The 57671-nt window shown below is 60.8% G+C and carries 54 protein-coding genes; 44 read left to right on the forward strand and 10 right to left on the reverse strand.

From position 1 onward, the window contains the following. Positions 1 to 308: hypothetical protein (locus tag HMPREF1985_RS11605; RefSeq protein WP_231385178.1), on the forward strand; the 308-nt coding region annotated here is incomplete at its 5' end. Between the two features lie 3 nt (positions 309 to 311). Here the strand turns inward: HMPREF1985_RS11605 and HMPREF1985_RS07510 are convergent. Beyond that, on the reverse strand, positions 312 to 1115 hold the full coding sequence (locus HMPREF1985_RS07510) for a class I SAM-dependent methyltransferase (protein ID WP_231385179.1): 804 nt from the start codon (positions 1113 to 1115) through the stop codon (positions 312 to 314). Between the two features lie 220 nt (positions 1116 to 1335). Next, positions 1336 to 2385 (reverse strand): oxidoreductase, encoded by a 1050-nt coding sequence (locus HMPREF1985_RS07515; RefSeq protein WP_021771974.1) that lies wholly within the window; start codon positions 2383 to 2385, stop codon positions 1336 to 1338. A gap of 278 nt (positions 2386 to 2663) precedes the next feature. On the opposite strand from HMPREF1985_RS07515, the gene HMPREF1985_RS07520 reads away from it, so the two are divergent. Both HMPREF1985_RS07520 and HMPREF1985_RS07525 read left to right on the forward strand, forming a co-directional pair. Continuing rightward, positions 2664 to 3008, forward strand: a complete 345-nt coding sequence (locus tag HMPREF1985_RS07520; RefSeq protein WP_021771975.1) for a winged helix-turn-helix transcriptional regulator — start codon at positions 2664 to 2666, stop codon at positions 3006 to 3008. Between the two features lie 84 nt (positions 3009 to 3092). Then, positions 3093 to 3662 (forward strand): RBBP9/YdeN family alpha/beta hydrolase, encoded by a 570-nt coding sequence (locus HMPREF1985_RS07525; RefSeq protein ID WP_021771976.1) that lies wholly within the window; start codon positions 3093 to 3095, stop codon positions 3660 to 3662. A gap of 85 nt (positions 3663 to 3747) precedes the next feature. On the opposite strand, the gene HMPREF1985_RS07530 is transcribed toward HMPREF1985_RS07525, so the two are convergent. The 3 genes from HMPREF1985_RS07530 to HMPREF1985_RS11330 form a co-directional block, all read right to left on the reverse strand. After that, positions 3748 to 4440 carry an aspartate/glutamate racemase family protein gene (locus HMPREF1985_RS07530; RefSeq protein ID WP_040637420.1) on the reverse strand — a complete coding sequence of 231 codons (693 nt, stop codon included), beginning with the start codon at positions 4438 to 4440 and terminating at the stop codon, positions 3748 to 3750. 98 nt (positions 4441 to 4538) lie between these two features. Further along, positions 4539 to 5945: an aminotransferase-like domain-containing protein gene (locus tag HMPREF1985_RS07535; RefSeq protein WP_021771978.1), complete on the reverse strand. Its 1407-nt coding sequence runs from the start codon at positions 5943 to 5945 to the stop codon at positions 4539 to 4541. 84 nt (positions 5946 to 6029) lie between these two features. After that, complete coding sequence (locus tag HMPREF1985_RS11330; protein WP_021771979.1) at positions 6030 to 6167, reverse strand: hypothetical protein; 138 nt, start codon at positions 6165 to 6167, stop codon at positions 6030 to 6032. Between the two features lie 118 nt (positions 6168 to 6285). Here HMPREF1985_RS11330 and HMPREF1985_RS07540 point away from each other — a divergent pair, with 118 nt between their 5' ends. From HMPREF1985_RS07540 to HMPREF1985_RS07555, 4 genes are all read left to right on the forward strand, one after another. Continuing rightward, positions 6286 to 8031, forward strand: coding sequence for an ABC transporter ATP-binding protein (locus HMPREF1985_RS07540; RefSeq protein WP_040637421.1), 1746 nt, complete (start codon positions 6286 to 6288; stop codon positions 8029 to 8031). Beyond that, positions 8024 to 9796 (forward strand): ABC transporter ATP-binding protein, encoded by a 1773-nt coding sequence (locus tag HMPREF1985_RS07545; RefSeq protein WP_021771981.1) that lies wholly within the window; start codon positions 8024 to 8026, stop codon positions 9794 to 9796. The genes HMPREF1985_RS07540 and HMPREF1985_RS07545 overlap by 8 nt, the downstream gene beginning before the upstream one ends. A gap of 317 nt (positions 9797 to 10113) precedes the next feature. Beyond that, complete coding sequence (locus HMPREF1985_RS07550; RefSeq protein ID WP_021771982.1) at positions 10114 to 10740, forward strand: flavodoxin; 627 nt, start codon at positions 10114 to 10116, stop codon at positions 10738 to 10740. Then, positions 10737 to 11387, forward strand: a complete 651-nt coding sequence (locus HMPREF1985_RS07555; RefSeq protein ID WP_021771983.1) for a hypothetical protein — start codon at positions 10737 to 10739, stop codon at positions 11385 to 11387. The genes HMPREF1985_RS07550 and HMPREF1985_RS07555 overlap by 4 nt, the downstream gene beginning before the upstream one ends. A 320-nt stretch (positions 11388 to 11707) precedes the next feature. Here the strand turns inward: HMPREF1985_RS07555 and HMPREF1985_RS07560 are convergent, their stop codons facing one another. Further along, positions 11708 to 12058 carry a hypothetical protein gene (locus HMPREF1985_RS07560; RefSeq protein ID WP_040637458.1) on the reverse strand — a complete coding sequence of 117 codons (351 nt, stop codon included), beginning with the start codon at positions 12056 to 12058 and terminating at the stop codon, positions 11708 to 11710. Positions 12059 to 12265: 207 nt separating this feature from the next. Between HMPREF1985_RS07560 and iorA the strand changes: the two genes are divergently transcribed. The 5 genes from iorA (at position 12266) to HMPREF1985_RS07585 (ending at position 17870) form a co-directional block, all read left to right on the forward strand. After that, on the forward strand, positions 12266 to 14122 hold the full coding sequence (gene iorA, locus HMPREF1985_RS07565) for an indolepyruvate ferredoxin oxidoreductase subunit alpha (RefSeq protein ID WP_021771986.1): 1857 nt from the start codon (positions 12266 to 12268) through the stop codon (positions 14120 to 14122). Next, positions 14122 to 14760 carry an indolepyruvate oxidoreductase subunit beta gene (locus tag HMPREF1985_RS07570; RefSeq protein WP_021771987.1) on the forward strand — a complete coding sequence of 213 codons (639 nt, stop codon included), beginning with the start codon at positions 14122 to 14124 and terminating at the stop codon, positions 14758 to 14760. Before iorA ends, HMPREF1985_RS07570 begins: the two co-directional genes overlap by 1 nt. A gap of 39 nt (positions 14761 to 14799) precedes the next feature. Continuing rightward, a complete protein-coding gene (locus HMPREF1985_RS07575) occupies positions 14800 to 16035 on the forward strand; it encodes a phenylacetate--CoA ligase family protein (RefSeq protein WP_021771988.1) in 1236 nt (411 codons plus the stop codon). Positions 16036 to 16130: 95 nt separating this feature from the next. Then, positions 16131 to 17255: a glycoside hydrolase family 3 N-terminal domain-containing protein gene (locus HMPREF1985_RS07580; protein WP_021771989.1), complete on the forward strand. Its 1125-nt coding sequence runs from the start codon at positions 16131 to 16133 to the stop codon at positions 17253 to 17255. A 93-nt stretch (positions 17256 to 17348) separates the two neighbouring features. Beyond that, positions 17349 to 17870, forward strand: coding sequence for a cysteine hydrolase family protein (locus HMPREF1985_RS07585; protein WP_021771990.1), 522 nt, complete (start codon positions 17349 to 17351; stop codon positions 17868 to 17870). A 102-nt stretch (positions 17871 to 17972) separates the two neighbouring features. On the opposite strand, the gene HMPREF1985_RS07590 is transcribed toward HMPREF1985_RS07585, so the two are convergent. Beyond that, positions 17973 to 18221: a hypothetical protein gene (locus tag HMPREF1985_RS07590; RefSeq protein ID WP_040637422.1), complete on the reverse strand. Its 249-nt coding sequence runs from the start codon at positions 18219 to 18221 to the stop codon at positions 17973 to 17975. A gap of 161 nt (positions 18222 to 18382) precedes the next feature. After that, positions 18383 to 19222: a menaquinone biosynthetic enzyme MqnA/MqnD family protein gene (locus tag HMPREF1985_RS07595; RefSeq protein ID WP_040637424.1), complete on the reverse strand. Its 840-nt coding sequence runs from the start codon at positions 19220 to 19222 to the stop codon at positions 18383 to 18385. 166 nt (positions 19223 to 19388) lie between these two features. On the opposite strand from HMPREF1985_RS07595, the gene HMPREF1985_RS07600 reads away from it, so the two are divergent. From HMPREF1985_RS07600 to HMPREF1985_RS07610, 3 genes are read left to right on the forward strand one after another with little or no spacing between them, the layout of a single operon-like run. After that, entirely contained in the window at positions 19389 to 19889 is a 501-nt protein-coding gene (locus tag HMPREF1985_RS07600) for a MarR family winged helix-turn-helix transcriptional regulator (RefSeq protein ID WP_040637425.1), read from the forward strand. Then, positions 19870 to 20967: an efflux RND transporter periplasmic adaptor subunit gene (locus HMPREF1985_RS07605; protein WP_021771994.1), complete on the forward strand. Its 1098-nt coding sequence runs from the start codon at positions 19870 to 19872 to the stop codon at positions 20965 to 20967. Before HMPREF1985_RS07600 ends, HMPREF1985_RS07605 begins: the two co-directional genes overlap by 20 nt. Continuing rightward, positions 20964 to 24008 (forward strand): efflux RND transporter permease subunit, encoded by a 3045-nt coding sequence (locus HMPREF1985_RS07610; RefSeq protein WP_021771995.1) that lies wholly within the window; start codon positions 20964 to 20966, stop codon positions 24006 to 24008. The genes HMPREF1985_RS07605 and HMPREF1985_RS07610 overlap by 4 nt, the downstream gene beginning before the upstream one ends. A 138-nt stretch (positions 24009 to 24146) precedes the next feature. Here the strand turns inward: HMPREF1985_RS07610 and HMPREF1985_RS07615 are convergent, their stop codons facing one another. Then, positions 24147 to 25244, reverse strand: coding sequence for a hypothetical protein (locus HMPREF1985_RS07615; RefSeq protein WP_021771996.1), 1098 nt, complete (start codon positions 25242 to 25244; stop codon positions 24147 to 24149). A 151-nt stretch (positions 25245 to 25395) separates the two neighbouring features. On the opposite strand from HMPREF1985_RS07615, the gene HMPREF1985_RS07620 reads away from it, so the two are divergent. The 18 genes from HMPREF1985_RS07620 to HMPREF1985_RS07705 all read left to right on the forward strand — a co-directional run bounded on the left by HMPREF1985_RS07620 (position 25396) and on the right by HMPREF1985_RS07705 (position 42379). Beyond that, on the forward strand, positions 25396 to 25857 hold the full coding sequence (locus tag HMPREF1985_RS07620; protein WP_021771997.1) for a metal-dependent hydrolase: 462 nt from the start codon (positions 25396 to 25398) through the stop codon (positions 25855 to 25857). Between the two features lie 138 nt (positions 25858 to 25995). Next, entirely contained in the window at positions 25996 to 27897 is a 1902-nt protein-coding gene (locus HMPREF1985_RS07625) for a fructose-bisphosphatase class III (protein ID WP_040637427.1), read from the forward strand. A 24-nt stretch (positions 27898 to 27921) separates the two neighbouring features. After that, positions 27922 to 28767 (forward strand): ATP-dependent sacrificial sulfur transferase LarE, encoded by an 846-nt coding sequence (larE, locus tag HMPREF1985_RS07630; protein WP_021771999.1) that lies wholly within the window; start codon positions 27922 to 27924, stop codon positions 28765 to 28767. A gap of 12 nt (positions 28768 to 28779) precedes the next feature. Beyond that, positions 28780 to 30303 (forward strand): hypothetical protein, encoded by a 1524-nt coding sequence (locus tag HMPREF1985_RS07635; protein ID WP_021772000.1) that lies wholly within the window; start codon positions 28780 to 28782, stop codon positions 30301 to 30303. Between the two features lie 32 nt (positions 30304 to 30335). Then, positions 30336 to 31346 (forward strand): bifunctional heptose 7-phosphate kinase/heptose 1-phosphate adenyltransferase, encoded by a 1011-nt coding sequence (locus HMPREF1985_RS07640; RefSeq protein WP_071782679.1) that lies wholly within the window; start codon positions 30336 to 30338, stop codon positions 31344 to 31346. Then, on the forward strand, positions 31340 to 31819 hold the full coding sequence (gene rfaE2 / locus HMPREF1985_RS07645; RefSeq protein WP_021772002.1) for a D-glycero-beta-D-manno-heptose 1-phosphate adenylyltransferase: 480 nt from the start codon (positions 31340 to 31342) through the stop codon (positions 31817 to 31819). The genes HMPREF1985_RS07640 and rfaE2 overlap by 7 nt, the downstream gene beginning before the upstream one ends. An 84-nt stretch (positions 31820 to 31903) precedes the next feature. Next, positions 31904 to 32911 carry a glycosyltransferase family 9 protein gene (locus tag HMPREF1985_RS07650; RefSeq protein ID WP_021772003.1) on the forward strand — a complete coding sequence of 336 codons (1008 nt, stop codon included), beginning with the start codon at positions 31904 to 31906 and terminating at the stop codon, positions 32909 to 32911. Between the two features lie 32 nt (positions 32912 to 32943). Further along, entirely contained in the window at positions 32944 to 34911 is a 1968-nt protein-coding gene (locus HMPREF1985_RS07655) for an LTA synthase family protein (RefSeq protein ID WP_021772004.1), read from the forward strand. A 1-nt stretch (position 34912) separates the two neighbouring features. Further along, complete coding sequence (locus HMPREF1985_RS07660; protein ID WP_021772005.1) at positions 34913 to 36025, forward strand: glycosyltransferase family 9 protein; 1113 nt, start codon at positions 34913 to 34915, stop codon at positions 36023 to 36025. Between the two features lie 8 nt (positions 36026 to 36033). Further along, on the forward strand, positions 36034 to 37044 hold the full coding sequence (gene rfaE1 / locus HMPREF1985_RS07665) for a D-glycero-beta-D-manno-heptose-7-phosphate kinase (RefSeq protein WP_040637429.1): 1011 nt from the start codon (positions 36034 to 36036) through the stop codon (positions 37042 to 37044). Next, positions 37041 to 38012 (forward strand): ADP-glyceromanno-heptose 6-epimerase, encoded by a 972-nt coding sequence (gene rfaD, locus HMPREF1985_RS07670; RefSeq protein ID WP_021772007.1) that lies wholly within the window; start codon positions 37041 to 37043, stop codon positions 38010 to 38012. Before rfaE1 ends, rfaD begins: the two co-directional genes overlap by 4 nt. Beyond that, a complete protein-coding gene (locus tag HMPREF1985_RS07675) occupies positions 38002 to 38502 on the forward strand; it encodes a D-glycero-alpha-D-manno-heptose-1,7-bisphosphate 7-phosphatase (RefSeq protein ID WP_021772008.1) in 501 nt (166 codons plus the stop codon). The genes rfaD and HMPREF1985_RS07675 overlap by 11 nt, the downstream gene beginning before the upstream one ends. Before the next feature lie 40 nt (positions 38503 to 38542). Then, positions 38543 to 38728, forward strand: a complete 186-nt coding sequence (locus tag HMPREF1985_RS07680) for a ferredoxin (RefSeq protein ID WP_021772009.1) — start codon at positions 38543 to 38545, stop codon at positions 38726 to 38728. Between the two features lie 121 nt (positions 38729 to 38849). Beyond that, positions 38850 to 39434: a GTP cyclohydrolase I gene (gene folE, locus HMPREF1985_RS07685; protein WP_021772010.1), complete on the forward strand. Its 585-nt coding sequence runs from the start codon at positions 38850 to 38852 to the stop codon at positions 39432 to 39434. After that, on the forward strand, positions 39431 to 40282 hold the full coding sequence (folP, locus tag HMPREF1985_RS07690) for a dihydropteroate synthase (protein WP_021772011.1): 852 nt from the start codon (positions 39431 to 39433) through the stop codon (positions 40280 to 40282). The genes folE and folP overlap by 4 nt, the downstream gene beginning before the upstream one ends. A gap of 45 nt (positions 40283 to 40327) precedes the next feature. Beyond that, positions 40328 to 40690 (forward strand): dihydroneopterin aldolase, encoded by a 363-nt coding sequence (gene folB / locus HMPREF1985_RS07695; protein WP_021772012.1) that lies wholly within the window; start codon positions 40328 to 40330, stop codon positions 40688 to 40690. Next, positions 40687 to 41721 (forward strand): 2-amino-4-hydroxy-6-hydroxymethyldihydropteridine diphosphokinase, encoded by a 1035-nt coding sequence (gene folK, locus HMPREF1985_RS07700; RefSeq protein ID WP_021772013.1) that lies wholly within the window; start codon positions 40687 to 40689, stop codon positions 41719 to 41721. Before folB ends, folK begins: the two co-directional genes overlap by 4 nt. Continuing rightward, positions 41705 to 42379: a uracil-DNA glycosylase gene (locus HMPREF1985_RS07705; protein ID WP_021772014.1), complete on the forward strand. Its 675-nt coding sequence runs from the start codon at positions 41705 to 41707 to the stop codon at positions 42377 to 42379. The genes folK and HMPREF1985_RS07705 overlap by 17 nt, the downstream gene beginning before the upstream one ends. 128 nt (positions 42380 to 42507) lie before the next feature. Here HMPREF1985_RS07705 and cooS read toward each other — a convergent pair whose 3' ends face one another. Further along, positions 42508 to 44523, reverse strand: coding sequence for an anaerobic carbon-monoxide dehydrogenase catalytic subunit (gene cooS / locus HMPREF1985_RS07710; RefSeq protein ID WP_021772015.1), 2016 nt, complete (start codon positions 44521 to 44523; stop codon positions 42508 to 42510). 296 nt (positions 44524 to 44819) lie between these two features. Here cooS and HMPREF1985_RS07715 point away from each other — a divergent pair, with 296 nt between their 5' ends. The 11 genes from HMPREF1985_RS07715 (at position 44820) to HMPREF1985_RS07765 (ending at position 57645) form a co-directional block, all read left to right on the forward strand. Beyond that, the gene (locus HMPREF1985_RS07715) at positions 44820 to 45842 is read left to right on the forward strand and encodes a rod shape-determining protein (RefSeq protein WP_021772016.1); all 1023 of its coding nucleotides are present in this window, start codon (positions 44820 to 44822) and stop codon (positions 45840 to 45842) included. 10 nt (positions 45843 to 45852) lie between these two features. Then, on the forward strand, positions 45853 to 46656 hold the full coding sequence (locus HMPREF1985_RS07720; RefSeq protein WP_021772017.1) for a flagellar hook-basal body protein: 804 nt from the start codon (positions 45853 to 45855) through the stop codon (positions 46654 to 46656). Positions 46657 to 46788: 132 nt separating this feature from the next. Continuing rightward, a complete protein-coding gene (gene flgG, locus HMPREF1985_RS07725) occupies positions 46789 to 47583 on the forward strand; it encodes a flagellar basal-body rod protein FlgG (protein ID WP_040637431.1) in 795 nt (264 codons plus the stop codon). Continuing rightward, the gene (gene flgA / locus HMPREF1985_RS07730; RefSeq protein ID WP_021772019.1) at positions 47584 to 48336 is read left to right on the forward strand and encodes a flagellar basal body P-ring formation chaperone FlgA; all 753 of its coding nucleotides are present in this window, start codon (positions 47584 to 47586) and stop codon (positions 48334 to 48336) included. 68 nt (positions 48337 to 48404) lie between these two features. Next, positions 48405 to 49010, forward strand: coding sequence for a flagellar basal body L-ring protein FlgH (locus HMPREF1985_RS07735; RefSeq protein ID WP_021772020.1), 606 nt, complete (start codon positions 48405 to 48407; stop codon positions 49008 to 49010). A gap of 12 nt (positions 49011 to 49022) precedes the next feature. After that, a complete protein-coding gene (locus tag HMPREF1985_RS07740; protein WP_021772021.1) occupies positions 49023 to 50135 on the forward strand; it encodes a flagellar basal body P-ring protein FlgI in 1113 nt (370 codons plus the stop codon). 15 nt (positions 50136 to 50150) lie between these two features. Next, on the forward strand, positions 50151 to 50630 hold the full coding sequence (locus HMPREF1985_RS07745) for a rod-binding protein (protein ID WP_021772022.1): 480 nt from the start codon (positions 50151 to 50153) through the stop codon (positions 50628 to 50630). Positions 50631 to 50710: 80 nt separating this feature from the next. Then, positions 50711 to 52162 carry a phosphodiester glycosidase family protein gene (locus HMPREF1985_RS07750; protein WP_021772023.1) on the forward strand — a complete coding sequence of 484 codons (1452 nt, stop codon included), beginning with the start codon at positions 50711 to 50713 and terminating at the stop codon, positions 52160 to 52162. 82 nt (positions 52163 to 52244) lie between these two features. Beyond that, positions 52245 to 54353 (forward strand): SpoIVB peptidase S55 domain-containing protein, encoded by a 2109-nt coding sequence (locus tag HMPREF1985_RS07755; RefSeq protein ID WP_040637434.1) that lies wholly within the window; start codon positions 52245 to 52247, stop codon positions 54351 to 54353. A 101-nt stretch (positions 54354 to 54454) separates the two neighbouring features. Then, entirely contained in the window at positions 54455 to 55720 is a 1266-nt protein-coding gene (murA, locus tag HMPREF1985_RS07760; RefSeq protein ID WP_021772025.1) for a UDP-N-acetylglucosamine 1-carboxyvinyltransferase, read from the forward strand. 248 nt (positions 55721 to 55968) lie between these two features. Further along, entirely contained in the window at positions 55969 to 57645 is a 1677-nt protein-coding gene (locus HMPREF1985_RS07765; protein WP_040637435.1) for a carbon starvation CstA family protein, read from the forward strand. Positions 57646 to 57671 lie beyond the last annotated feature (26 nt).

Below are 57671 nucleotides of genomic sequence, written 5' to 3' on the forward strand. Positions count from 1 at the left end.
CCACTGGGCTGGGATTCACCAAACGAATGTTTAGAAAAGCATTTGGCTCAGGGCAACATAGGATTGACAAACCTACAGACAAGGTATCGCGGACTCAGGAAGAACCTGCTCCAATTCCATTTGCTCGTTGCGTCGGCAAATCTCGTTATGTGTTTGAGGGCAGGAAGGCAGAGGGAGTTTTGCATGACGATGGGATAGGTGCGTCCCTTTCCCCGAATTTTCCGTTCAATCCGTTTCAATGGGGGATTTGGGAATGGAAAGAAAGAGATCGTGGCATGGTTGTCCGCTTTTTGCATGGAAAGCTGTAGATTTTATGCCTGCGGATCATGTGAACCTGATGATCCGTGGTTTTTCAGTGGCCCCTTGACCGATTTTGTTGCCATATAGGTTTTGATGTTCATGTCATGCAGCCTGCCAAAGCCATTGGTATCTTCATATAAATCAACCAACGTAAATCCTGCTTTCAGTTGTCCTCCGATCTGCTCGGTCATCGTATGAGAGAACTGCATCCCGGAGCGTTCCGCCAGCATATACTCCCTAGCTTTTTCATCTTTCAATGGATTGAACGGCATAGTCCAAACAATTTCTTTTTCTTCCTTGTCAACCATATAGTTGATTTCATTGTTCAATCCGGAAAGCAACATGCCGCCTTGTTTCAAAACGCGGTACGCTTCACGGAAGACAAACGCCACATCTTCCACATAGCAATTCGAAACAGGGTGGAATACAACATCAAAACGTTCCTCTGGAAAAGGGAATTTTTTCGTCATGTCCCCCTCGATCGCATCAATATGATAGCCCTCCCGCTCAGCTACCAACCATTCGGATTCGATCTGCTTCGAGGAGTAATCCAGCACGGTACACTCCGCGCCCAACGCATGAAAAATCGGCATTTGCTGACCGCCGCCCGATGCCAAGCCCAAGATCTTTTTTCCTTTCAGCGTCCCAAACCATTCATGCGGAACAAAAACCGTAGGGGTCAGCAAAACATTCCAATTTCCCTTCTTTGCTTCGAGATACTCCTCATGAGACGTAGGGTTTCCCCACATCCACCCTTCTTCAACCCACCGATCTATTGTTTCTTTATTGATATCTTGATAGGTCTTTGCAAGCAACGGCTTTCCCTCCCCTGTTTCAAATATAAAAATTATACCACAAGCGAGGAGAAGGTGCCGAATGATTCTTTGCAAAGGAAAAGAGAGTCCAAACGCTAGGCAGGGCGAATGGAAATCTCTTGTGCATGGGGGCAAGGGAGCTCCTTCAAGAAGCAGGCTCTCCCAGCCTCGAGAATGGAACGTACCATCGCACGCCCGCACGCCAACCGAGCCTTGAAGATCATCTTCGCGCAGGATTCTTTTTCCGCATCATGCGTGCGGGACATTTCCTGCCGTCGGTGAACCATCGACACGTTTTACAGCCAAAACAGGGGCGATAGTTCATATTCTCCATCGATCGCACGACAAATGATGGATCGGCGAGAAACGCCCTGCCATAGGCAACAAAATCACAGGAATGATGTTGCACGAGAACGTTGCCTCGTGCAAGCGTGTCAATCCCCCATACGGTGATGACGGGGATGCGTATGTGCGGCTTGATTGAAGAACCTGCGTATACAATGCTGCTATATCCATAATCGGCAGGCAGATGGAAGCTCCGTGCCTGCGGTATCCCGTGTGAGACGTGCAGCATTTCGATGCCGATAGCCTCAAGCGCCTGTGCTGCTGCAATATCCTCCTCCAGTGAATTTGTCCAGCCCATTCGATAGGACAGGATGAATCGGTCATCGGCGAATTTCTGAATGCCGCCCACGATCTCCCGGACAAGCGTCAGCCGCCCATACCGATCTCCTCCATATCGGTCGCTGCGTCGGTTCGCCTCGGCAGAGGCCATCATATTCAGGAAAAAACCATGTGCGCCGTGTAGTTCGACACCATCTGCTCCCGCACAGAAACAAATATATGCGGCATTTATAAAGTCCTCTCGTATGCGCTCCAAATCTGCTGTTGTCAGCGTGTTGACATCTTTGGAATCAAATGCCGAAACATCATATCCGCCTTTGCCCAGCTGTACAAAGAATCTGCTTCCGTACCTATGGCAACGATCTGCAAGCTGCTTCAGATAAGGAATATGTCGCTTGGAATACGCTCCTGCTCCACCGGATGTTCCGGCAGAACGCGCCATGGGATCGTCTGATGCGGATACGCTCAGAGACTGGCTGATGAGAAGCCCAATCCCTTGATCGCAATAGGCAAGGTATTCGCGGATAAGCATATCGCCCATAATCCCGTCATGGCAAGGAAACCCGAACCGTACCATCGGCGCCATAACGATTCTGTTTTTGAACCTCACCTTTTTGATCTGATCGGATGAAAAAATATGGCTCATATATGACTCCCTCCTAAGGAACCACGGATAAATTCAGCACCATCATCTTGGCGTATCTTTTTTGCCCGCTTTTCGTCGGCAAATCCTCCACAGAGCACCACTCTGCGTCCGGTTTGCCTCCTCAATCGGACGAAAAAATCTACGCCCATCTGACGGACTTCATTTTATCCGTGGTTCCCTAAATCTTGCTATTTTGGCCAATATCATTATAATCATGGTATACCATTCAATATAGTACGCACAAATTTGTAAGATACTATCCAAAAGGAGAGAATTACATGATTCAAATGATCTGCCGCAGCAAAAAGGCTCCGTTTTTATCCACCTTGGCCATCATCGGGGGCAAGTGGAAAATGCGCATTCTCTATGAGCTTTCCTGCGATTCCGTGTTACGATATGGCGCATTGAAACGAAATCTTTCTCCCATCACGCACAAAATGCTGAGCACGCAGCTGAAGGAGCTTGAAAAAGATGGCATGATTATACGCAAGGAATATCCACAGGTCCCCCCAAAGGTCGAATACTCCCTGTCCGATAAAGGAAAAACATTCATCCCCATCATCCATGCCATGTGCGATTGGGGAAAAGCGTATCCCATCAACAGCTCATTCGGCACTCACTAAAAAGTGCCTACTTGTGCCGGTCTCCGACACGCAGTAATATAAATCAAGCGTTTTACGACATATCATACGGCAAAGGAGAATGAAATGAACAAGCAGGCACAGGATAAGAACGGATATATCCTTCACGGGTTTGACGCATCATCCACGCGGCACTGGTTTCCCTGGCTGAACAAATTTCTGACAGACAAAGGCGCTATCACTGAATCCATCGATATGCCGACACCGGCACAGCCGGACTGCAGGACATGGCTGTCCTTTCTCTCCGAGCGTATCACGCGCATCTCATCAAACACCTATTTTGTTGCCCATAGTCTGGGATGCATTACAACGCTTCGATATTTGCAAACACTTGGTGCACCAATCGGCGGCGTTGTGCTCGTCTCCGGATTCGATCAGCCGATTCCAGGCTTTTCGTTCCTCGATGCATTCACCGCCACATCTCTAGACTATGACCTGCTTTCAAGAATCATTCCAAACAGAGCCGTTGTTTCCGCCATGGACGATCCGATCGTCCCTCATGAGTTCAGCCGCTCGTTTGCCGAACGATTCGACGCAGTCTTTTATGAGACCAAGACGGGCGGGCACTATCTGGACGCCGACGGCGTGACAACACTTCCCATAGTTGCCGATGTACTGTCTCGCATGATGAAATAATGGCAAATAGCATACCGTGCCCGATGAAGCAGAAAAGAGATTCCAAACGCTAGGCAGGGCGAATGGAATCTCTTTTTTCGCGTTTTTATTGTTCCAGTGATTTGAGTGCTGCTTGCTTCGCATGAATGCGTGTGGTATCAAAGAGTGGAATATCGGTATCGGATTGCTGGATAAGAAGTCCGATTTCCGTGCATCCCAGGATGATCCCCTGCGCCCCGTTTCGTGCGAGTTCATGCATAATGTCCAGATATGCGGCTTTGGACTTCTCAGAAATTTTTCCGAGACACAGTTCATCGTAGATAATGCGATTGACGATATCGACATCATCATCGTTCGGAATGATGACCTCAATCCCCTGTCTGATCAGAACGTTCTTATAGAAATCCTGCTGCATGGTGTATTTCGTGCCGAGCAGGCCGACTTTTCGGATGCCATGTTTCTTTAGCTGTACCGCGGTCATGTCCGCGATATGCAGGATGGGGATATGAATGTTCCTGCCGATTTCAGGCGCCACCTTGTGCATCGTATTGGTGCAGATTACGATATAATCCGCACCCGCCCGTTCCAGTGCTTGCGCGGCTTCAGACAAAACATCTGCGCTCTTGCCCCATTCCCCGCCCGCTTGATATTTCTCGATTTCATCAAAATCGACGCTGTATAGAATACATTTTGCAGAGTGCAGGCCACCCAACTGCTTTTTTATCGTTTCGTTGATGACCTGATAGTATGTCACGGTGCTTTCCCAGCTCATACCACCGATCAGTCCTATTGTTTTCATCCTAATCACCTCTGCCATTACGATAGCACCGCCCGTCCGTCATGACAAGGTAAAATATTGTAGGGAGAACAATTCACCCTGCTCTGCCTTTATTCTTCCTATAGGATCAATGTATCCGTCTGCGGCTGGCTCGTATTTTCCTCTATCAGATCATGGACGATCCGCAGTCCGCGCGCCAGCTCCTCATTCGTTGGCGGCGAGCAGAGGGCGAGGCGAATAAAGGAATGCTCCGCCTCGCTGCCGACGGCAAAGCGATCCGACGAGAGGACACGCACTCCGCGATGCTGCGCCTGTGCCTCGAAATTCGCTCCACCGCATCCCGCAGGCAGCGTCATCCATTGGAAGAAGCTGCGTGTATTCCCCGTATGTGCAGGGAAGATCCTTCGAAAGATGCGATTGCGCTCCTCGGTCAGCCGGCATTTCTCCTCGATGATGTGCTCTGCGGTTCCGCTCACAATCAGCTCCGATGCGATCTCCGCACTCAGCGGCGGGATTGCCATACTGAGGCTGCGTGCCGCTCTCCGAATGCGCTGCCGAAAATGCGCTGGGACAAGCATGTATGCGACACGCAGTCCAGGACAGGCAAGTTTTGACAGGCTGTGCAGATAAACGGACTGCCGCGGGAGGAGCACGGTCATGGGCGCAGCGTTCTCGCGTGCCGTAAAGCCGTAGGCATCGTCCTCAATCAAAAGCATATTGTGCTTGCGCAGCACCGCTGCAATCGCCCTGCGCCGCTCCTCGGATATGACGATGCCGGTCGGATTCGCGCAGGATGGCATAAGATAGATCCCCTTGATGTTTATCTGCTGCCGCTGCTGTGCGAGCGCATCCGGCAGCATCCCGTCCGCATCTCCCTCGATGGGGATGAGGCGGATGTTCAGCTGTTTTGCAAGGCTGATAAAATTCGCGTACGTATACCGGTCCACCGCAATTCGATCCCCTGCATCGAACAGCGCAGTGAGTGCGATTGCAAGTGCACTCTGCGTGCCGGCAGCAAGAAGGAGATTCGTCGGCTCTGCCGCAAGAGAAAAACGCGCGAGCCAGCGGCACGCAGTCCGTGCATGACGCTCCTCATCCTTTGCACCGAGAAGCGCAAAGAGGTGCGCCGTCTCCCTGCCGCGCAGAATCTCCCGCGCGGTATCTGCGAGAACCTCGCTAAGCGCATCGTAGGGATGTATGCTGCCAAGTTCGATAAGGGATTTTTTCGTATCTCCTGTTGTATTCGACAATGCTGCATTCGGCGAGACGAATGTCCCGCGCCCAATGACCGCATAGATCAGTCCCTTGTCCGTGCAAATACGAAAGGCACGCGTCACCGTGCTCAGGTTCAGATCGAGGAAGTCGGCAAGCTCCCGCTGCGGCGGTAGTTTTGCATGCGGCGGCAGCCGTCCGCTGAGGATGTCGCGCTCGAGCCAAGCGGCAAGTGCACGATAAAGCGGGGGATGGAGCCCCGCGCGTGCGGGACGCCACGTCATCGGATAATCGTCGAACGAATTGATGGGCATAGGACATCTCCTGCAACATTGTCATACATACAATTTTACGGTTGAAATCATACAATAGGCAGTCTAACATAATAATTGTACGTATTATATCATAGGAGAGATGACCGTGGATAGGAAAAACAGCGTTGCTTCAACGAGCACAACGGCATCGGTTCCCTTCATATCCTGCTCTTTATCCTCGTCGGTTCGTTTCTGTCCATCTTCGACCCGTTCGTTATCCATGTCGCCGCACCCGCCATCATTACCTCAGGAATTATCGAATTTTTCCGCTTGCCACAAATTTCATATCACCTTATAATTGATAACGAAATTCAATCGCGTTAATTATGGAGGATTTCCTATGAAAAACACAAGCCCTATGCGGCGACTTTGGCAGCTCGCCGCTGCGGAGCACGGGCGGCTGCGCACGGCGATTGCACTTGCGGCGCTCGGCGTACTTGCGGGGATTGTTCCCTACTGGGCGGCGGCAAAGATGATTACAGCGCTCCTCTCCGGTGCAGCGGAGCCACGCTTCTATCTCGTCCTATGCCTTACTGCCTTCGTCGGCTATGCCTTGCGCAGCATCCTGTATGCGCAGGCTCTTGCGCTGTCGCATCGTGCGGCATTTGCCGTCCTGCGCGGCATCCGCACGCGCGTCCTCGAGAAGCTGCCAAAGCTCCCGCTCGGTGTCGTGATCGATCATGCAAGCGGCGCGATGAAGCACACGATTGTCGATCAGGTCGAGAGCATGGAGCGCACGATTGCGCACCTGTGGCCGGAGATGACAGCGAATACGTTCGGTCCCCTATGCATCTTCGTCTATTTGCTCTTTCTCGACTGGCGCATGGCGCTGCTCTCGCTCGTCTCCATCCCCGTCGGCATGGTCTTTATGGCGATTGTCATGCGCGACTACGAGGAAAGATACGCGGGTGCCGTGCAGGCGACGGACGAGATGAACGCCGCCGTCGTCGAATACATCGGCGGCATCGAGGTCATCAAGGCATTCAACCAAGGCACGGCATCCTACGAAACGTTCTCGGAAAAGGTACGCGCAAACGCTTCGTACTACTACCACTGGATGCTGCACTGCCAGCTGCCGATGTCCGTCGGCAAGGTGGTATCCCCGACCACGCTCATCACAATCCTGCCTGTGGGCTGGCTTTGGTATCAAGACGGCACCCTTCCGATGGACGTGTTTATCCAGACGATCATCCTCTCCCTCGGGATCGCAGGGCCTCTGCTCGCGTCCATGAGCTTCATCGACGCACTGGCAAAGGTCGGTACGACCGTCGATGCCGTCGATGCCTTTCTATCGGCTGAGGAGCAGCACCATGCAACGGAACCGATCCCCGTTGGGACGACGGACATCTCGGTGGAACAAGTCTCCTTCGCCTATGATGGAAAGAAAACGGTCCTGAACAATATCCGTCTCACTATTCCAAGCGGCACGCTGAACGCATTTGTCGGCGCAAGCGGCAGCGGGAAATCGACGCTCGCGCGGCTCATCGCCGGCTATTGGGATGTGCAGGACGGCAGCATCCGCATCGGCGGACACGATCTGAAGGACATCCCCCTTCCTCAGCTCTATGATCTGGTCTCCTTCGTCGCGCAGGACACCTATCTCTTTGACGACACGATCCGCGAGAACATCCGTCTCGGCAAGCCATCGGCGCGTGATACACAAGTCGAGCGTGCAGCAGAAATGGCAGGCTGTGCAGCGTTCATCCGACGGCTCGCACACGGCTACGACACGCGCGTCGGCAGCGGCGGCAGCCATCTCTCGGGCGGCGAGCGGCAGCGCATCGCGATTGCACGCGCCATGCTGAAGGACGCACCCATCGTCATTCTCGACGAGGCGACGGCATACATCGACCCGGAGAACGAGGCGGTCATTCAACGCGCCGTCGCCCAGCTGATCGCGGGAAAGACCGTCATCATCATTGCACACCGCCTCTCTACCATCATCGATGCGGATACGATCTTCCTCATTGCGGACGGCACAGTCGCGGCACAGGGGACGCACGCGCAGCTCCTTGACGGCTGTGCGGAATACCGCAGCATGTGGCAGGCACACATCAGCGCAAAGGACGGTGACGCAGATGATTGACGCACTCAAAAAAATATGGGCGTTTGCAGGCAGCGAGCGAAAAAATCTCAACCGCTCGGTGCTGCTCGGTGTGCTCTACGCCATATTCCACGCCCTGCAGATCGCAGCACTCTACGTCGTCCTGAAGGGGCTCATCGAGCACGCGAACGGCATGGATACGGCGATGCAGGCACTCATAATCCTCGCTGCCAGCATCCTCGGACGCTCCGTCGTCGAGTATATCTCGCAGCTGCAGCGCGTCCATGCAGGCTACTTCATGGCGGCGAACAAGCGTATCGCCATCGGAGAGCGTCTCAAACGCGTCCCGATGGGCTATTTTAACGAGAGCAGCCTCGGACGGATCACGGGCATCGCAACAACTGTGCTGGGCAATGTGGAGGAAACTGCCTCCATGGTCCTCGTCAGTACGCTGACCGGCTTCCTGAACACGCTCATCCTCATCCCGATGGTCTTTGTCTTCGACATCCGCATCGGCGCCGTCTTCCTTGCCGGCATCGCCGTCTATCTGTGGGTCACAGCGGCCATGGAGGAAAAATCCCGCATGCTCGCACCGAAACGGCAGGCAGCACAAGCATCGCTTGTCGAGGCTGTACTGGAGCAGCTGCACGGAATGCACGTCATCAAGGCCTTCAACCTCACGGGCAGGGGCGATAGAAAGGTGCGCGATGCGCTTGCCGAAAGCGAGCGAGCCAACCTTGCACTGGAGCGTCTCTTTACCCCATACGTGGCTGCACAGGAACTCATCCTGCGTTTTTTCAGCATCCTGATCATCGCCGCCGCACTCTATGCACATTGCACCGGAACCATGTCCCTGCTCGATGTGATGATGTGCATGGTCTTCTCCTTCATCGCCTATCAGCAGCTCGAATCTGCGGGCAGTGCGCTCTCTCTGCTCCGCGTCGTCTGTGCCTCCATCGACGAGGCAAACGAAACAGATGCCATCCCACAGCTCGATGAAAGCGGAATAGATATTGTCCCCGCGCACCATGATATCACGTTTGACCGCATATCCTTTTCCTACGGGGAAAGACCGCTCCTCCGCGACATTTCCGCAGAGATCCCCGAACGCAGCCTGACGGCGATTGTCGGGCCGAGCGGCTCCGGCAAGACGACGCTGTGCCATCTCATTGCGCGGTTCTGGGATGTCGATGCCGGCACCATTGCCATTGGCGGACACAATGTCAAGGAGTATACGCTCGCGTCCCTGATGGCACAGATCAGCATCGTATTTCAGCGCGTCTATCTCTTCCGCGACACCATCGAAAACAACATCCGTTTCGGACGGCCGCAGGCGAGCCGCGCGGAGGTCATCACGGCAGCAAAAAAGGCAGCGTGCCATGATTTCATCATGCAGCTGCCGAACGGATATGAGACAATGGTCGGCGAGGGTGGCGCAACCCTTTCGGGCGGCGAAAAGCAGCGCATTTCCATCGCCCGTGCCATCCTCAAGGACGCGCCCATCATCATCTTTGACGAGGCGACGGCGAACGTCGATCCGGAGAACGAGGATCGGCTGCAGCAGGCCATCGAGGCACTGACGCAGGACAAGACGGTCATCATGATCGCCCATCGGCTGAACACGGTTCGAAACGCCGCGCAGATCCTCGTCGTAGCAGACGGCAGGATCGTCCAGCGCGGAACGCACGAAGAACTGATCGCAGCGGACGGCATCTACGCCGACTTCATCGCGGCGCGAGAGATCGCCGTCGGGTGGAGGCTGTCACCTTCGCCGGATCCGTCCAAAATTGAAAGATCGCGGACATAAAGGCATATCCTCTCGCAAACGGGACAGGATAATTTCTGGTTCCTTGCAATAGCAATAAGTGGACGCAGCCTTCTTTGAACGCATCTGCAAGCTTGCTGAACGCACTGCCGTTATCGCTGGCAATGCTCCCCAAATCCGACGATTTTGGCGGCAATGATGGCGCTTCTGCATGTTCTTTTTAAGTGTCCGATTTCATTTTGCAATCAACTTACAATGACCCCAAATAAATAGTCACAGAAAAAGAGATTTCAAGCGCCGCATGCGACGAATGGAAGCTTTTCTGTGGATGGGGGTGTGCGTTTCTAGGAGGGATTCACATGAAAAAACTTCTTGTAGTTCTCACAATGTTTGCCGCTGCACTCCTCGTGACGGCATGCGGCGGCAACGCTGCGCAGGACACGAAGGCAGCCCCGGCAAAGACGGAGACCGCTTCGACGCAGACCACTGCAGCAACGGACAGCAAGACGCTCGTCGTCTATTTCTCGGCACAAGGGCACACGAAGCAGCTCGCGGAGACGACGGCAAAGGCACTTGGCGCAGATCTTGCGGAGATCATCCCCGCCGAACCATACACGGCGCATGACCTCGACTACAAAGACAGGACGACACGCGCGACGGTCGAGCAGAACGATCCTGCCGCGCGCCCCGCGATTGCAAACAAGATCGGGAATATGGCGCAGTACGATACCGTCGTCATCGCTTATCCGATCTGGTGGGCGCAGGAGCCGCGCATTGTCGACACCTTTGTCGAGAGCTACGACTTTACCGGCAAGACGCTCGTTCCCATCTGCACCTCGGGCGGCAGCGACATCGGACGCAGCGGGGAGGCGCTTGCCACCATTGCGAGGGGCGCTGCGACGTGGAAGGCTGGAAAGCTCTTTTCGCCGACTGCCTCCGCCGATGAAATTGCCGCTTACTTCAAATCCATCGGCGTAACGAAGTGAACGGGCGAAATGCGCTCAACCTGCTGCTCCTCGCAGGGCTTCTGACGCTCCTCTCTTTCTCGCAACTGCCGCGCGTCGTGCATGAAATAGTCGGTGTTCTGATGCTTGCCGCGATCCTTGCCCACCTTGGATATGCACGCGGCTGGCTGCGCGGACTCACGCGCGGACGATGGACTGTGCGGCGCATGCTTGGGGCCGTTCTGAATGCCCTGCTCGCGCTGAATGCCGCAACCATCCTTGTAACCGGCGTGATGGCGTCAAACTTTCTTTTCATCGAGCTTGTACCGCTCGAGCTGCACCGGAATCTGGCGCTTCATCAGCTGCATACGGCACTCGGGTGGTCGATGCCCATTCTCGTCGGACTGCATATCGGACTGCACGGCGCGGCACTCTGGCACCGCTTCGGCATTTTGCGCGGGGCGCGCCGTGCCCGTCTCGTATGTGGAGGATTGGCTCTCTTGACCATGCTGCTCGGCATTTACGCCTCCGTATTGAACCGTGTCGGCGACCGTCTGCGCATGGAGCACATCTTTGCGACCGAGGCGGCCGCCCTGCCGGGCATGATATTTGCTCTGCTCATCCTTGCGATGATCGGTATGTATGCCGTTCTAGGCGCAGGTTTCGCCGCGCTTATCGGGAAAAAATAGGAGGATTTATCAAAGCGTACGCTCTACATGATGGATGAATCGATTCGCAGTCTGCATGCAGGAAAAATTTCTGCACCGACTGCCCGCTCCAAATTCTGAATACGCAGGTGGTGCACGCATCCCACTGTGCCGTTCATATGGTTCTCCATCCGTGTGTCCTTTTTTGCCATTTGTTTCATCGCTTTTAGCTTAAAGACGCTTTTAGCTTAAAGACAAAAATAGAAAAAAGCGCAGCAGCACGATGGCTGCTACGCTTGGGCCTCCCCTTGGTGCAATGCGCCCGTTGCATCGATAAGCAGATGGATCCTTTAAACGAATCCTTATCCGAGGAGAACGGACGCGTTGTCGAGTATGGTTTTGCCGTTCGAGCAGGCGGGGCAGAAACACGTGTCGCCGCCTTTCGCCTTGACTTCGTTCGCCTGTGCGAGCAGGGACGCCGCCGTATCCGCGCCGAAGATCTCCTTCGCCTTGTCGGAGGCAAAGAACGGGATGACGGCGTCGATGCTCTGCACGTCTTCCTTGAGCTCCGCGAGGAGCGCCTTTGCCGCCTCCTTTTCATCCGCCTTGCCGACGGCGGCGCGGTAGGCCTCCGCCTTCTTCTTGAGCCCTGCATAGCAGCTCGGCGCGGCGATTACGGCGTCAACGTGTTTCAAGAGCGCTTCCTTTGTCATATGGATCATCCTTTCTTTGAGGCATGTTCTTATATCCATTTCGTCCATTTCCCTGCAGAAGGATCCGTCTGACGACGGCTCCTTCTGCAGGCTCAGTATAGCCTTTTTCATTTGCGGCGTCAATTATTATAATTTCCGGTAAAATTTCCTATTTGGTGCAATTTATATTATAATAACAGGGTATTGTATCAATGAGGAGCAAGGTATATGCACACAGAGTATTTGATGGGCAACGAGGCGATGGCGCTCGGCGCGCTTGCGGCGGGCGTGAACGTCGTCGCGGGCTACCCCGGCACGCCGTCGACGGAGGTGCTCGAGACCGTCGCGAAGCACAATGCGAAGGGGCGCGTCCACGTCGAATGGTCGACGAATGAGAAAGCGGCGATGGAGGTCGGCGCAGGCGCGGCGTATTCCGGCGCACGCGTGCTCGTGACGATGAAGCAAGTCGGCCTGAACGTCGCCGCCGATCCGTTGATGAGCCTTGCCTACATCGGCGTCACGGGCGGCATGGTCGTGCTCGTCGCCGACGATCCAGGCCCCATCTCTTCGCAGACGGAGCAGGACACGCGCCACTTCGCCTCGTTTGCGAAGGTGCCCTGCTTCGATCCGTCGAGCGTTGCAGAAGCGTACGCGATGATGGAGGAGGCGTTTGCCTTTTCCGAGCGCTACCATACGCCCGTATTGTTCCGCCCGACGACGCGCATCGACCACGGGTACGCCGCGATTATGGTCAAGGACGAGGCGGAGTACGCCGTGCACGAGCCGCAAGGATTTGTGCGCGACCCTTCCAAATGGGTGATTTTCCCGCGCCTTTCGACGCGCGCGCACGCTGCGATCGAGGCGCGCAACGCAGCGCTTTCGAAGGTGTTTTCGGGCTATGCGCGCAACGCCATCGCGCATGCGGACAGCCTGAGCCGCAAGGGCATCGCCTCGCACGGCGTCAGCTGGTCCTACGTGCAGGAGAAGGCTTTGGAGCAGGAGGCGGCGGGCGCGGAGCTGCCGCGCGTGTTCAAGGTCTCGACGCCGTTCCCGTTCCCTGAGGAGCAGGCCGTCGCCTTTTTGGAGGGACTCGACGAAGTGCTCTGCATGGAGGAGCTCGATCCCGTGATCGAGCGCGCGCTCACGTACGTATGCGGCAAGTATCGGCTCGCCGTCCGCATCCGCGGCAAGCTTACGGGCGATGTGGCGGCGTCGGGCGAGAATACGCGCGACGCGGTCGACGCGGCGGTCGCATCGTTTATGGGCTGGGCGCGTGCGGAGGAGGCGGAGCTTCCGGTGCCGCCGGTTTCGGTCGTGCGGCCGCCCGTGCTCTGCGCAGGCTGCCCGCACCGCGCTTCGTTTTACGCGGTCAAACTCGCGATGAAGGGGCAGAAATGCGTTTTCGCCGGCGACATCGGCTGCTACACGCTCGGGAATGCGCAGCCGCTCGACATGGTCGACACGTGCCTTTGCATGGGTGCGGGGCTCGGCATTGCGCAGGGCATCGGCATGACGTCGAAGGATACGAAGTGCTTCGCCTTCGTCGGCGATTCGACATTTTTCGCGTCGGCGATTGCGGGCGCGATAAACGGCGTCTACAATCAGGCGGACTTCACGCTCGTCGTGCTCGACAATTCGACGACGGCGATGACGGGGCATCAGCCGCACCCAGGCACGGGGCGCACGATGATGGGCGAGGTCGCGCGAAAGATTTCGATAGAGGCGACGCTGAAGGGCATCGGCGTCCAGACGGTTCGCACGCTCGATCCGCTCGATTTCAAGGCGAGCGTCTCCGCTGTGCGCGAGGTCGCTGCGGAGAAGGGCGTCAAGGCGATCGTATTCCGTTCGCCTTGCATCGCCATTGCAGCACCGCGCGGCATGGCGCATATCGACGAGGCGAAATGTACGCGCTGCCGCGCGTGCATCCGCTCGATCGGCTGCCCCGGCATCGTCGTAAAGGACGGTGCGGTCGTCATTGCGCCCGCGCAGTGCACGGGCTGCGGGCTATGCACGGAGGTCTGCCCGTTCGGGGCGATTTCCGTCACGCCGGCAAAAGCGCGGGTAGAGAAGGGGGGCGAGGCGTGATGGCATATAATATCTTGCTGGCGGGCGTCGGCGGACAGGGTACGGTGCTCGCCTCGAAGCTCATCGCGGCGGCGAGCGTCGCAAAGGGGCTTCCCGTCATGAGCGCGGAGACGATCGGCATGGCACAGAAGGGCGGCTCGGTCTTTTCCCATCTGCGCGTCGGCGCGGGTGCGAAGAGCCCGATGATACGGCGCGGCGAGGCCGACCTCCTGCTCGCGTTCGAGCCTGCCGAGGCGGTGCGCATGCTGCCGTACCTCAAGGCAGATGGCGTGCTCATCGCAAACCGCTCGCCCATCATGCCCGTGACAGCAGCGCTTCGCGGCACGGACTACACGGGCCATGAGATGGTCGCCTACCTCAAGGCGCATGTGAAGCGCCTTTGCGTGCTCGACGGCGAGGCTGCCGTCCGCACGGTCGGCAATCCGAAGGCGCTCAATGTCATCCTGCTTGGCGCCGCGCTTGAGGCGGGGGCGCTGCCCTTCCTCACGGCGGACGACGTGCTCGCAGCGATCCGCGCGCGCGTGCGGCCGCAGTATGCCGCGCTCAATGCGCGCGCGCTTTGCTATGTGCGCGCGCATGCAGGCGCAATGGAATCCATGTGGGAAACGGGGCATCCGGCAACGTCCCCAAAGAAATGATAGAAAAGAAATGATAGAAAGCAGCAAGAGGAAATCGAGATGGAGATTACGAAGGAGCAGCTCGCACTCGTAGCGGAGCGCATCGGCGCGATGCGCGAGGCGGGGAGTTTTTACGGCAAGCGGCTTGCAGCGTGCGGGATCGAGCGCGTGGAGACGGCAGAGGACTTCAGGAGACTTCCGTTCTCGGAGAAGAAGGATCTTCGCGACGCATACCCGCTCGGGCTCATGTCCGTTCCCGAGGAAGAGATCATCCGCATCCATTCGTCGTCGGGCACGACGGGAAAGCCCGTCATCGTGCCGTACACGAGGAAGGATGTCGAAGACTGGGCGATCCAGTTCGCGCGCTGCTATGCGATGGCGGGGATCACGAACCGCGACCGCATTCAGATCACGCCGGGATACGGGCTTTGGACGGCGGGCATCGGATTTCAGGCGGGCTGCGAGCGCCTTGGCGCGATGGCGGTGCCGATGGGGCCTGGCAACACGGACAAGCAGATCCAGATGATGATCGACATGAAGAGCACGGTGCTCTGCGCGACCTCGTCGTACGCGTTGCTGCTCGCCGAGGAAATCGAAAAGCGCGGCGTGCGCGACGCGATCCACCTCAAAACGGGCATTATCGGCTCGGAGCGCTGGGGCGCGAAGATGCGTGCGTCCATTGAGGAAAAGCTTGGCATCCAGACGTATGACATCTACGGGCTTACGGAGATCTATGGGCCGGGCATCGGCATCACCTGCGATGCGCACACGGGCATCCACTACTGGGATGACTATATCTACCTTGAAATCATCGACCCTGTGACGGGCGAAAACCTGCCCGACGGCGCGTGGGGCGAAATCGTCATCACGACACTCCGCAAGGAGGGCGCGCCGCTCATCCGCTTCCGCACGCACGACCTCTCGCGCATCATTCCGGGCAAGTGCGGCTGCGGCAGGGAATACCCGCGCATCGACACGATCGAAGGGCGCACGGACGACATGGTCAAGATCAAGGGCGTCAACCTATTCCCAAGCCAGATTGAGGAGATCCTGCAAACGTTCCCCGAAGTGTCGAGCGAGTACCAGATTCATATTTCGCACCTCGACGGCAAGGACACGATGCGCCTCTACGTCGAGACGAACGGGCGCGTCGACTTCCTCGCGCTCGCCCGGCGCATCGCGGAGCGCGTCAAGAGCCGCATCGGCTTTACGCCGCTCGTCAAGGTCGTCGAGATCGGCGTCCTGCCCCGCTCGGAGAAGAAGACGAGGCGCATCGTCGACACGCGCTACGAATGAGCGCCGCATGGCGTATCGCCTAGGGAATCGCGACGCAACGAAATCGGTGCATCGAAATCGCTGTCTCTTGCATCGGCAAAGCGAAAGGAGAGGCTATGAAGTGGAAGGGAACCTTATTCGTCCTCGCCATGCTGGCGTGCGTGCTGCTTGCAGCGGGTTGCGGTGCGGAGCACCATGCGGTCGCGCCCGCACCGCCGGATCAGACGCTCGACGAGCGCGCGGATGCCATCGTCGCCGCGATGTCCGATACGGAAAAGGTCGGACAGATGGTCATGATCGGCATCCGCGGCGAGGAGGCGGACGAAGACAGCCTCTACATGCTGCACCAATTCCATATCGGCGGCGTCCTTCTCTTTGACCGAAACTTGAGGTCGGCAAAGCAGACGCAGAAGTTCACGCGCGACTTGCAGGCGGATGCGGAGCAGAAAGTGCCGCTCTTCATCGGCATCGACGAGGAGGGCGGACGCGTCGTGCGCGGCACCGCGTTCATCCCCGCGCCGCCCGCGCAGCAGCAGCTCGGCATGTCAGGCGATCTCGCGCACACGGAAGACAGCGCCTCGCGCACGGCAGAGGCACTCAAGGATCTCGGCTTCAACGTCAACTTCGCGCCGGTCGCCGACGTCAGCACCGAGCCGCGCTCCTTCGCAAGCGATCCGAATGTCGCGGCGAAATGCGTGCTCGCGGCAGCGCGCGGCTACGAGGCACAACACATGGTCTACGTGCTCAAGCACTTCCCCGGAATCGGGCGCGGCACGGTCGACAGCCATGAAGAGGGCTCGGCGATCCCCGCGACGGCGGAGGAGCTTGCCGCGCGCGACCTTGTGCCGTTCCACGCCGTCATCGACGCGAAGCGCGCCGAGGACTACATGATCCTCGTCTCGCACCTGCGCTATCCCGCCTACGACGCGGATGACCCCGCAAGCCTGTCCAAAGCGATACAGACCGATCTTCTGCGCGAGCAGCTCGGCTATCGCGGGCTCATCGTCACCGACGACGTTGAGATGGGAGCGATTGCGCGGCATTACGCGCCGCGTGAAATCGGCGTCCGTGCCGTCGAGGCAGGCGCCGACATCGTCCTCTCGTGCCAGGAGATCCCGTTTCAGACGGAGGTCTACCTTGGACTTTTGGACGCCGTGCAGAGCGGGGCAATCCCCATGGAGCGCATCGACGAGAGCGTCCGCCGCATCGTCAAGGCAAAGCTCACGCATGCAGAATTTTAGGGGACGGATGCACGGTAGGGATCTCGCTGCAGCGGAGATCCAGGCTTGCGGCGAAGAAGCCGGTTGGACTTAGGAAATAGGAGGTGCATTTCTATGAAAAAGGCGATTGTCGTCGTCGATATGCAGCGGGATTTCGTGCGTGGAAGCCTTGGCACGGCAGAGGCGCAGGCCATGCTGCCACATCTTGTGGACAAACTCAAACGGGAAGAGGGCGCGGATCTTTTCTTTACGCTCGACACGCACGATGCGGGCTATCTTCACACGCAGGAGGGAAAGAACCTTCCCGTCGCGCATTGCATCAAGCCAGGACCGGGCTGGGAAGTCGTGGAGGAACTGAGCCCTTTCCTGCAAAAGGCGGTCGCTGCCGTCGAGAAGCCGACTTTCGGCTCGACGCGCCTGCCGGCGCTCCTTGCCGCTTATGATGCCATCGAGTTCGTCGGGCTGTGTACCGATATCTGCGTGATTTCCAATGCGCTCATCGTCAAGGCGTTCCATCCGGAAAAGCGCATTTCCGTGGATGCTTCCTGCTGCGCCGGCGTGACGCCGGAAAGCCATAAAAATGCGCTCGCAGCCATGAAGATGTGCCAAATTGAGGTCACGGGAGAGGAAATGTGAGTTTCGCGCAGCAAGAAGCCCGTCGGCAGGGATGAACCGACGGGCTTTTCTATGGTAAAGGGAAGATCGGAAGCAAAGAAATGGAAATAAAGGGGATCGGCATCAGGTGTTTTTCGCGATGATCGCGCCAACGACCGCGCCGACGATTGCGGCGGTATTGCGCTCCCCCTCGGAATACTTCTTGCGGTGGGAACTCAGCTGTGTGACCGCATGTCCCTGCATCTGCTCGTAAGCAGGCGCAAGGGCGCGCGGGCTTGCCTCCGCTGCCGCAGCGGTCAGTCCGACAAGACCGATGCTCAGGCAGCCTGCGAGCGCGACTGCTGTCCGCTTTACACTCGTTTTGCTCAACATGGAAACCATCTCCTTTCTGCATGGGAGAGCCCGTCTCCCGCAATACTGTATCAGGCGTTTCCTGATTACAAGCCAAGTATAGCGCAGCAATCTTAAACCGTCTTGTGATGGATGTAAAAAGTTGATTAGGCAAACTATTTAATTTCGATTAGGATGAATGCTCATTTTCGCACCGCTGCCATTTTGAGCGGCGGTACGCAGTCGATGAGATCCAATTCGCGGGCGAGCGCGTAGAACGTGTGCAGCCCGTCGAGAAAATCGTCCGTGAGCTCCCAACGGATCACGGAGCCGAGGTAGTCGGCGAGCTGTCTGCGCGTGAAGGGCGTTTCGGCGAGGACGGAGGCGATCGCCGCGTCTTTGTTTGCGATGCCCTTCGCGAAGGCATGGCGGATACGGTCGTAGACGAGCTGCAGGAGAACGGGGCTTTCCGTTGCAAATGCCTTGGTCGCGACCCATACGGCGTAGACCATTTTCTTGCCCGTGAGCGTTTTCCACTCGGCGCCGAGATCGTAGCAGTAGAGCGAGGCGGGCGGGTGATGGTAGAGCCAAAGCGCGTCGTCGCCGATGAAGAGCGAGGCGGTCGCGTCTTTTGGCACGGGCTCGTCGGGGGCGATGCTGCGGATGGAGTAGCTCGGCGCCGCGCCGTAGCCGCGGCGCAGGATGATCTTGAGCAGGCAGTGGCTCGTCGCCGACTTTGCCGTGAGGATGATCTTGTCGTCCTTGAGCGCCTCGATGGGCTTTTTCGAGATGAGCAGGATGCTCTGCACCGCGCCGTCGGAGGAGATGCAGAAGTCGGGGAGAAGGCAGAGTTCTTCGCTGTGCTGCGCGTAGATAATCGAGGAAACGGGACTCACGTCGAGACGATGGCTGACGATGTCGCGGTTGAGCTCGGCAGGCACGCCGCGCGTGAGGGCGAGCCCTTTCCCCATGCCGTGCGAAAAGCCCCATGAGAGCGGCAGGACGTTCAAAAAGTGGATATGCCCCACTCTTGGTTCAGACATGACGATGCTCCTTTCAGTTGGTTTCTTTGTCTTCCATTATAACGCGGCAAGGGGCGCGGCTCAATGCCTCGTGCCATTGACTTTTTGGCAAGATATGAGTAGACTTATTGATGTGGTCAACTTTTCGAAGCAGAACACGGGGGATTTCCCCGTTGGAGGGGTCATCATGGATGATTACGTCAAGCTAGGACGATGGTTTTCGGTCGTGCATCGGCGCTCGCAGCTCTTCGTGACGGAGGCGTGCGCGCATCTCGCGCTCACGTATTCGGAGTACGTCATGCTCATTCGCATCTTTGATCATGAAGGCGTGCGGCAGGACGATCTTGCGGCAATGCTCTACCTCGACAAGGCAGTCGTGACGCGCACGATCAATCTCCTGCAGAAGAAGGATCTCATCTATCGCGAGCCGGACGCCGCCGACAAGCGCGTGCGTCACATCTACCTGACGGAGCATGGAAAGGAGCAGCATATCTACCTGCGCAATATCATTCAGTGCTGGGTCGACTACCTCATCGCGGATATGACGCAGGGGGAAGTCGATACGATGGTGGCGGGATTCCGCACGCTCGTCGAGCGCGCCATTTCGGCGAAGTTTGCGCCGCTCATCGAGCAGATACCGGAGGACACGTTGGTAAAAGGAGAAGACCATGCGATTCACACCGATTGAGCGAAAGAGCATCGCACTCGTGCTTGCCTGTGCGATGCTCGCAGCCACGGCGCTTTTGGCAGGCTGCGGCAAGGAGAAGCCAGAAGAGAAGCCCGTCCTCGTCAAGACGCAGCGGGCGGGCGCGGCGCACGGCACGGCGGCGGAGACGTTTTCGGGCACGGTCCGCGGCCGCTATGAGACGAACCTCTCGTTTCAGGTGGGCGGGCAGATCCTCTCGCGCAACGTCGAGGTCGGAAGCCGCGTGCAGGCGGGCGATGTCCTGATGGCGATCAATGCGAAGGACGTCATCCAGCGGGCGAACCAAGGCGATGCGCAAGTCGCAAGCGCGCGCGCGCAGCTGAAGCTCGCGCAGGCAAATCTCGTGCGCTACAGCCAGCTCTACGAGGAAGAGGCCGTGCCCGCCGCCGTGCGCGATCAGTATCAGACCAATTACGACGCGGCTTTTGCGGCGTATCAGCAAGCGCTCGCACAGGCGGCGCAGGGGCATAACAGCGTCGGCTACACGAATCTGACGGCGGGCGCGGACGGCGTCATTTCGAGCATTGCGGCGGAAGAGGGACAGGTTGTCGCAGCGGGACAGACCGTCATGACGCTCGTGCAGACGGACGAATTGGAGATCGAGATCGCCGTGCCCGAAAGCCGCCTCGCGGAGGTCGCCGTCGGCACGCCGGCCGAGGTGACGTTCTGGGCGCTCCGCGACGCGGTGGCCGAGGGCACGGTGCGCGAGGTCGCGCCGATGGCAGATGCGGCGAGCCGCACGTACAAGGTGCGCGTCTCCGTGCCGGATCCGCCTGCCGGTCTGAAGCTCGGCATGACGGCGAGCGTCGCGTTCGCGCCGGCCGGTTCGGATGAGACGGGGATCGAGTTGCCGCTTACGGCGATCTACCAGACGGGCGACGCGCCTGCGGTATGGGTTGTCGGGGAGGACCGCACCGTTTCGCTGAAGGAAGTCCATGCGGTATCCTTCGGCAAGGACAGCGTGCGCGTGACAGGGCTCGCGCCGGACGCCGTCGTCGTGACGGCCGGCGTCCATCGACTGCGCGAAGGGCAGGCGGTCAGACTGGAGGCGGACGAATGAGGAACCTCACGGAAGTCTCACTGAAGAACCGGACGCTCGTTTGGTACTTCATCCTTGTCGTAGCGATCGGCGGCGTGTTCGCGTATTTCCATCTTGGACGCATGGAAGACCCAAATTTTACGATCCGCTCCATGGTCGTTTCGGCGGCATGGCCGGGCGCGACGGCGGAGGAGATGCAGGCGCAGGTCACGGACAAGCTGGAAAAGCGCCTGCAGGACACGCCGGGGCTCGACTCCGTCGAGAGCGAGACGCGGGCGGGGCAGACGGTCATTTACGTCCGTCTCGACCAAACGATCCCAAAGGAGCAGATCCGCCCGACGTGGCGCGATGTGCGCAATTTCTGCGAAGACGTCAAAACGGATCTGCCAAAAGGCGTATACGGTCCTTACTACAACGATCGATTCGACGATGTCTTCGGCTCGGTCTACGCAGTGACAGGCGACGGCTGGAGCTATGAGGAGATGCGCGAGCAGGCGGAAAAGACGCGGCGCATGCTGCTCCAGGTGCCGCGCGTCCAAAAGGTCGAGCTGATCGGCGAGCAGAAGGAGAAGGTTTACGTCGAGATGGACCGCGCGAAGCTCGCCTCGCTCGGCATCGCGCCGGACGTCGTCATGCAGGCGCTCGCGGCGCAGGGCGACGTGGCGGCAGCGGGCAAGGTGGAGACGGAGAGCGATAACGTCTACCTGCGCGTCTCGGGCACCTTCGAGGATGTCGGCGCGATACGCGCGCTTCCCCTTCAGGCGGGCGGGCGCGTGTTCCGTCTCGGCGACGTCGCGCAGGTGGAGCGGCGCTATGAAGAGCCTGCCGAGCCGAAGATGTTTTTTGACGGCGAGCCCGCGATCGGCATCGCCGTTTCGATGGAGGACGGCGGCAATATCCTGAAGCTCGGCAAAGACCTCCGCACGCTGACCGCGAAGATTCAGGCGGGTCTCCCCGCGGGACTCGAAGTCCATCAGGTGTCCGATCAGCCCGCCGTCGTCGATGCCTCGATACACGATTTCGTCAAGACGCTCTTGGAGGCCATCGTCATCGTGCTCGCCGTGAGCTTCCTGACGCTCGGCACGCGCACGGGGCTCGTCGTCGCGTTCTGCATCCCGCTCGTGCTCGCGGGTGTGTTCATCGCGATGTACTTGCTCGGCATCGAGCTGCACAAGGTGTCGCTCGGCTCGCTCATCATCGCGCTCGGACTGCTCGTCGACGATGCGATCATCGCCGTCGAGATGATGAGCGTCAAGCTGGAGGCGGGATTATCCCGCTTCGAAGCGGCTTGCTATGCATTCCGCGCGACGGCAAAGCCCATGCTCACGGGCACGCTCATCACGTGCTGCGGCTTTATCCCCGTTGCCTTTGCCGACGGCATGGCGAGCGAGTTTTGCAGCACGCTCTTCCCCGTTATCTTCTCGGCGCTCGTGCTCTCGTGGATCGTCTCGGTCATGGTCGCGCCGCTCTTTGGGTACCATCTCATTCGCGTCGAAGTAAAGCGCGACGAAGAAGGGCATATCGATCCGTATCAAAGCCGGTTCTATACGTGGTTCCGCCGTGTCCTGAACCTCTTTTTGACGCATCGAAGGATCGTCCTCGCCGGCACGGCCGCGCTCTTCGCGCTCTCCGTCTTTTCGATGCAGTTCGTGCGGGAAGAGTTCTTCCCGCCGTCGCTGCGGCCGGAGATCCTCGTCGAGCTTCGCTTGCCGGAGGGCGCTTCGATGGAGGGAACGCAGCGGGTATGTGACCGCATGGCGGACTTCCTCGCCGAACACAAAGCGGATCTTACGAATTACAGCTACTACGTCGGGCGGTACGCGCCGCGCTTCGTGCTGACGATCGATCCGAAGGCGGCAGCCGATAACCGCGCCCAGTTCGTCCTCGTCGCGAAGGACACCGAGGCGCGTGGGCGGCTCACTGCCGCGCTTCGCGAGGCGGAGCAGGACGAATTTTCCGACGTGCGCATGAATCTCCAGTACATCCAGACGGGCCCGCCTGCCGACTATCCGCTCATGCTGCGCGTCAGTGCGCCCGATATCGATACGGTGAAATCGATGGCAGAAGACGTCGCTGACCGCGTTGCCAGGGATGAAAACAACTACAATGTTGCGCTCGACTGGGGCGAGAAGAGCAAGGTCATGCACCTCGCGCTCGACTCGGCGAAGATTCAGGCGATGGGGCTTTCGAGCAAGGCGGTCGCGCAGACGGTCTACACGGAGCTCACGGGCGCGAAGGCGGCGGAGTTCTACACGGGCGACCGCACGATCCACATCGACCTGCGTCTCGCAGCAAAGGATCGCAAGAGTCTCGACGAGATGCAGGATCTGCCGATTTACCTCGGAAGGGCGGGCTACGTGCCGCTCGGACAGATCGCGAAGATTTCCTATGCGGCGGAAGAGGGACTCATCCGCCGCTACAATCTCATGCCGAGCATCCTCGTGACGGCAGAGGTGCGCAGCGGCACGGCGAACGACGCGACGAAGAAGGCATTCGCGGAGACGGCGGATCTCCGTGCGAGCCTCCCGGCAGGCGCGAGCATCGTGCCGGCGGGTGCGCTCAAGGACAGCACGGAGTCATCAAGCTACCTCATGAAGCCGCTTCCCGTCGTCGTATTCCTCATCATGACGCTCCTGATGATCCAGCTTCACAGCGGAAAGGATATGGCGCTCACCTTGCTTACGGCGCCGATGGGGCTTATCGGTGTCGCGGCAGGCCTGCTCGTGACGGGCAAGGCGATGGGATTTGTCGCGATTCTCGGCGTGCTCGCGCTCGCGGGCATGATCATCCGCAACAGCGTCATCCTCATCGACCAGATCCAAAAGCATCGCGCGGCGGGCGAGAGCGCATGGGATGCCGTCGTCGACTCGGCGATCCTGCGCTTCCGCCCCATCATGCTGACGGCAGCCGCCGCGATACTCGGCATGATCCCGCTCATGGCGAGTACGTTTTGGGGCCCGATGGCCGTCACGATCGCGAGCGGCCTTGCCGTCGCAACCGTGCTGACGCTGCTCGTCCTGCCGACGATGTATGCGGCGGCATACCATGTCAAAAAGGAATGAATCTGAGTGCGCCGCAGGCTGAGTGCCTGCGGCGCAGACCATCGCATGCGTCTTCCGCCTGCGCCGCCCCATAATCGTCCTCTCCTAGGACGGCTGCCCTAGGAGAGGACGATTATGGGACGAAATGGACGGCATCGCCTACGGGATATTCGGGATATCCTTGCTGATCGCCGTATGGCGGATGATATCCTCGACGCGCATGTCGATGGCGAGCTCCCGCTTGTGCAGGACTTCCGCCTGCGCGTATTCGGCGGGGCTTCCCGTGCGCAGGCCTTCGATGAAGTGCTCCCACGCGGCGATGGTCGTCTCGGTCGATTCCCTGCGCTGGGCGGCGAGGTAACGCGCGCCGTCGGGAACGGGAACGGCGTCGAGCTGCTCCTGCCGGCTCTTGAGCGCGGGAATGACCTCTTTTTCGAGCATGGAGGCGAGCGCATACGCCTGCCCTTCCGTGAGACGCCCGTCCTTCGTGACGGTCGTCGCGGCAAAGCGTTCGCGGCAGGCATTGAATTTCACATTGTAGGCGGCGACGATGTCCTTGGTCGCCGCGATGTAGTCGGCGATATCGCGGTTTTGGCGCGGTGCGATGGCGTCGAGGTAGGCGCGGTAGTTCTTGATGTAGGCAATCTGCCAGTGCCCTTCCTTCGCCTGCTCGAGCGCGAGGTCAAGCGTGAACGGCGTGCCTGTATCTTCTTCGCGCACCTTGACTTCGGCGACGGCTCCCATGCCGTCGCGGTGCACGCCCGCGACTTCGAGGAACGTCGTGTTGCGGACGAGACTGCGCGCCAGGAAGCGTTCGTAGTCGATGCCGAGCTGCCTGCCCTTCAGGATGTCCGTGCCGCTCGGCAGCGACCACGCCCCGCTTTCGACGCGGCGCAGGATGACCGATTCCGTGCCGCCTGCGAGCTGCGGCTTGACGAGAATGTAGAATTTCTCGAACTTGACCTTCGAGTCCTCCGTCAGCGTCGCGTCGTAGGCGAAGAGGTCGAGCGTGAGGTCGTCGTAGGCGAGCGAGGTCAGAAGCGGGAGGTTTACGTATTTCTTGAACTTCTCCACGTCATGCGCCTCGACGGCGGCGACGGCCTGCTTCATCGCGTACGCCGGCGTGTGCTGATAGAACCGGAAGTACCAGATCGCCGTGCCGAGCAGGCAGGCGATGACGGTCGCGAGAAGAAAGATGTCGCGCTGCCGCCTGCGCCGTCTGTCCTGTATTTTTTGCTGCCAAGTAAAGTCGTCCATACTGTCTCCTTCGAGCTGGAGGCGATTGCCGTCTGCTTGATTATAGCCCAATTAACCCCAGTATACTATATTTCCCCATTTTCGTCCAAATATACTACAATTTCACAGATTCCTATGTTAGAATGGAAGGGACGAAGAGGGGGATCGCGCGATGAAATGGGTCAGTCACCAGATCGTGACGGGCGTCGCCGTGTTTGCCGCGACAGACGACATGCTGCTGACGGCTGCTGCCATGGCGGGCGCGATTTTCCCCGACAAGGTTGAGGGAAACCCGCGCGCAGGGAGCTGCTGGCTTTGGCGCAGCCGCCACCGAGGCTGGTCGCACTGGCCGCTTCTCTACGTTGCGCTCATCGGTCTTTTTGCGCGCGTGGCGGAGATCGCGCAGGTGACGCCTGCACCGCTCGCCGACGCCGTGCGGATCGGCACGTTTTTCTGCGTCGGCGCGCTGCTGCACATTTTGGAGGACGCGCTTTGCGGCAAGGTCCCGCTTTTGACGCCAGCGCAGAAGGTCGGCATCCGGCTCTTTCGGGTTGGCTCCGTCATGGAGTACGTCGTGGCAGGCGCGCTCGTCCTTATCGCCTACGGCGTGCGGCGCATTCTTTTTTCGGGATAGGAAATCACGGAGCAGTGGAGTCCTTCGGATTGGCGTGGGGGGTCGCCGAAGTGCGGGCAAAAGAGATGCGTCAAGGTGAAGGCACTCTATCCGTGCCTTCTCCGCGCGGCCTCGCGGATGGGAAGAGGAGGGATTGGGATGGTGCGGTCAGCGGCTCGGCCGAGCAAGGTCCTCCGCCTTTTGGCGGAGAAGTACCCGACGAAGGAAATCGTCTATGAACAGCTCATTTACCTGCAGTCGCGGCTCGCGCTCCCGAAGGGGATCGAGCATTTTCTGAGCGATCTGCACGGCGAGTACGAGTCTTTTTTCCATATTCTCAACAACTGCTCGGGCGTCATCCGCGAAAAGGTGGAATACGTTTTCGGCACGCGGATGACGCGTGCTGAACAGGCGGAGTTCTGCACGCTCATCTACTACCCGAAAGAGAAGATCGAGCAAATGCGGGAGACACGCCGTGCGACGCCTGCATGGTACCGCGCGAACCTCGAACGGCTCCTGGCGCTCGCGAAGCTCATGAGCTTCAAGTACCCCGCCTCGAAGGTCAGCGGGTTCATCCCCGCGCGTTACGCCTCCGTCATCGTCGAGCTCATGACGACGCGTCCTGAAGCGGACGCAGCACAGATGGCATACTGGCAGCGCCTCCTCTCCGCGATCGTCCAGATCGACGCGGGCGCGGACTTCATCGAGGCGTTTGCCGTGCTCATCAAGCGGCTCGCGGTGGACCGGCTCCATATCGTCGGCGATTTTTTTGACCGCGGGCACAGGCCCGACGCGATCCTCGACAGCCTCATGGAGCACCCGAACGTCGACATCGAGTGGGGCAACCACGACCTCCTTTGGATGGGCGCGGCGCTTGGCAGCGAAGCGTGCATCGCGACGGTCGTGCGCAACTCGCTGCGCTACGGCAATACGGACGTCCTCGAACGCGGCTACGGCATTTCGATGCGCCCGCTCACGACGTTCGCCGCGCACCTCTATCCCGACGAGCGTCCGATCCGTGCGGCGGAGCGCGCGATCACGATGATGCTCTTCAAGCTCGAAGGGGCGCTCATCGCGCGCAATCCGGACTTCCAGATGGACGGGCGGCGCCTTCTCCACTGCATCGACTATCGCTCTTCGTGCGCGGTCCTTCCAGGCGGCAGGCGCTGCGAGCTCGAACATGCCTATTTCCCGACGATCGAGGAGGGCAGCGATCCGTACGTGCTCACGGAAGGCGAGCAGGCAATTTTGGCGGAGCTGCGCACGGCGTTCACGGAGAGCAGCGCGCTGCGCCGCCACGTGGACTACCTCTACCAAAAGGGCAGCCTATACAACTGCGCGAACGGCAACCTGCTCTTTCACGGCTGCGTGCCGCTGCATGCGGATGGCAGCCTGCGCGAGATCGTCTTCGGCGGGAAGGCGTATCGGGGGCGCGCGTGGTTCGACTTCTGCGAGCGCATGGCGCGCGAGGCACAGCTCTACGGCGAGGAGCCGGCGCTCGACTTTCTATACTTCCTTTGGTGCGGAAGGCTCTCGCCTGCGTCGGGACGCGAGATGAAGACGTTCGAGCGCGCCCTGCTTTCGGATGCGTCGACGTGGAAAGAGCCGGCCGACCCGTACTTTCGCCTGATCGACACGGAGGAGACGTGCCGCATGGTGCTGGAGGAGTTCGGCATGGACGGCGCGCGCGGGCACATCATCAACGGGCACGTTCCCGTCAAGGTCAAGAAGGGCGAGAGTCCCGTCAAGGCGGGCGGCCGCGCGATCGTCATCGACGGCGGGTTCTGCCGCGCCTATCACACGAAGACGGGCATTGCAGGATACACGCTCATCTCGAACTCGCGCGGCCTGCGCCTGCTGCAGCACCAGAAGGTCGCGAATGTCCGCGAGGCGCTGCGCGGCAGCGGCGACATTGAGTCCGTCGCCGAGACGGTCGAGCTGCAGGCACGGCACGGTACGGTCGGCGATACGGATGAAGGGCGTGCCATGAAAGAAGAAATCACGGATCTGTATAACTTGCTGCTTGCCTACCAAAACGGCATGCTCAAGCCGAAGGAGTAGGAAGGGAGCGCCAGAGGGAAAACAATGAATACGGAACTCGCTACGAAATACAACAATCTGCAGGCCCTGCTGAAGGAAATGGGCAGCGTTGCCGTCTCCTTTTCGGGCGGCGTCGATTCGACGCTCGTCCTGAAGGTCGCACACGACGTGCTCGGCGAACATGCCGTCGCCTTTACGGTGGAGTCGGATTTCGTGCCGGAACGCGAAATCGAGGGCGCGCGTGCCTTTTGCGCGCAGGAGGGCGTCGAGCACGTCGTCGAGGCATTCCCTATCCTGGAAGTCGCGCACGTCAAGAAAAACCCGCACGATCGCTGCTACTACTGCAAGTACGCGATCTTCAAGCACCTCAAGGCGGAGGCGTGGCATCGCGGGATCGCTTATGTCGTCGACGGCACGAATCGCGACGATGACAGCGACTATCGCCCCGGCCGCGCGGCGCTGCGGGAGCTTCGCATCATGAGCCCGCTCCATCAGTGCGGCATGGACAAAGCGGATATACGCGCGCTTTCCAAGGACCTCGGCATTGCGGGCTGGGATCGCCCGTCGGCTGCCTGCCTCGCCTCGCGCATCCCGTACGGGGAGCATTTGTCGCATGCGAAGCTTGCGCGCGTCAATCATGCCGAGGCGTTTCTCATGGAAAAGGGCTTCCGCATGCTCCGCGTGCGCGCGGAGGGCGCGGAGGGAAAGACGGCGCGCATCGAACTCATGCCTGAGGATATGGATCGGTTCTTCACGCCCGCGATGCGCAGGGCGACGGACGAGGCGTTCCGCCTGCTCGGCTTCACGCACGTCTCGCTCGACCTGCGCGGCTACCGCATGGGCAGCATGAATGAAGGACTCCATTTATCGCATGAGGAGCGCCATGGCTGAGGAGGCGGCGGAATGACACGAAAAGACAGGGCATTGGCGATGCTCGTCACGGGGCTGCTCCTCGTGCCGTGCGCGGCGCATGCCTCGTACCAGTCGAGTTCGGATACGGGCGTTACGGCGCTCGACTACATCGAGAACAACCGCCGCGCGGAGCGGGAGAATCGGCTGACCGAGGAGCAGAAGCAGCTCCTCGCCGATGCGGAGGCGATGAAGGAGCACCTGCGCCATCCGCTCGATACGGCGGCGCCCGCGCCCGTCGCCTTTGAAGGCGACGACCTCGCTTACGACGAGCGGACGGGCGACTTTACGGCGAAGGGCGACGTGCATATCCTCCAGATGGATGCGCACCGTTTCCAAGGGGCGGACGTCTCTGGCAATTTGCAGAGACAGGAGATCACGATTCCCGGCAAGGCGCACATCCTCCAAATGACGCCGAATATGGCGCGCATCACGCTCGACGGCTATCGGACGAATTACAACTACGCGACGCATACGGGCACGATGGCGGATGCTGCCGGCAAGATCGACCACTACTACATCACGGGCAAGCGCTTCGAGTTCTACCCCGACCACTACGTCGCCTACGACGGCACGGCGACGAAGTGCGGCGCGAAGAAGCCAGACTATCACTGGAGCGCCGAGAAGATGACCATCTATCCGCACGATAAGATCGTCTTGGAGAAGATGAAGTTCTGGATCAAGTCCACGGTCCTTTATCAGCGCGACCACTATGTCGCGGATCTTAATCCGCAAAACAAGCATCAGGATCTGCCGACACTTGGCTACGATGCGGACGACGGCGTTTCCGTCGAGTACGGGATCAAAAAACCGCTCGCGAAGCATGTCGATCTGAATCTCAACCTCCGCGTCGTACAGCATGGCGGCTGGCGCAGCAACTACGAAGCGCGCTGGACGAACCGGAAGATGAGCGCGGCCGTCGTTTACGGGCATTACGAGGACGGCGACAGCAAGTGGATCCGCCGGCAGCCGTCGTTCCTTTGGAGCTACGGCGACCACATCGCGGGCAGCCCGTTCTACTACAGTCTCGGCTATGAATACGGGCGCTGGTATCAAAAGGGCATCCACAGCAACCATACATCGTACGATCTCGGCATCGGGCACGACCCGATCAAGATGGGCACGTATACGCTTTACCTGCATACGGGCTACAACCTCACGAAGGAAAGCTACGACGGCAGCAAGGTGCAGGGCCTCACGTTTGACGGCGTCCTGACGAAGGATTTCGATGCGCGCTGGGCAGCGTATGTCGGCTATCACTACAGCAAGAAAAATGCGCGGAACAGTCTCTTCGACTACGAGACGGACGATTTTTCCAAGAAGCTCGAAGGGGGATTCAGCTACCGTCTCGATGACCGCAATCGCTTCGTCGTCGGCACGCGCTACAATCTCGATGCGGGCAAGTGGGACGATATCGACTACTACTGGTACCACGATATGCACTGCAGCGAGCTCGTCCTGCGCTACCGCTCCAAGCGCAATACGTGGGGGATTCGCTTCGAGTTCACACCGTGGTGATCGGGAAAGCCGCGGGGAAAGAGAAAGGGAAGATGGAAATGGGCGATAGGCAGGAGCTTCTCACCGCCATGCGCAAGAAGCGCATCCTCGTTTTCGGCGACATGGTTGCGGACATCTATCTCGACGGGCGCATCTCGCGCATCTCGCGCGAGGCGCCCGTTCTCGTCTTGGAGCAGGCGGGCGAGAGGATCGTCGCGGGCGGCGCAGCGAACGTCGTGAACAACGTCGCGACGCTCGGTGGCATCGCGCACGCCGTCGGCGTTGTCGGTAGGGACAGCGCCGCAGAGGGCCTTCGCCGCGTGCTCGAAGGAAACGGGGTCCATACGGGTGCGCTCGTCACGGACGAGGGGCGTCCGACGATCTCGAAGACGCGTATCATCGCGGGCGGCCGTGCGACGGTCAGCCAGCAGATCGTGCGCATCGACCGCGAGAGCAAGGAGCCGCTTTCCGCCGCGATGGAGGCAGCGCTTCTGCGGCGCATGGAAGGGCTGCTCCCGCATATCGACGGCATCGTCCTCAGCGACTACGGCGCAGGCACGGTCACGGAGCGGCTCAAAGAGCGGCTCATCCGCGCCGCGCGCGAAAAGGGGATTCCGAGCATCGTCGACTCGCGCTACGCGATCCATCGATTCCACGGCATCGGCTACGTCAAGCAGAACGATGCGGAGCTCGCGGCTGCGGTTCACCGCGATCTGCCGGACGAAGCGGCGATCATCGCGGCGGCCCGGGAACTATGCGCAGAGCTCGCGGCAGACGGCGTCCTCGTGACGCGCGGCGAGGACGGCATGACGCTCGTGACGCGGGAAGGCGCGACGACGATCCCCGTCACCGACCGCAGCGAAGTGTTCGACGTCTCGGGCGCGGGCGATACCTGCGTTGCGACGGTCATTCTCGCACTCGCGGCAAAGGCGGAGCCAGCGGAGGCAGCACGCCTCAGCAATCTTGCGAGCGGCATCGCCGTGCGCAAGATGGGGACGAGCACCGTCTCGGCAGAGGAGCTTTTGCGCGCCGCTGCGGTCGGGAGGGAGGAAATGCCATGCTAGTACGGAATCGCGACATCGAATCGCTCTGCCGCATCCTGCGCGCGGGCGGAACGCGCATCGTATTCACGAACGGATGCTTTGACATCATCCACGCGGGGCATGTCCGCTACCTTGAGCAGGCGCGCTCCTTCGGCGACGTGCTCGTCCTCGGGCTCAATACCGACGCATCCGTACGCGCGCTCAAAGGCGATTCGCGCCCCATCAACGGCGAGCTTGACCGCGCTGCTGTCGCGGGCGCGCTCCGCGCCGTCGATTACGTCGTGCTCTTCGGCGAGAGAACGGCGGAAACCATCGTCGGGAAGGTACGCCCAGACATCTACGTCAAGGGCGGCGACTACACGCTCGATACGCTTCCCGAGGCAAAGGTCGTCATGGGCTATGGCGGGCGCGTCGAGATCGTGCGCTTTCTCGACGGGCACTCGACATCGCGTATCATCGAGAAGATACAGACGGACGGAAGGGCGTCCTCCTAAAGCAGGCCGCTTCATTTTATGGGCTTATGGGCTTAAGGCTTATGGACGCATTGGACGCATTTATTTCAGGAAAGGCGGAACTGCATGAAAGAGATCCTGATTGTCAAGCTGTCGGCCATCGGCGACGTCATTCACGCGCTGCCCGTCTCGTATGCTATCAAGGAGCAGTTCCCTAAGGCACATATCACGTGGGTCGTCGAGCCGCCCGCAAAGCCGCTCCTGGAGCTCAATCCCTGCGTCGACGCGATATTGGCCTTTCACAAAAAGGAGTTTCGCTCGCTCGGCGGATTCCTCTCGCATTTCGCTCCGTTCCGACGGGCGATTCAAGCGCGCCGTTATGACGCCGTGCTCGACCTGCAGGGGCTTCTGAAGTCGGCGGCGATTGCCTATCTTGCCGACGCGCCGGTAAAGCGCGGCATGTGCAATATGCGCGAGGGCAGCAGCCTCGTTTCAAAGCCTGTCCTTGGCGCGCATGCGCATGGGCATATCGTCGCGCGCTATCTCGATGTCGCGCGTGCGATTGGCTGCGCCGTGCGCGAGGTGCGCTTCCCGCTCGAAATTCCTGCAAAAGTCGAGCAGCAGGCGCGGCAGATCTTTTATCAGGCGGGCGGCAATATGGGAAATGCCTACGTCTGCCTTGCCGTCGGCGCAAATTGGCCGAACAAACGGTGGAATGCGGAATCTTTCGCAGCGCTCGTCGATTGGCTCTACGCCAGGCGCCGCCGTCCCGTCCTCGTCGGGGGCGGCGCGGTGGATGCGCAGATGGCCGCGGAAATCGAGGCGCAGGCGGATATCCCGCCCGTGAGCCTCGTCGGCAGAACGACCCTGCCGCAACTCGCCTGCGTGCTCTCGCACGCCGCCGCCGTCGTCGGCGGCGACACGGGTCCCATGCATCTCGCGACAGCGCTCGGCACGAAGACGGTCATGCTCATGGGACCGACCGACGCGAACCGAAACGGCCCCTACGGGCAGGCGGAGGGCGCCATTGAGGCCGCGCGTCCCTGCAGGGGCTGCTGGAAACGCGCCTGCCCGAAAGGGCTCGACTGCCTTGCGGCGATAACGCCCGGACAAGTGGAGGAGAAACTGCTCTAGAGGAGGCGGGCACTACGGGATCGAGGGAGTTTATGCGCTTGGACCGATTGTTTCAAAACGTGCAGCAGGATCTGAAATTTTTCGTTTCCATGCTCCTGCTCCTCTGCGTCTATCGCGCGGCGTTTATCGGCACGATGGGCGCCTTTCTCGCGCCCGATACGACGCGCGCGGACATCTTGGCCGCGCTTTTTGCGGGGCTTCGCCTTTCCTTGAAATCGGCAGGCGCAGTGACGCTTTTCCCGTTCGTCTTTGTCACGCTCGCGGGCGTCGTTTCCCCGCGTCTTTCATGGCCGCGCCTGCGCCTCGCATTCGGCGCGTTCACAGGCTTTCTGCTCTCCGTGCTCTTCATGGCGCGCTATCCGTACTATCGCGAATTCCATGCGGGGTTCGGCATGGAGATCCTGCATGGCTTGCAGGATGACCGTGCCGCCATCTTTTGGACGATGGTCGAGCAGTACGGCGCGGTGTGGCGTGTAGCCGCCGCTGCCCTTTTGGCGGCGATCTTCTTTTTGCTGCTGCGCCGCCTCCTGCAGCTCGGCACGCTCGCGCTGCCGCGCATCGAAGGACATGGGAAAAGATGCCTTGCGGCGGGCGGGCTCGTCCTTTCCATCGGGCTGTTCTTCGTGTTCGTGCGGTTCGGCGGCAGCTTCAATTACGAGAAGGGCATCAACTGGGAAAACGCGGGGATCACGAAGGACGCGTTCCTCAATGAATGCATCCTCGATGATGTGCAGGCGCTTTACCGCGTCCGCTCGATCGAAAAACAGATGAAGGCGGGAGAGACGGCAGGCGTCGAGGCGGACCGCATCGAGGAGCACCTGCGTCAGATCGCAGGGCACGATGCGGTGGACGGTACGGCGGTCGCGCCGTATCTCCTGCGGCGGGCGGCGGGCGCGCGCATCGAAAAGCCGCGCCATATCTTCATCGTGCTCGGCGAGACGTGGGCGATGTGGCCGGCGCTCGATCGGTATGCCTCGCTTCACGCGGCAGACGGACTTCGCGCTTTGATGGCGGAAACGGATGCCTATTCGACGCGCGCCTTCCTGCCGAACGGCGAGTACACATCGATTGCGATCATGGGATTCGTCTGCGGGCTGCCGGAGGTGCACGTCGCGCCGCAGGTACAGCCGCGCACGTTTGAGGCACCGTATGCGACGGCGATGGCACCTCCGTTCCATTCGCTCGGCTATCAAGTCGATTTTTGGTACGGCGGCCTGCCCGCATGGGATTCGATCAATCGCGTCTCGCTTGCGCAGGGCTTCGACCATTTCTACGGCTATCCCGACTTCGATGCGCCGCGGCAGAGCGCATGGGGGACGAAGGATGGCTGCCTCTTCGATGCCCTCTACGATCATCTGGCAGACGAGCCGCCGACGGTGCATCTCATCATGACGGTGTCCAATCACCCGCCGTACAACATCGATCTCGCCGCAGAGGGCATCGATCTCGCGCGTATACGCGAGGCGGTGGACGCCTTGGAGGACGTGCCCGATCCCGAGGAGCTCGCGCTGGAGCTCGGGCACTACGCCTACATGGACAAGGTCGTGACCGACTTCGTGCGAAGGACGCGCGCGGCGTATCCGGAAAGCCTTTTCGTCATTACGGGCGATCACAGCGTGCGCATGGATCCGAGCGGGCATCCGACGCGCTACGAGCATGAGGCCGTGCCGTTCGTGCTGTACGGAAACGGCATCACCAAGGACATTCTTCCAAAGGATGCCGCAGGCGGGCACCTCTCCATTGTGCCGACGCTCCTGGAACTCATCGCGCCGGCCGGCTACGCGTACCATTCCCTCTGTCCCGGGCTCGCAAAGAGCCGTGCGGCATTCAATAATTCGACGTGGACGGCAGGCGGCTTTTTCGGGGCGACCGATGGACAAGAGGCGGAGCCGATCCCGCAGATGGAACCCGGCGACTTGCAGGCGGCGCGCAGCGATGTCGCAAGGATCCTGCCCGCTGTCCGTACCGTTGGCTGGTGGATGATCGTGAAGGGAGAATAACGTGTATCAGAATATCCTCGTCATCAATCTCATGCACATCGGCGATCTCATGCTCGTGACGCCTGTCCTGCGGACGCTTCGCACGAACTACCCGAAGGCGAGGCTCACGCTGCTCGCAGACAAGAAGCTCCGCGATCTCGTCGAGCACAACCGCCGTATCGACGGCTGCATGCTCCTCGACAAGAAGGGCGCAGACGACCACTTCGGCTCGTTCCTCCGCTATATCCGAAAGGTGCGGGCGCGCCATTTCGACCTCGTCATCAACCTGCACCGCAACGAGCGCGCCTCGGCGCTCGCGGCATTTTCCGGCGCAAAGCGCATCGTCGGCTACGCGAAACCGGGCTTTTCCTTCTTTTTTGACATGGTGCTTCCGAACAAGAAGGCGGTCATGCATCAGATCCACTCGCATTTCGAGGTGCTTGAAGCGTCGGGCATCGTGGCGAAGGACAAGATCGACGACGGCGGGCTCGAGCTTTGGCTCGCGGATGCGGCAAAAGGCGAGGCGGCGCGGATTTGGAAGGCGCATTTTGCTGAGGGGGAAAAGGTCATCGCGTTCCATATCGGCGCGAGCTGGAAGACGAAGCGCTGGCTCGACCGCTACTTCGCCGCATGCGCAGACCGGCTCATACGGCGCGGCTATGCGGTCGCGTTCTTCGGTGGACCGATGGACGAGGCGCTCGTCGCCGCCTGCATCCAAAAGATGCAGGAGAAGGCGAGCGCGAAGCTCCACGTCTTTACGGGAAAGGTGAGCCTCGCCGTTCTCGCGGGCATGCTGCGCCGCTGCTCGCTCTTTCTGACGACGGATTCCGGGCCCATGCACGTCGGCGTCGCGATGAACGTGCCGATCGTTACGATGTTCGGCGCCTCGCCGGTGCCGGGATTCTACCCGTACGACGCAAAGGACGTGCTCATCAAGACGCCCGCGCCGTGCCACCCATGCGGCCTTCACGAGTGCCCAAAGACGGGGAAGGAAAACATGGCGTGCATGAAGAATATCCCAGTAGGCGTCGTGATGCAGTACGTGGAGGAACTCCTCGAACGCTATGACGGCGCACCTGCGTATCAACTGCCCGCTCACTACGGCGCGTACGAATGCCGCGTCATTGAACTATGAGGGAACCCATGGACAAACAAGCACTTAGAGACTTCGTCGCGGAAAAGACCGATCGCTGCAAGATCCTCGTCGTCGGCGATGTCATGCTCGACAAATACTACTACGGCGAAGTCACGCGCATCTCGCCTGAAGCGCCCGTGCCCATCACGCATGTGACGGGCATGAAGGAGACGCTCGGCGGTGCAGCGAACGTCGCGCACAATCTCGCGCTTTTAGGCTGTCAGACGAGCATTGCCGGCTTCGTCGGCGACGATGAGCACTGCCACAGTCTCACGGACAAATTCGTCGCGCGCGGCATCGATTACCGCGGGCTCGTGACGACCGATCGCCCGACGACGACGAAGCTGCGCATCATCGGCGGCCATCAGCAGATGCTTCGTCTCGACTTCGAGAAGAACGACCCGATAGACGAGGAGCACGCCGAGCGATTCTTGCACTACATTGAGCAGAAGCTCAGCGAAAGCCTCGACTGCGTCATCATCTCCGACTACGGCAAGGGCGCCTGCACGGAGATGCTCTGCCGCCGCATCATAAAAAACTGCCATGCGCATGGCGTGCCCGTCGTCATCGACCCGAAGGGGGCGAATTGGACGAAATACGCGAATGCGGACTACGTCACGCCGAATCTCAAGGAGCTCAACCAGGTGCTTTTGGAGCCTGTTCGCAACGAGGACGCGGCAGTCGAACGAGCCGTGCGCTACGTCATGCGCAAGTTCAGGATCAAGAACGTCATTGCGACGCGTTCCGAGTGCGGGCTCACCTTCGTCCGCGAAGCGGATGCGACGCACATCCCGACGAAGGCGCAGGAAGTATTCGACGTGTCGGGCGCGGGCGATACGGTCATTGCGGTCTTCGCGATGGCGCTCGCGGGCGGGCTCGCGAGCGCCGCGGGGGCGTATCTCGCGAACCTCGCCGCGAGCGTCGTCGTCGCGAAGCTCGGCACGTACGCCGTGAGCCGCGAGGAACTGCTGCAGGCATTGCAGGAGACGGGAAAAACGAGTAGGGAGGAATCACTATGATCATCGTAACGGGCGGCGCCGGATTCATCGGCAGCAATATCGTCAAGGAACTCAATCGCCGCGGGCGCACGGATATTCTCGTCATCGACGACCTGAAGGACGGGCAGAACTACAGGAATCTGCGCGGCCTGCAATTCATCGATTACCAGCACAAGGACGATTTCCTGCAGAGCATCGAAAACGACGATTTCGACGGCACGGACATCGACGCCGTGTTCCATGAGGGCGCGTGCTCCGATACGATGGAGTACGACGTGAACTTCATGATGCGGACGAACTACGAATACTCCAAGCTGCTGCTGCACTTCTGCCTGCAGCACCGCATCCCGTTCCTCTACGCGAGCTCTGCTTCGACCTACGGCGCGGGGAAAAACGGATTTCGCGAGGGGGACGAATGCGAGGATGCGCTCAATCCGTACGCGTTCAGCAAGCTTGTCTTCGACCGTTACGTGCGGCAGGTCGTCCCAGAGGCGCACAGCCAGATCGTCGGGCTCCGGTATTTCAACGTCTACGGACCGCAGGAACATCACAAGGGCAAGATGGCGTCGATCTTTTATCAGCTCGTCGATCAGATCCAGGAGACGGGGAAGGCGCGCCTCTTCAAAGGCACAGACGGCTACGCCGACGGCGAGCAGCGCCGCGACTTCGTCTACGTCAAGGACGTCGTCCGGGTCAATCTTTGGTTTTGGGAGAACGGTGGGCCGTCCGGCATCTACAACTGCGGGACGGGGCACGCGCACAGCTACAACGAAGCCGCAAAGGCGGTCATCAAGGCGCTCGGCAAGGGCGAGATCGCCTATCGCGAGTTCCCCGCGATCCTGCGCGGCAAGTATCAAAACTTCACCGAAGCGGATCCGACACACCTTCTGAATGCAGGCTACGACGGCGGCTTCACGGAAATGGAAGCGGCGGTGCGGGAGTACGTCGGCTTCCTAAACCGGGGCGGCTATTACAGCTATGGCGAATAAAGCGGTATTCTTTGATCGCGACGGCACGCTCAACCGCGATGTAGGCTACCTGCACCGCATCGAGGACTTCATTTGGATGCCGGGCGCAAAGGAAGCCGTCCGCTATGTGAATGGGCACGGCTACCTTGCTGTCGTCGCCACGAATCAGAGCGGTGTCGCGCGCGGCTACTACAAGGCGTCGGACGTCGTGCGCGTGTACGATTGGATGAACGAAACGCTCGCAGCGTCCGGCGCCCATCTCGATGCGCTCTACTACTGCCCGCATTACGTCGGCGGGAAGATTGCAAAGTATGCGAAGCCGTGCGACTGCCGCAAGCCCAAGACGGGAATGGTCGATGCCGCCTGCGCGAAGTACGATATCGACCGGGCCGCGTCGTACCTCGTCGGCGACAGCGAGACCGATATGGCCTGCGCAGAAAACGCAGGGCTCAAGGGCATACGCTATGCGGGCGGCGACCTGCTCGCGCTCGTAAAAGGCACCGTCAAATGAGAGGGAACCAACTGTGCATGCATGGATAGGATGACTTGCGATGAAAGGATATGTCGATCCGGATGTTTGCGTCGGGTGCGGCGCGTGCGCCGCGTCCGCGCCGGAGGCGTTCCGGATGAATGCGGATGGGCTTGCCGAAGGGTTCCAAGAGATCCCCGCAGAGAGCATCGACGACGCAAGGGATGCGATGGCGGATTGCCCCGTCGGGGCGATTGCGATGCGGTAAGCGACAGCGGACGGCGAAGCGGCCGCGCGATTCCTGCGGAGGGAATGGCGTGGCCTTTTGCTTGCTTGTATTTTGCCGCCGTATTTCCTATAATGGAAGGAGTTGGATAGGAGGCGGAAGCGTGGACAAGAAAAGATCGGCGCGCGAGCAGAAGGCGGCGCGTGCCGCGCAGGACTTCCTCACGGCGCTCGGCGTCGACACGGCAGTGCGCGGCATGGAGGCGACGCCCATGCGCGTCGCGAAACTGTACGCGACGCTTTTTGACGGGCTGGGAACGGATCCGAATACGCTTTGGGGCGAGGTGTTCGAGACGTGCGCGCGCGGACTTGTCGCCGTGCGGCACATCCCGTTTTGCTCGATGTGCGAGCACCATCTCGTTCCGTTCTTCGGCGCGGTTTCGATCGCCTACCTGCCGGGGCGCGGGCGCGTTGCGGGATTCAGCAAGTTCGCCGAGGTCGTTACCTGCCTCAGCCATCGTCCGCAGCTTCAGGAGCGATTGACGGCTGAGATCGCGGAAGCGGTGCATACGGGACTCGGCGCGCACGGCGTCCTCGTCGTATGCGAAGCGGAGCAGCTCTGCATGATGCTGCGCAGCACGCACGCGCGCGGCACGCGCACGGTCACGTCCGAAATGCGCGGCGACGAACCGCTCGACAGCTTTGCCGCGCAGGCATGGCAGATGTTAGGAGGCGCAAAGAAGGCATGAAGATCATTCGGCACTATCGTTTTCGCGATGGGAAGGAGCTTACGGTCGGCGAGCGGACGCTCGTCATGGGCATCCTCAACGTGACGCCCGACTCGTTTTCCGACGGCGGCAAGTGGAATCGTTTGGATGCGGCGCTTCGCCACGCCGAGGAGATGGCAGCGGACGGCGCGGACATCATCGACATCGGTGCGGAGTCGAGCCGTCCGGGTTTTAAGGTGATGCCGGCAGAGGAGGAGATCGAGCGGCTCATGCCGTTCCTCACACGCGTCATCGCGGCGTCGCCCGTGCCCGTCTCCGTCGATACGTTCAAGGCGAAGACGGCGCGCGCGGCGGTGGAAGCGGGCTGTCATATCCTGAACGATATATGGGGGCTGCAGTACGAGGAGGAGCCGGGCTCGATGGCGAAGGTCGCGGCGGAGGCAAACCTTCCGGTCGTCGTCATGCACAATCAAAACGGGAAGGAATACGCAGGCGACATTATCGCGAGCATGCAGGCGTTTTTCCGCCGCACCATCGCGATCGCGGACGCGGCGGGCATCGCGCGGGAGAATCTGATCCTCGATCCCGGCATCGGGTTCGGCAAGACGGCGGAGGCGAACCTTACGGTGCTCCGGCGGCAGGAGGAGCTGCTCGAAGTGGCAGGCGTGCGGTACCCGCTGCTGCTCGGCACGAGCCGCAAGAGCTTCATCGGCGCGGCGCTTGGCCTTCCCGTCGGGGAACGCATGGAGGCGACGGGCGCCTCGTGCGTCGTCGGCATATTGAAGGGCGCGGACATCGTGCGCGTGCACGACGTGCGTCCCATCGTGCGCATGTGCCGCATGACGGATGCGATCCTCGCGGCGGACTGAGCGGCATTTTTGCTTTTGCAGCCAGGCAGATGAACGGAGGACAATTTGGACGAAATACGGCTGGACGGCCTGGCGTTTTACGCCTATCACGGCTGCCTGAAAGAGGAGCGCGAACGCGGGCAGATGTTTTACGTCGACGTCCTCTTTTCGCTGGACTTAAAGGACGCAGGGGAGAGGGATGCGCTCGGCGCGACGGTCAACTACGCCGAGGCGTACGAGCGCATCCGCGCGGTCGTCGAAGGCGAGCCGTGCGATCTCATCGAGGCGGTTGCAGAACGCATTGCGCGGGCACTCCTCGCGGCATACGCGCCGCTCGCACGCGTCGCGGTGACGGTGCACAAGCCTGCCGCGCCGATCGCGGGGCGCTTCCGCGACGTCTCCGTCCGTATCGAGCGGGTGCGCGCATGAAGGCACGGAGCTGCTATTTAAGTCTCGGTGCGAATCTCGGCGCGCGAGGCGAAACGCTGCGCGAGGCGCTCCGCCGTATCGCCGCCGTGCGCGGCATCGCACTTCGCCGCGTCTCGTCCTTCTACGAGACGGCACCGTGGGGGCGTCTCGATCAGCCCGCATTCCTGAACGCGGCGGCGCAGATCGAGACGGTGCTGGAGCCGTGTGCGCTTCTCGCGGCGTGCCAGCGGATCGAGCGCGAGCTCGGACGCGTGCGCCGCGAGCACTGGGGGGCGCGTACGATCGACATCGATATGCTCTGTATGGAGGGCGTCGCGCTCGATACGGAGCGGCTTCGCCTGCCGCACCCCTACATGATGGAGCGCGCGTTCGTGCTCGTGCCGCTCGCAGAGATCGCACCCGCGCTCATCGTCGGCGGCGTCCCCGTACGCGTGGCGCTCGCGCGCACCGCGGGGCAGGCGGCAGTGCGGGCGCAGGAGCTATCGGCGCCTTGGCCGCTTCGCCTCATCGCCTGCATGGACGAAGCGCGCGGCATTGGGCGCGCGGGAGGCCTGCTCGTCCGCCTGCCTGAGGACATGGCGCATTTTCGCCATCTCACGATGGGCGGCGTCGTCGTCATGGGGCGCAGGACGATGGAGACCCTGCCGCAGGGAAAGCCGCTCGCAGGGCGCTTGAATGTCGTCCTCTCCCGCACGCTTGCAAAATGCGCGGGCGGGACGGAGGGGTTCCTCGTCTGTGCGGGACTCCATGACCTTTGGCGGCGGCTCGGCGCATGGCATGGTGAGGAGCCGCCGCGCACCATTTGGTGCATCGGCGGCGCAGCGGTCTATGCCGCGCTTCTTCCCTATGCGGCAGAGGCGTATTTGACCGAGGTGCCGGGCACGCACGGCGCCGATGTGTTCCTGCCGGAGATGGCAGGCTTTTCGCTCGTGTCGCGCGTGATGGGAAAGCGCTGTGCGTTCGCGCGCTATGTGCGGGAGACGGCGAAGAATTGGCTGGAAGAGGAGAGCGAACATGGAAATCTTTCATAACGACTGGGCGAAACTCTTGGATCCCGAGCTCAAAAAGCCCTATTACCGAAAGCTGCGCGCCTTTCTCATCGAGGAGTACCGCACGCACCGCGTTTGCCCGGACATGTACGCGATCTTCAACGCGCTTCACTGCACGAGCTATGCGGACACGAAGGTCGTCATCCTGGGGCAGGATCCCTATCACGGCCCGGGGCAGGCGCACGGCCTTTCGTTTTCCGTGCAGCCCGGTATCGAGCCGCCGCCGTCACTCCTCAATATTTTCAAGGAACTCAAGGACGATCTCGGCTGCCGCGTGCCGAAGAGCGGCTGCCTCGTGCCGTGGGCGAAGCAGGGCGTCCTGCTCCTCAACACGGTGCTCACCGTGCGCGAGCACGCAGCGAACTCGCATCACGACCATGGCTGGGAAATCTTTACGGATCGCATCATCGAGCTATTGAACAAGCGCGAGAAGCCGCTCGCATTCATCCTTTGGGGCACGCCTGCGCGGCGCAAGAAAGCCATGATCACGAATCCGCGCCACTATATCGTCGAGTCGCCGCATCCGAGCCCGCTTTCCGCGAGCCGCGGCTTCTTCGGCAGCCGTCCCTTTTCGCGCGTCAACGATTTCCTGCGTGCAAGCGGCGAAGAGCCGATCGACTGGCAGCTCCCCGATGTCTGAGGGCGCAGCGGGGACGATCCGGGCATGATCCTTCTGCGTGTGGGAATCCGGCCCGGCCGGCTATCCATGCCAAGCTTTGCGCCCGAAAAAAGGCAGCCATTGGCTGCCTTTTCCGCCGCGGATATGGGTTATGCCCAGCCGAGCCGCTTGCGCGCTGCCAGGATGTCCGCCACCATCTCGTTTGCGAGCGCCTTGGGGTCGACGTTGACGTGCATCGTCGCGCCGAGCGTCTCCTTCGTGTCGCGCTTTAGGAAATTCGTGACGTTCGTCGAGCCCTGCACGGGCGGCTCGACGCAGTGGTAGGAGTCGATGCCAAACAGGCGGAAGCCGAGCGAGGCGTCGAGCCCCTTTTCGTTTGCCCACTCCGGGCTTGCGAATGCGTAGGGCATATCCTTGATGGGGACGCCCGCCGCCTGCGCGACGCCGCCGAAGATCGTCGAGGCGCGCGTGTTGTCGATGCACTCGCCCATGTGCCAGACGGGCGGCAGGTCTTCGCCGAGGAACGCCAGCAGGGATGCGCCTGCCCTTTTGCGGCCTTCGAGGCTGCAGTAGCCGAGCTTTAGGAGTGGGAACGAGGCGCAGCCGTTCGTGAAGATCAGGATGTTGTTCCTCAGGAGCTCGTCGGCGACATCCACGATGGCGCGCTCGTAGACGACGCGCGGGTTCGTGCAGCCGACCATGTTGACGATGCCCTGCACTTGGCCGCGCTTTAGGGCCGCAGCGAGCGGCGCAAAGCTGCCGAAGCGCTCCTTGACGTACTCGGCGGAGAAGCCGACCTCTGCCGTGACTTCGTAGGCGGGGATGAATACGGGGATGTCGCGGCGTGCGGCAAAGCTTTCGATGGCGCGCGTGACGATCTTCTTCGCGATCGATTCCGTTTCCTCGACGTTCGTGTGGCGGTGGTCGTAGGCGTAGTGCTCCGCGCCCGGCAGGCGCGCCGAGTCACTCGTCGTCACGACGGTCGTCTTGAAGCAGCGCGCGACGTCCATAATGGCGGGGAATACGTCCTGCACGTCGGCGACCCAAAGGTCGAGCGCGCCCGTGCCGAGGACGAGCTCCGCGCCGATGGCGTTGGAGAGGGGGATGACCCCTTCGTAACGGTACATCGCCGAGAGGCAGGAGCAGCATATGCCGTAGAACTGGATGCCCTTTGCGCCGTGCGCCTTCGCGAGATCGATCATTTCCTCGGTGCGGCCGATGCGGACGATCTCGCTGACGAGCGTCGGCAGGTGCCCGTGCACGGCGATGTTGACGTAGCCTTTCCGGAGCGCGCCGACGTTGACCTTCGAGGTCGCGCGGTGGCCGACGCCAAAGAGCGCATCCGTCGCGATGTTCGCCGCGACGACGCCCGTGAACGTGAAGGCGAGACCGCAGCGGAGGAACTGCTGCAGGATGTTTTTCCAGTCGCCGTCCGTGCCGCAGCCCGTGCGGTGAAATGCCTCAAAGACTTCATGGTAGGCACTGATGGGAAGGATGTCGAGCTTCTTCCAGACGGCCTGCCGTTCGGCGGGCGCGAGTGCCTTGATGGTCTGATAGTCGTCCGGGAGCGGGCGCGAGAGATCCGCGAGCAGGACGTCGGCGAGCTTGCCCGCGAGGCGCTTGACGGACTGGCCGCGCGTCTCGATGCCGAACGCATGGCAGGCTTCGCGGATGCGGCCTGCACCTAGGATCGGCAGGTTTAGGCGTCCTTCGGCGACGAATTTCAGTGAGAGGATGACTTCGCGCGCGTGCGCGCCGTGCTGTGCCGCGCCGCTCGCAGCGCTCCGCAGGAGGTTGCGCGCGACGATGAGGTCGGCGTCCGCGCCGCAGACGCCGCGCGGGCTCTTGGGCGTGATCTTGCAGGGCCCCATGTTGCAGAAGCGGCAGCAGACGCCGGCGAGACCGAAGGAGCACTGCGGCTTCTGCTTATCGAATCGGTCGAATGCCGTGTCGCAGCCGATCTGCTCCATGCGCAGGATCATCTCGCGCACGGCTGGGTCGGGCGTGCCGTCCAAGACGTCCTGTTTTGTGGCGAAGGTCTTGCGGTATTCGGCGACGGCCTTCATGTAGTCGTTGACGCCGCCGTGCTCATGCGGGTGCGCGGCATCGTGCTCATGGGCCTGCCAGTCGGGGTGTTGATGTGGATGCGTGTGTTCGTCGTGCATGGTGCTCTCCTCTATTGATAATACATATAGAAAAGATATGGTTTATACGGAACAGTCTACATGATTTGGCATGGAAAGTCAATGCATCTTTTTGCCGTCGGCGCGATCCGCCGATCTTCTGACTGTGGGCTTGGGTCCTGCATCCTCTTTTCCTGCCGATTTTGCAACACATGTATTGTAAACCTACACCACGTGTTACGATCTCATGCATTTCCTCTTGTAAATTGGTGCATTTTATTATAAGATAAAATGGATTCATTGGCGGAAGCAGCAGGCTTTAGGAGGAGAATCGGCAAATGTTTGGCATGTCTTTGGATATCGGGATTGACCTTGGCACGGCGAATGTGCTCGTCTACGTCAAGGGCAGGGGAATCGTCCTGCGCGAGCCTTCAGTCGTTGCGATTGACCGCGATACGAACTCCGTGCTCGCTATCGGGGAGGAGGCACGGCAGATGATCGGCAGGACGCCGGGCAACATCGTCGCGATACGCCCGCTTCGCGAAGGCGTCATTGCCGATTACGACATCACGGAGGGCATGCTCCGCTACTTCATCGAGAAGGTCGTCGGCAAGCGGTTCGTCTTCCGCCCGCGCATCATGATCTGCATCCCGTCCGGCGTGACGATGGTCGAGCAGCGCGCCGTGCAGGAGGCGGCGGACCAGGCTGGCGCGCGCCATACGCAGCTCATCGAAGAGCCGCTCGCAGCGGCGCTCGGCGCGGGGCTTGACATCGTCGAGCCGTGCGGCTCGATGGTCATCGATATCGGCGGCGGCACGACGGATATTGCCGTCATCAGCCTCGGCGGCATCGTGATGAGCGAGTCGCTGCGCATCGCGGGCGACAAGTTTGACGAGGACATCATCGATTACGTCAAGCGCGAGTTCAATCTCATGATCGGCGAGCGCACGGCAGAGGATATCAAGCTGAACGTGGGGGCGGCATTCGGCACGGCGCGCAAGGAAAGCATGGACATCCGCGGGCGCGACCTCGTCTCGGGGCTCCCGAAGACGGTCGAGATCACGACGGCGCAGGTGGCGGAGGCGCTGCGCATGTCGGTGACGCGCATCGTCGACTGCGTCAAGAAGGTGCTCGAGGATACGCCGCCGGAGCTCGCGGCGGACATCATGAACCGCGGCATAGTCATGACGGGCGGCGGCGCGATGCTCTACGGGCTCGACGAGCTCATCCGCCGCGAGACGGATATTCCGACGGCGCTCGCCGAGGACGCGCTCTCGTGCGTCGCGCTCGGCTGCGGCAAGGCGCTCGATACGTTTACGAAGTTCGATGGCAGGGCCATGAACATGAAGATCGGAAAGTAGGTGCTCTATTATGTGGCGTGGGCTTTACACGGCGGGAGCCGGCATGATCACGGAAACAAAGCGGACGGACGCGATCGCGAACAATCTCGCGAATGCGAATACATCGGGCTACAAGCGTGACGTCGCGATCAACAGCGAGTTTGAGCCGATGCTCATCCGACGCATCAACGATGCGAAGGCGGACGCTTCGGACGTGACGTCGTTCAAGGGGTTCCATCTCGGCAGCCAGGCGCCCGCTGTCGGCACGCTCGGACTCGGCTCGTACATCTCGGAGATCGCGGTCGATCAGGCGCAGGGACCTTTCGAGACGACGGGCAATCCGCTCGACCTCGCGATCAGCGGCAACGGCTACTTCGCGATCCAAACGCCGCAGGGCGTCCGCTACACGCGCGACGGCAATTTCTACCGCAGCGCCCAGGGCATCCTGCAGACGGTTCAGGGCAATCCTGTCTTGGGTGCGAACGGAGGGACGATCACGATTCCAGGCAACGCCCGCTACATCACGTTCGGCGGCAAGGGCGAAGTGCGCGCGGACAATCGCGTCGTGGGACAGCTTGCCTTCGTCGAGTTCGACGGCGACCGCCGCGCACTCTTAAAGCAGGGGGGCAATCTCTTCTACCCACAGCAGGGCGCGACGCCGCGTCCCGCGACGGGCGACATCGAGCAGGGCATCCTGGAGCGCGCGAATACGAACGTCGTCTCGGAGATGGTCGCGCTCATCAACAACTACCGCGTCTACGAGGCGGGCTCAAAGGCAGTCACGACGCAGGACTCGATGCTCGACAAGTCGGTCAATGAAGTCGGCCGCATCTGATTTTTAGCTTGAAGCAAGAAAATGATTCGCTTTTCCTTAAGAAAAATGCGTTCCCATTCGATATAGTGGGAAAGAGCGTATTATCGCCGAGCGGCGAACGCAAGTTGTACAGGGAATTGGGGGCATTTTACTATGATGCGAGCACTTTGGTCTGCTGCTTCCGGCATGAAGGCAGAGCAGACGAATATGGACGTCGTCGCGCACAATATCGCCAACGTCAATACGTACGGCGGCAAGAAGGTACGCGCAGAGTTCCAGGATCTCGTCTACCAGACGCTGCGCGAGGCAGGCGCGCGCAGCGGTGCGGACTCGCAGTACCCGTCGGGGCTGCAGGTCGGCCTCGGCACGCGTGTCGCGGCGACGAACCGCATCTTCACGCAGGGCGCACTGCAGACGACGGACAACCCGACCGACATCGGCATCCAGGGCGAGGGCTACTTCCGCATCACGATGCCGGACGGCACGACGGCATACACGCGTGACGGCACGTTCAAGCTCGACTCGGATCGCCGCATGGTCACGACGGACGGCTACCCGCTCGCGGACGGCATTACGATCGACGCGAATGCGCCGAGCGACTCGATCGTCATCGCAGGCGACGGACGCGTTTCCTGCCGCCCTGCCGGCAGCCAGCAGCAGCAGGAAGTCGGGCAGATCACGCTCTCGCGCTTTGTCAACCCAGCCGGCCTCACGGCAATCGGCAAGAACCTTTTCGTCGTCTCCGACGCTTCGGGCGAGGCGATCGATACGAACCCCGGCGAGGACGGCTCCGGCACGCTCACGCAGGGGACGCTCGAGATGAGCAACGTGCAGATCGTCGAGGAAATGGTCAACATGATCGTCGCGCAGCGCGCTTACGAGTCGAACTCGAAGGCTGTCACGACGTCGGATTCCATGCTCGAGATCGCAAACGGGCTCAAGCGTTAAATGAAACGAATTTTTCCAGCCATTCTATGCTTCGTGTGGAGTGGCTTCTTCTTTCTCCTGCAGGCACCATCCGCCTGCGCGTACGGCGGCAACCTGCAGGCCGACCGCTACCCGCAGCTCGTCACGCAGGAACGTTTTTTGGAGCTCGCGCAGCAGGAAGTGCACCGCTCTCTCGTGGACTTCGGCGAGCAGCGGCGGCACGATCTCGTGCTCGTGCGCGCGCCGCAGGACATGCGCCTGCCGGACGGCGCGATCACGTTTCAGGCGAAGAGCCGCGTCCGCTACGGCAGCACGTTCCCCGTGCAGGTCCAGGTGTTCGTCGACGGGCGGCCGTACCGCTACGCCGTCGTCTACTACGTGCTCCGGGTCTACGAGACGGCGCTCGTCGCCGCGCATGAGCTTCGCCCGAATCAAGCGATCGGCGCCGGCGATGTGCGCACGCAGGAGTTTCCGATCCACAGCCGCGAAGCCGCCTACGTGAAGGATGCCGCAGCGATCGCGGGGCGCGTCCCCGCGCGGCTCATCCCGGCGGACACGCCGCTTGAGGAGACCTTTTTGCAGCAGCCCATCGCGGTCGAAGCGGGCACGCCTGTCTCGATCGTCACGCGCTATCACGGCATTACGGCGCGCGCGATGGGAACGGCGATGCAGCGCGGGCGCATCGGCGAAAAGATACGCGTGCGCAGCGAGAGTTCAGGGCGTGTCCTTTGGGGCAAGGTCATCGATGCCTCGACGGTCGAGGTCGGAAACTAGGCGTGCCCTTTCGGAAATGTGCAGGTGCGCATTTGCGCGTATATGCGTATAGGAGTAGGAGTGAAACGATGAAGACTAGAAATCGCTATCGAAAGAGTGCGGCGCTGCTTGCGGCAGCCATGCTGCTCTCGCTTCCGCTCGCGGCGGGCGCGTCGGCGCAGTCGCTTTGGTCGGACAACGGCGGTGTGCGGAGCGTCTTCGCCGACCGCAAGGCCTGCCAGGTCGGCGACATCCTGACGATCGTCATCAGCGAGACGACGTCGACGACGGCAGCGAAGTCGAACTCGAACAGCAAGAAGGGCAGTACGACGCTCAATGCGGGCATCGGCATTTTCGACTTCTTGCGGGCGGCGTCGGCAGGTGCTTCGGACTCGTTCTCGGCGTCGGGCGCCGCGAAGGACACGAGCTCGTTCAAGGGCAACGTGACCGTCACGGTCGTCGACGTGCAGCCGAACGGCAACATGACGCTCGAGGGCACGCAGTCGATTTGGCAGAACCGCGACGAGCACAGGATCACGTTTCGCGGGGTCTGCCGCATGGACGACGTGACGGCGGCGAATACGATCCCGTCGACCAAGATCGCCGACGCGACGGTGCGCTTCGACGGAAAGGGCCCGCTCAATGCAAAACAGCGGCAGGGCATCTTGACGCAGGTATTCAATTTCCTGTTCTAAGAGGGATCATTTATGAAACGAATCATATCGCTGGCACTTTCGGCGCTCTTCGCGCTCAGCCTCGTGCCGGGCGTCGTCTCGGCGGAGTCCGCCGTCACGCGCATCAAGGATATCGCAAAAGTACAGGGCGTCCGCAGCAACCAGCTCATGGGCTACGGGCTCGTCGTCGGGCTCAACAAGACGGGCGACTCGAACAAGGCGCTTGAGACGATCCAGTCGATCGGCAACATGCTCAAGGCGTACGGCGTCGCGATCGACCCGTCGAGCCTGAAGCCGGACAACGCCGCTGCCGTCATGGTCACGGCGACGCTGCCGCCGTTCGTGCGCGAGGGCGACACGATCGACGTCACGGTTTCCTCGATCGCGGACGCGAAGAGCATCCAGGGCGGCACGCTCTTGCAGACGCCGCTCCGCGCGGCGAACGGCGACGTCTACGCCGTCGCACAGGGACCGGTCTCGACGGGCGGCTTCATGGCAGGAAACGGCGGCTCGAAGGTACAGAAGAATTTCCCGACGGTCGGCACGACGCCAAACGGCGCGATTGTCGAGCGGTCGGTCGAGGATAATCTCGGCGCGGATGGGCATATCTCGCTCTCGCTCGCCCAGCCGGACTTCACGACGGCAGCGCGCATGGCGCAGTCGATCAACGCGCGCTTCGGCGGCATCGCGACGGCGGCGAACCCCGGCCGCATCGACATCAGCGTTCCCGGCGCGTACCGTGGCAACGTCGTCTCCTTCATCGCTTCGCTCGAATCGCTGCCGATCATGCCGGACAACGTCGCGAAGGTCGTCCTGAACGAGCGCACGGGCACGATCGTCATGGGCGGCGACGTCTCGGTCGACGCGTGCGCGATCACACAGGGCGGGCTCACGATCAAGGTCGAGCACGACACCGACGTCAACCAGCCGGCGCCATTCAGCTACGGCAGCACGATCGTGACGAGGAACACGGACACGAAGGCGAAGGAAGACAAGGCGAGCACGATCGTCCTGCCTGCCACGGCGAATGTCAACGACATCGTCGGCGCCCTCAACGCCGTCGGTGCGACGCCGCGCGATACGATTTCGATTTTGCAGGCGATGAAGGCAGCCGGCGCGATTCACGCCGACCTACAGCTCATCTGATCAGGAGGGCATATCATGCAGATCAATCCGTTTGCCAGCACGGGCCTTCAAGGCAGCGTGCGGGGCAATATGACGGCGGATGCCGCGGTTACGTCGGCGGACTCCGCGCGCTTTTCCTCCATGCTCGACGACCTCAAGACGAAGGCGGGCGCGGCAGAAAAGAAGGACGCAGCGCCTGCGGATGCGGCGGCAAAGCGCGATGCAGACCTCAAGAAGGCCTGCAGGGGCTTCGAGGGCATGTTCCTCGGGATCATGTACAAGGCGATGCGCCAGACCGTTCCGGAGGACAAGCTCTTCGGCGAGACGAACGGGCAGAAAATCTTTCAGGACATGCGCGACGAGGAACTCATGAAGAGCGTCGCGGAGTCGGGCGGCATCGGCCTCGCCGACATGATGTACCGCCAGCTTTCCCCGCAGGTCGTCGGGAAAGCGGCAAAGAGCGCCTACGAAGCGGCGCGCGAGGCACACGCGCTGCCGAAGATATCAATCCGATGAATTCTCTAATGGAATCCTTATACGCCTTCCTCATTCGGGGAGGGCGTTTTCCTGCGTTTTGATTCGACAAGGAGCATCTCATGAGCAAGAACCTTCGCCGTGCTTTCTGTTTCGCGGTCATCCTTCTGTTTGCCTTGCAATCCGCCGTTCTGGCAGCGGCGAACGTCAAGGCGGTTCGCTTTTCGAGCGGCGCGCAGCACGACCGCGTCGTCTTTGATCTCGCCGCATCGCCGCGCTACCGAACGCTGCTCGCCAAGGACGGGCGGACGCTGACGATCGATATCGCGGACACGGCGGCGAAGACGATGAAGCGGACGCCGATCCATACGAGGCGCATCGAGTCGGCTTCGTACGACGAGCAGCAGGGGCATCTGATCGTCACATTGAAGCTGCGCGAGGGCATGCACTTCGAGGCAAGGACGCTTCAGCATCCCGACCGGCTCTTCGTCGACATCCTGGACGGAGCGGAAAAGCCCGCTCCGCAAAAGCCGGTCCTGAAGCCGGTGCCTCGAACGGAAGGCACGACCTTTGACGGCGACTTTGTCGAAGATCTCGCGCCGGGACTCACGCGCCACACCTACGTCTACTGGGACGAGCGCGGACAGGTCTCCGTCTGGCTCATCGAGGCGGATCGGAACCGCTACGCGCTCTCGTTGGAGCTCGGCAAGGGAAAGGTTCCGGGACGCGAGACGGTGAGCAGCCTTTCCGACCGGAAGAACGCCGTAGCGGCGATCAATGCGACGTACTTTGCACCGAGCGGCGACATCATCGGCGTCGCGAAGATCGACGGGCGCATCGTCGGAACGACGTACTATCGCCGCAGTGCGATGGGCATTTATCCCGATGGAAGCACCGTCTTCGGCAAGATATCCTACGACGGCACGGTAAAGCTCGGCGGCGCGGCATGGCCGATCGGCGGCGTCGACTGCGAGCGCGGCACGGACAGCCTTGTCATCTACAACCGCGCCTACGGCAGCACGACGGGAACAAATGCGTACGGGCAGGAGTACACCGTCGTAAACGGGCGCGTGACGGCGATCCGCGCGAGCGACTCCCCGATCCCTGAAAACGGCGTCGTCGTGTCCGTCCACGGCGCGGCGGCAGATGCGTTTGCCGGCGTCAAAGTCGGCGCGACGGCAGAGATCGACGAAAACATCGAGCGCATTTGGCGCGATGTGCCGACTGTCATCGGCGCTGGCCCGCGCCTCGTCGAGGACGGCCGCGTCCACGTCACGGCAGATGAGGAGTCGTTTCCGAGCGATATCCGCGACGGCCGCGCACCGCGCAGCGCCATCGGCGTCACGGCGGACGGCAATTACATCCTCGCCGTCGTCGATGGACGCCAGTCGCACAGCGTCGGGCTGACGCTTACGGCATGGGCCGAGCTCCTGAAGAAGTTCGGCGCCTACAATGCGATCAACCTCGACGGCGGCGGCTCGTCGGAACTCGTCGTCGGCGGCGAGATCCAGAACGAGCCGTCGGATGGCAGCGAGCGACCCGTCGGCAGCGCCGTAATACTAACCGCAAAATAATCTTCGCACCTCCTTTTATTCGGGCGAGGATATGCTATAATGATCATAATTATGACGCAGTGCTTTTGACGAGGTGAATTTTTTGCATACATTATGGAAACGTCCGCTTGCTGCGGGCGTGCTTGCGGCAACGCTCATCGCATCGGCTGTTCCGGCACACGCGATGGATCCCATCCTGCCATTTGGTTCCGTCGAGGAAGGCATGATGGGCAAGGCGTATACCGTCGTGGACAGCAGCGGCGAGATTCGCAATTTTGACGTCGATATCGTCGGCCCGATCGATGACGGCAAGGGAGGCTCACGCATGATCATGGCGCGCGCGACGGGACCTGTCATCGAGCAGACGGGCGGCATCCTGCAGGGCATGAGCGGCAGTCCTGTCTACGTGGACGGCAATCTCGTCGGCGCGGTCGCTGCTGGCATCAAGGACATGACGCCGTACACCTTCTTCATCACGCCGATCGAGGATATGATGACGCTCTGGCAGATGCCGGACACGAAGGACAAGACGCGCCTTCCGTCGCTGAGCCTCAAGCACTATCAGAAAGAGCGCGAGGATGCGCGGAAGGCAGCAGAAAAAGCGGCAGAAAAAGGCACCGGAGAGACGGATAAGCCGCAGGCAGAGGAACCGGCCAAAGCGGAAGGGGCAGCAAAGGAATCCGCGCAAACGGAAGCGCCTGCAAAAGCCGGGGAAACGGCCAAGGGAAGGGAATCCGAAACGGAAACGGAAACGGGAACAGGAACGGGAACAGGAACGGGAACAGCGGAAGCACCTGCAAAAGCAAAAGAGCCTGTAAAAGCGAAAGAGCCGGCGAAGGCGGAGGGATCTGCCACAGCAGAGGAACCGGCAAAGGCAGGGGACAAGCCGCAGAAGGGCGAGGCGAAATCCGTGCTCTACCTCGCGGGCTTCGGCCGCGCGGGCATGGACTTCCTGCAGAAGCGCCTGCCGATGGCTGAGATTCGCTGCGTGCCGATGGGGACGCCGTCGGCGGTTCTCCAGTCGCAGGCCATCTACAATGCCAATCTCCAGCCCGGCAGCCCGGTCGGCGTCGCCGTTGCCTACGGCGATTTCGCGGTCGGCGCGACGGGCACGGTCACGGCGGTCGACGGCAAGCGCGTTCTCGCGTTCGGACATCCGTTTCTCCACCGCGGCAATGTGAGCTACTTCATGACGGACGCGAACGTCGTCGGCACGATCAGCGGCGTATCGAACGGCATGAAGGTCGCGAGCGTCGGGCATATCATCGGACGCATCAATCAGGACCGCGAGACGGGCGTTGCGGGCATCCTCGGGGAGTTCCCGTCCGTCGTTCCCGTGCGCGTCCACGTTGCGGACAAGACACTCGGCGCGAGCGAGAGCTACGGCACGCGCATCGCCTACGATGAGGATCTCCTCTCCAAGCTCGTCGGCAGCGTCGCCTACGCCGCGATGAACAAGACGAGCAACACGCTCGGCAGCGCGACGGCAAAGCTTCACTTCGCGATTCGCACGAACGCGGTGAAGAGCGGCATGTTTGAGCGCAGCAATATGTACTACAGCACGGCAGACGTCGGGCAGATCGCCGTCGGCGAGCTCATCCAAGCGATGGATATCATTAGCGCGAACACCGAGAAGGAGTCGGACATCGTCGATGTCAAGGTCGACGTCGAGATGGACGGCGACCGCAAGACGGCATCGCTCGTTTCCGCTGCGCCGGACAAGCTGTCCGTAAAGCCCGGCGAGACGGTCAATCTCACGACGACGATCAAGCCGTACCGCAAGGAAAAGGAGACGATCGTCATCCCGTACAAGGTGCCCGAGACGCAGAAGCCCGGTGCGATGCACCTCGACCTGCGCGGCGGCGCTTTTTCGCCCGCTGCGCCGCAGCTCCTTCTCCTCTCGCCGACGGATGCCGAGTCCCTTGCGGAAGAGACGTCGAACCGTTCGACGCAGGAGCGGCTCGCAGCGCTTTCCGAGTCGAGCCCCAACAACGTCATTACCGTCATGCCGAGCGCGCAGCGCAAGGATCTCACGGCGCGGCAGAAGCGCGCAGCGCTTCGCGCGGCAGAGGCAAACGCGCAGGCACATGCGAAAAAGATCTCGCTCCTCGGTTCTGGAAAGAAGAAGGAAAAGCCGGGTGAGACGAAATTCGAGACGAACTACATCATCGACAATGTCATTCACGCAACGCTTCAAATCGAGAAAAAGTAAACCAACCCTTGCGCGAATTCCATGATTAATGGTAGACTAAGAAAGTACGACACGGTTCGACGGAGTGGCAGATCGCATCCTTTGGGGGGAAAAGAGACTTCATGGAAAAGTTGGTTATAGGCGGGGGCAATCGCCTGTCGGGACGCGTCCGCATCAGCGGGGCAAAAAATGCTGTGCTGCCCATCATCGCCGCGACGCTTTTGGGACAGGACTCGCCGAGCGTGCTCGATGAAGTGCCGAGCCTCGAAGACGTGCATACGATCACGGCCGTCTTGCGGGAACTCGGCGTCAAGGCCGAGTTTTGCGCGGGAACCAATCAGCTTTTCGTCGACGGTACCGTCATCGGCAGATGCGAGGCACCTTATGACCTCGTACGCAGGATGCGCGCGTCCTTTCTCATCATGGGACCGCTCCTCGCACGCTGCGGACAGGCGAAGATCTCGTTGCCGGGCGGCTGCGCGATCGGCATGCGTCCGATCGACCTCCATCTGAAAGGGTTTGAGGCGCTCGGCGCATCGATCAAGATCGGGCATGGCTTCATCGAGGCGGCGGCTCCCGACGGGCTCAAGGGCGCCAAGATATACCTCGATTTCCCCAGTGTCGGCGCGACGGAGAACATCATCATGGCGGCGGCGATGGCAGACGGGCAGACCGTCCTCGAGAACCCCGCACAGGAGCCGGAGATCGTCGATCTCGCGAACTACCTCAATGTCATGGGCGCGCGCATACGCGGCGCGGGCACGAACGTCATCAAGATCGACGGCGTGCCGAAGCTCACGGGACGCGGCTACACGATCATCCCCGACCGCATTGAGGCGGGCACCTACATGGTCGCCGCTGCGATGACGCGCGGGGATGTCTACATCGAAAACGCGATCAGCGAGCATCTGAAGCCGATCATCGCGAAGCTCAAGGAAGCGGGCGCGACACTCGAAGAGGACACGGAGGGCATCCGCGTCACCTGCGACCACAGGCTCAAGAGCATCGACATCAAGACGATGCCGTATCCCGGCTTTCCGACCGACATGCAGGCCCAGTTCATGGCGATGATGGCGGTATCGGAAGGCATGGGCACGGTCACGGAGACCGTTTTCGAAAACCGCTTCATGCACGTCGACGAGCTCAAGCGCATGGGTGCGAATATCCGCGTTGACGGCAGGACGTCGTACGTCACGGGCACGGATCGCCTTTCGGGCTGCCAGGTCAAGGCGACCGACCTTCGCGCGGGCGCGGCAATGGTGCTCGCGGGACTCGTCGCCGACGGCGAGACACAGGTCGGCTACATTCACCACATCGACCGAGGCTACGATAACCTCGTGGAAAAGCTCGTGAGCCTCGGCGCAAATATCCGCCGGGTGGACGAATAAAAATCCAGCTCATTTTCCCCGTCCGATTGGTTCGGCCAAACGAAGTGCGCTTGCCGAGAGGACGGGGATTTTTGTGCATTACATGTTGACAGTCCCATGGCATCGTGGTACGATACAACTAATCTTTTTCCCATTCATGTGGACGCATTTCATAAGATTTACGACGCTTATCTATGGTTGACGTATATGTATCTACGGTGAATGGAATTATATTGGAACTATGATTGGGAAGAAAGAAGGAACCGATTGTGAACGGACTCGTAATCGTCGGAATGGCGCTCGTCGTTTTCGCTTGTGCTTACTTCCTCTATGGACGCTGGCTCGTGCGGACGTGGGGGATCGACCCCGCGGCGAAGACGCCTGCCGTCGCGTTTGAGGATGGACAGGATTTCTCGCCCGCCTCGCGCTTCACGGTGTTCTCGCACCAGTTTTCCTCGATCACGGGCGCCGGCCCCGTGACCGGACCGATCATCGCAGCGATGTTCGGCTGGGCGCCGGCTCTCCTCTGGATCCTCGTTGGCGGCGTTTTCTTCGGCGCGGTGCAGGATTTTGCCGCACTCTACGCCTCCGTCAAGAACAAGGGCAAGTCGATGGGCATGCTCATCGAGACGTACGTCGGCAAGACGGGACGCCGCATGTTCCTGCTCTTCTGCTGGCTCTTTACGCTGCTCGTCATCGCGGCGTTTGCCGACATCATCGCGAACACGTTCAACGGCTTCCTGAAGGACGGCACGCAGAATGTGCCGGGCGCACAGGCGGCGACGATCTCGATGCTCTACATCTTCGTCGCGATGGGCTTTGGCGTCTACATCTCGAAATGCAAGCCGTCGGGCGTCCGGAAATTCCTCATCGCCGTCGTCCTCGTCATCGCGATGTTCGCCGTCGGCATGCAGTATCCGCTCTTCTTTGATGCACAGGCATGGCGCTACGTCGTCTTCGCGTATTGCTTCATCGCTTCGATCCTGCCGATGTGGCTCTTGATGGAGCCGCGCGACTACCTCAGCGCGTTCCTGCTCCTCGGCATGGTCGCGGGCGGCGTCGTCGGCGTCGTCGTCGCCGCGCCGACGATTAACATGCCGGCTTTCGTCGGCTTCACCGTCGATGGCAAGTCGCTCTTTCCGATCCTCTTCATCACAATCGCCTGCGGCGCGGTCTCGGGCTTCCACAGCCTCGTCTCGTCGGGCACGAGCTCGAAGGCGATCGCGAGCGAGAGCGATATGCTCCCCGTCGGGTACGGGGCAATGCTCGTCGAGTGCATGCTCGGCGTCGTCGCACTCGTCATCGCCTGCGCAGCGGCATCGAACGGCGCACTGCCCGCCGGGACGCCGTTTCAGATCTTCGCGGGTTCGATCAGCTCGTTCTTCCAGATGTTCGGCCTGCCGGCAGGCGTTTCGGCGTGCGTTATCACGATGTGCGTCTCCGCGCTCGGCATGACGACGATCGATTCCGTGGCGCGCATCGGCCGCATGTCGTTCCAGGAGCTCTTTTCGCCGAGTGAGGGCGAGCGGGTCTCCGGCATGCAGGCGCTCGCGATGAACAAGTACGTCTCGACGATTCTGACGCTCGTCTTCTCATATCTCCTCTGCCTTGCGGGCTACATGAACATTTGGCCGCTCTTCGGCGCAGCGAACCAGCTCCTCTCGGCGCTCGTCCTCATCTCGCTCGCCGTCTTTCTCCGCACGACGGGGCGCAAGGGCTGGATGCTCTACGTGCCGATGACCTTCATGTTCATCGTCACGATGTCCGCTCTTGTGCTCTCCGTCTACGGCATTGCAGGCAAGCTTTCAGCAGGCACGTTCGTCTTCATGATTGACGGCATCCAGCTCATCCTCGCGGTCGCGCTCATGATTCTCGCGATCCTCGTCGTCAAGCACTGCGGCAGGGAACTGTTCGGCAAGTCCGAACAGCCGAATCTTCAGGCCTGAAGGCAAGAATCCCGGTGTGCTCCCCG

The organism is Mitsuokella sp. oral taxon 131 str. W9106, assembly GCF_000469545.1.
Classification (GTDB): domain Bacteria; phylum Bacillota; class Negativicutes; order Selenomonadales; family Selenomonadaceae; genus AWVT01.

Coding starts and splice junctions, on each gene's coding strand:
- HMPREF1985_RS07515 (WP_021771974.1), bottom strand. CDS start 2,385: ATGAGCCATATTTTTTCATCCGATCAGATCAAAAAGGTGAGGTTCAAA.
- HMPREF1985_RS07525 (WP_021771976.1), top strand. CDS start 3,093: ATGAACAAGCAGGCACAGGATAAGAACGGATATATCCTTCACGGGTTT.
- HMPREF1985_RS07675 (WP_021772008.1), top strand. CDS start 38,002: ATGGCGAATAAAGCGGTATTCTTTGATCGCGACGGCACGCTCAACCGC.
- HMPREF1985_RS07535 (WP_021771978.1), bottom strand. CDS start 5,945: ATGCCCATCAATTCGTTCGACGATTATCCGATGACGTGGCGTCCCGCA.
- HMPREF1985_RS07530 (WP_040637420.1), bottom strand. CDS start 4,440: ATGAAAACAATAGGACTGATCGGTGGTATGAGCTGGGAAAGCACCGTG.
- HMPREF1985_RS07745 (WP_021772022.1), top strand. CDS start 50,151: ATGCAGATCAATCCGTTTGCCAGCACGGGCCTTCAAGGCAGCGTGCGG.
- HMPREF1985_RS07520 (WP_021771975.1), top strand. CDS start 2,664: ATGATTCAAATGATCTGCCGCAGCAAAAAGGCTCCGTTTTTATCCACC.
- folK (WP_021772013.1), top strand. CDS start 40,687: ATGAAGGCACGGAGCTGCTATTTAAGTCTCGGTGCGAATCTCGGCGCG.
- HMPREF1985_RS07550 (WP_021771982.1), top strand. CDS start 10,114: ATGAAAAAACTTCTTGTAGTTCTCACAATGTTTGCCGCTGCACTCCTC.
- HMPREF1985_RS07545 (WP_021771981.1), top strand. CDS start 8,024: ATGATTGACGCACTCAAAAAAATATGGGCGTTTGCAGGCAGCGAGCGA.
- HMPREF1985_RS07540 (WP_040637421.1), top strand. CDS start 6,286: ATGAAAAACACAAGCCCTATGCGGCGACTTTGGCAGCTCGCCGCTGCG.
- HMPREF1985_RS07620 (WP_021771997.1), top strand. CDS start 25,396: ATGAAATGGGTCAGTCACCAGATCGTGACGGGCGTCGCCGTGTTTGCC.
- HMPREF1985_RS07650 (WP_021772003.1), top strand. CDS start 31,904: ATGAAAGAGATCCTGATTGTCAAGCTGTCGGCCATCGGCGACGTCATT.
- HMPREF1985_RS07715 (WP_021772016.1), top strand. CDS start 44,820: ATGTTTGGCATGTCTTTGGATATCGGGATTGACCTTGGCACGGCGAAT.
- HMPREF1985_RS11330 (WP_021771979.1), bottom strand. CDS start 6,167: ATGGATAACGAACGGGTCGAAGATGGACAGAAACGAACCGACGAGGAT.
- flgA (WP_021772019.1), top strand. CDS start 47,584: ATGAAACGAATTTTTCCAGCCATTCTATGCTTCGTGTGGAGTGGCTTC.
- HMPREF1985_RS07655 (WP_021772004.1), top strand. CDS start 32,944: ATGCGCTTGGACCGATTGTTTCAAAACGTGCAGCAGGATCTGAAATTT.
- flgG (WP_040637431.1), top strand. CDS start 46,789: ATGATGCGAGCACTTTGGTCTGCTGCTTCCGGCATGAAGGCAGAGCAG.
- murA (WP_021772025.1), top strand. CDS start 54,455: ATGGAAAAGTTGGTTATAGGCGGGGGCAATCGCCTGTCGGGACGCGTC.
- HMPREF1985_RS07585 (WP_021771990.1), top strand. CDS start 17,349: ATGAAAAAGGCGATTGTCGTCGTCGATATGCAGCGGGATTTCGTGCGT.
- HMPREF1985_RS07610 (WP_021771995.1), top strand. CDS start 20,964: ATGAGGAACCTCACGGAAGTCTCACTGAAGAACCGGACGCTCGTTTGG.
- HMPREF1985_RS07750 (WP_021772023.1), top strand. CDS start 50,711: ATGAGCAAGAACCTTCGCCGTGCTTTCTGTTTCGCGGTCATCCTTCTG.
- HMPREF1985_RS07640 (WP_071782679.1), top strand. CDS start 30,336: ATGGAAATGGGCGATAGGCAGGAGCTTCTCACCGCCATGCGCAAGAAG.
- HMPREF1985_RS07615 (WP_021771996.1), bottom strand. CDS start 25,244: ATGGACGACTTTACTTGGCAGCAAAAAATACAGGACAGACGGCGCAGG.
- HMPREF1985_RS07680 (WP_021772009.1), top strand. CDS start 38,543: ATGAAAGGATATGTCGATCCGGATGTTTGCGTCGGGTGCGGCGCGTGC.
- HMPREF1985_RS07705 (WP_021772014.1), top strand. CDS start 41,705: ATGGAAATCTTTCATAACGACTGGGCGAAACTCTTGGATCCCGAGCTC.
- iorA (WP_021771986.1), top strand. CDS start 12,266: ATGCACACAGAGTATTTGATGGGCAACGAGGCGATGGCGCTCGGCGCG.
- HMPREF1985_RS07575 (WP_021771988.1), top strand. CDS start 14,800: ATGGAGATTACGAAGGAGCAGCTCGCACTCGTAGCGGAGCGCATCGGC.
- rfaE2 (WP_021772002.1), top strand. CDS start 31,340: ATGCTAGTACGGAATCGCGACATCGAATCGCTCTGCCGCATCCTGCGC.
- HMPREF1985_RS07735 (WP_021772020.1), top strand. CDS start 48,405: ATGAAGACTAGAAATCGCTATCGAAAGAGTGCGGCGCTGCTTGCGGCA.
- HMPREF1985_RS07580 (WP_021771989.1), top strand. CDS start 16,131: ATGAAGTGGAAGGGAACCTTATTCGTCCTCGCCATGCTGGCGTGCGTG.
- larE (WP_021771999.1), top strand. CDS start 27,922: ATGAATACGGAACTCGCTACGAAATACAACAATCTGCAGGCCCTGCTG.
- HMPREF1985_RS07590 (WP_040637422.1), bottom strand. CDS start 18,221: ATGTTGAGCAAAACGAGTGTAAAGCGGACAGCAGTCGCGCTCGCAGGC.
- folP (WP_021772011.1), top strand. CDS start 39,431: ATGAAGATCATTCGGCACTATCGTTTTCGCGATGGGAAGGAGCTTACG.
- HMPREF1985_RS07625 (WP_040637427.1), top strand. CDS start 25,996: ATGGTGCGGTCAGCGGCTCGGCCGAGCAAGGTCCTCCGCCTTTTGGCG.
- HMPREF1985_RS07560 (WP_040637458.1), bottom strand. CDS start 12,058: ATGACAAAGGAAGCGCTCTTGAAACACGTTGACGCCGTAATCGCCGCG.
- HMPREF1985_RS07605 (WP_021771994.1), top strand. CDS start 19,870: ATGCGATTCACACCGATTGAGCGAAAGAGCATCGCACTCGTGCTTGCC.
- HMPREF1985_RS07595 (WP_040637424.1), bottom strand. CDS start 19,222: ATGTCTGAACCAAGAGTGGGGCATATCCACTTTTTGAACGTCCTGCCG.
- rfaD (WP_021772007.1), top strand. CDS start 37,041: ATGATCATCGTAACGGGCGGCGCCGGATTCATCGGCAGCAATATCGTC.
- HMPREF1985_RS07635 (WP_021772000.1), top strand. CDS start 28,780: ATGACACGAAAAGACAGGGCATTGGCGATGCTCGTCACGGGGCTGCTC.
- HMPREF1985_RS07720 (WP_021772017.1), top strand. CDS start 45,853: ATGTGGCGTGGGCTTTACACGGCGGGAGCCGGCATGATCACGGAAACA.
- cooS (WP_021772015.1), bottom strand. CDS start 44,523: ATGCACGACGAACACACGCATCCACATCAACACCCCGACTGGCAGGCC.
- HMPREF1985_RS07600 (WP_040637425.1), top strand. CDS start 19,389: ATGGATGATTACGTCAAGCTAGGACGATGGTTTTCGGTCGTGCATCGG.
- HMPREF1985_RS07740 (WP_021772021.1), top strand. CDS start 49,023: ATGAAACGAATCATATCGCTGGCACTTTCGGCGCTCTTCGCGCTCAGC.
- HMPREF1985_RS07570 (WP_021771987.1), top strand. CDS start 14,122: ATGGCATATAATATCTTGCTGGCGGGCGTCGGCGGACAGGGTACGGTG.
- rfaE1 (WP_040637429.1), top strand. CDS start 36,034: ATGGACAAACAAGCACTTAGAGACTTCGTCGCGGAAAAGACCGATCGC.